Source organism: Pseudonocardia sp. ICBG1034 (genome assembly GCF_020131375.1).
Taxonomy (GTDB): Bacteria; Actinomycetota; Actinomycetes; order Mycobacteriales; family Pseudonocardiaceae; genus Pseudonocardia; species Pseudonocardia alni.
Genome location: NZ_JAHLEK010000023.1, coordinates 675675 through 729919, shown reverse-complemented (window position 1 = coordinate 729919; position 54245 = coordinate 675675). Strand labels below are relative to the sequence as shown.

The 54245-nt window shown below is 74.2% G+C and carries 63 protein-coding genes, 1 tRNA gene and 1 pseudogene (2 of these 65 cut by a window edge); 22 read left to right on the top strand and 43 right to left on the bottom strand.

Features of this window, described 5'->3' with window-relative positions; translation table 11 throughout:
• Together purF and purM are read left to right on the top strand one after the other, a co-directional pair.
• A protein-coding gene (purF, locus tag KPF22_RS27830) for an amidophosphoribosyltransferase (RefSeq protein WP_062399677.1) crosses the window boundary here: on the top strand, positions 1–633 show its end. 954 nt of this gene lie to the left of the window's left edge; 633 of the gene's 1587 nt are visible here — the last part of the coding sequence; its start codon lies off the left edge, out of view; its stop codon occupies positions 631–633.
• A 43-nt stretch (positions 634–676) separates the two neighbouring features.
• Positions 677–1774, top strand: coding sequence for a phosphoribosylformylglycinamidine cyclo-ligase (gene purM, locus KPF22_RS27825; protein WP_208820618.1), 1098 nt, complete (start codon positions 677–679; stop codon positions 1772–1774).
• Between the two features lie 22 nt (positions 1775–1796).
• Here purM and KPF22_RS27820 read toward each other — a convergent pair whose 3' ends face one another.
• The 4 genes from KPF22_RS27820 to KPF22_RS27805 form a co-directional block, all read right to left on the bottom strand.
• A complete protein-coding gene (locus tag KPF22_RS27820; RefSeq protein WP_208820620.1) occupies positions 1797–2540 on the bottom strand; it encodes an NUDIX domain-containing protein in 744 nt (247 codons plus the stop codon).
• Between the two features lie 164 nt (positions 2541–2704).
• Positions 2705–2908: a DUF3073 domain-containing protein gene (locus KPF22_RS27815; RefSeq protein ID WP_062399683.1), complete on the bottom strand. Its 204-nt coding sequence runs from the start codon at positions 2906–2908 to the stop codon at positions 2705–2707.
• A gap of 220 nt (positions 2909–3128) precedes the next feature.
• Positions 3129–4256 carry a folate-binding protein YgfZ gene (locus KPF22_RS27810; RefSeq protein WP_224403755.1) on the bottom strand — a complete coding sequence of 376 codons (1128 nt, stop codon included), beginning with the start codon at positions 4254–4256 and terminating at the stop codon, positions 3129–3131.
• The gene (locus KPF22_RS27805; RefSeq protein WP_374107533.1) at positions 4253–4741 is read right to left on the bottom strand and encodes a Fur family transcriptional regulator; all 489 of its coding nucleotides are present in this window, start codon (positions 4739–4741) and stop codon (positions 4253–4255) included. Before KPF22_RS27805 ends, KPF22_RS27810 begins: the two co-directional genes overlap by 4 nt.
• A 244-nt stretch (positions 4742–4985) precedes the next feature.
• Between KPF22_RS27805 and KPF22_RS27800 the strand changes: the two genes are divergently transcribed.
• On the top strand, positions 4986–6917 hold the full coding sequence (locus KPF22_RS27800) for a hypothetical protein (protein ID WP_208820624.1): 1932 nt from the start codon (positions 4986–4988) through the stop codon (positions 6915–6917).
• Between the two features lie 43 nt (positions 6918–6960).
• Complete coding sequence (locus tag KPF22_RS27795) at positions 6961–8502, top strand: hypothetical protein (protein WP_224403754.1); 1542 nt, start codon at positions 6961–6963, stop codon at positions 8500–8502.
• Positions 8503–8505: 3 nt separating this feature from the next.
• On the opposite strand, the gene KPF22_RS27790 is transcribed toward KPF22_RS27795, so the two are convergent.
• The 10 genes from KPF22_RS27790 to KPF22_RS27750 all read right to left on the bottom strand — a co-directional run bounded on the left by KPF22_RS27790 (position 8506) and on the right by KPF22_RS27750 (position 14057).
• Positions 8506–9369, bottom strand: a complete 864-nt coding sequence (locus KPF22_RS27790) for a biotin-dependent carboxyltransferase family protein (protein ID WP_224403753.1) — start codon at positions 9367–9369, stop codon at positions 8506–8508.
• Positions 9366–9980 (bottom strand): allophanate hydrolase subunit 1, encoded by a 615-nt coding sequence (locus KPF22_RS27785; protein WP_224403752.1) that lies wholly within the window; start codon positions 9978–9980, stop codon positions 9366–9368. The genes KPF22_RS27790 and KPF22_RS27785 overlap by 4 nt, the downstream gene beginning before the upstream one ends.
• Positions 9981–10586: an FABP family protein gene (locus KPF22_RS27780; protein ID WP_062404071.1), complete on the bottom strand. Its 606-nt coding sequence runs from the start codon at positions 10584–10586 to the stop codon at positions 9981–9983.
• A 35-nt stretch (positions 10587–10621) separates the two neighbouring features.
• A complete protein-coding gene (locus tag KPF22_RS27775) occupies positions 10622–10792 on the bottom strand; it encodes a hypothetical protein (protein WP_168169561.1) in 171 nt (56 codons plus the stop codon).
• Between the two features lie 149 nt (positions 10793–10941).
• On the bottom strand, positions 10942–11241 hold the full coding sequence (locus KPF22_RS27770; protein WP_208820632.1) for a DUF1416 domain-containing protein: 300 nt from the start codon (positions 11239–11241) through the stop codon (positions 10942–10944).
• Position 11242: 1 nt separating this feature from the next.
• Positions 11243–12079: a sulfurtransferase gene (locus tag KPF22_RS27765; RefSeq protein ID WP_224403751.1), complete on the bottom strand. Its 837-nt coding sequence runs from the start codon at positions 12077–12079 to the stop codon at positions 11243–11245.
• 34 nt (positions 12080–12113) lie between these two features.
• Positions 12114–12572, bottom strand: a complete 459-nt coding sequence (locus KPF22_RS27760; RefSeq protein ID WP_208820636.1) for a DUF4395 domain-containing protein — start codon at positions 12570–12572, stop codon at positions 12114–12116.
• A 64-nt stretch (positions 12573–12636) separates the two neighbouring features.
• Positions 12637–12711, bottom strand: a complete 75-nt coding sequence (locus KPF22_RS33740; RefSeq protein ID WP_350662235.1) for a putative leader peptide — start codon at positions 12709–12711, stop codon at positions 12637–12639.
• Positions 12712–12782: 71 nt separating this feature from the next.
• Entirely contained in the window at positions 12783–13214 is a 432-nt protein-coding gene (locus KPF22_RS27755; RefSeq protein ID WP_224403750.1) for a thioredoxin family protein, read from the bottom strand.
• 12 nt (positions 13215–13226) lie between these two features.
• Positions 13227–14057 (bottom strand): DUF2993 domain-containing protein, encoded by an 831-nt coding sequence (locus KPF22_RS27750; RefSeq protein WP_224403749.1) that lies wholly within the window; start codon positions 14055–14057, stop codon positions 13227–13229.
• A 201-nt stretch (positions 14058–14258) separates the two neighbouring features.
• Here KPF22_RS27750 and KPF22_RS27745 point away from each other — a divergent pair, with 201 nt between their 5' ends.
• From KPF22_RS27745 to pstB, 6 genes are all read left to right on the top strand, one after another.
• The gene (locus tag KPF22_RS27745; RefSeq protein ID WP_062399702.1) at positions 14259–15044 is read left to right on the top strand and encodes a response regulator transcription factor; all 786 of its coding nucleotides are present in this window, start codon (positions 14259–14261) and stop codon (positions 15042–15044) included.
• Positions 15045–15060: 16 nt separating this feature from the next.
• The gene (gene mshD / locus KPF22_RS27740) at positions 15061–15945 is read left to right on the top strand and encodes a mycothiol synthase (RefSeq protein WP_224403748.1); all 885 of its coding nucleotides are present in this window, start codon (positions 15061–15063) and stop codon (positions 15943–15945) included.
• Between the two features lie 198 nt (positions 15946–16143).
• Positions 16144–17247, top strand: coding sequence for a phosphate ABC transporter substrate-binding protein PstS (gene pstS / locus KPF22_RS27735; protein ID WP_224403747.1), 1104 nt, complete (start codon positions 16144–16146; stop codon positions 17245–17247).
• 127 nt (positions 17248–17374) lie between these two features.
• A complete protein-coding gene (gene pstC / locus KPF22_RS27730; RefSeq protein WP_073575849.1) occupies positions 17375–18319 on the top strand; it encodes a phosphate ABC transporter permease subunit PstC in 945 nt (314 codons plus the stop codon).
• A 1-nt stretch (position 18320) separates the two neighbouring features.
• Complete coding sequence (gene pstA / locus KPF22_RS27725) at positions 18321–19436, top strand: phosphate ABC transporter permease PstA (protein ID WP_208820647.1); 1116 nt, start codon at positions 18321–18323, stop codon at positions 19434–19436.
• A gap of 11 nt (positions 19437–19447) precedes the next feature.
• A complete protein-coding gene (pstB, locus tag KPF22_RS27720; RefSeq protein WP_073575851.1) occupies positions 19448–20227 on the top strand; it encodes a phosphate ABC transporter ATP-binding protein PstB in 780 nt (259 codons plus the stop codon).
• A 69-nt stretch (positions 20228–20296) separates the two neighbouring features.
• Here pstB and KPF22_RS27715 read toward each other — a convergent pair whose 3' ends face one another.
• The 7 genes from KPF22_RS27715 to KPF22_RS27685 all read right to left on the bottom strand — a co-directional run bounded on the left by KPF22_RS27715 (position 20297) and on the right by KPF22_RS27685 (position 27415).
• Positions 20297–20959 (bottom strand): PhoU domain-containing protein, encoded by a 663-nt coding sequence (locus KPF22_RS27715; protein WP_208820649.1) that lies wholly within the window; start codon positions 20957–20959, stop codon positions 20297–20299.
• A gap of 70 nt (positions 20960–21029) precedes the next feature.
• On the bottom strand, positions 21030–21230 hold the full coding sequence (locus KPF22_RS27710; RefSeq protein ID WP_100879374.1) for a dodecin domain-containing protein: 201 nt from the start codon (positions 21228–21230) through the stop codon (positions 21030–21032).
• A gap of 98 nt (positions 21231–21328) precedes the next feature.
• Complete coding sequence (gene phoU / locus KPF22_RS27705) at positions 21329–21985, bottom strand: phosphate signaling complex protein PhoU (RefSeq protein WP_062399711.1); 657 nt, start codon at positions 21983–21985, stop codon at positions 21329–21331.
• Between the two features lie 98 nt (positions 21986–22083).
• A complete protein-coding gene (locus KPF22_RS27700; protein WP_224403746.1) occupies positions 22084–23796 on the bottom strand; it encodes an LCP family protein in 1713 nt (570 codons plus the stop codon).
• A gap of 766 nt (positions 23797–24562) precedes the next feature.
• Positions 24563–25450: a GGDEF domain-containing protein gene (locus KPF22_RS27695; RefSeq protein WP_224403745.1), complete on the bottom strand. Its 888-nt coding sequence runs from the start codon at positions 25448–25450 to the stop codon at positions 24563–24565.
• A 153-nt stretch (positions 25451–25603) separates the two neighbouring features.
• Complete coding sequence (gene dusB / locus KPF22_RS27690; protein ID WP_062404073.1) at positions 25604–26725, bottom strand: tRNA dihydrouridine synthase DusB; 1122 nt, start codon at positions 26723–26725, stop codon at positions 25604–25606.
• Between the two features lie 108 nt (positions 26726–26833).
• Complete coding sequence (locus KPF22_RS27685; protein ID WP_208820655.1) at positions 26834–27415, bottom strand: superoxide dismutase family protein; 582 nt, start codon at positions 27413–27415, stop codon at positions 26834–26836.
• Positions 27416–27757: 342 nt separating this feature from the next.
• Between KPF22_RS27685 and KPF22_RS27680 the strand changes: the two genes are divergently transcribed.
• Positions 27758–27830: transfer RNA gene (locus tag KPF22_RS27680), tRNA-Lys, on the top strand.
• A 1368-nt stretch (positions 27831–29198) separates the two neighbouring features.
• Here the strand turns inward: KPF22_RS27680 and KPF22_RS33395 are convergent.
• From KPF22_RS33395 to KPF22_RS27665, 3 genes are read right to left on the bottom strand one after another with little or no spacing between them, the layout of a single operon-like run.
• Positions 29199–29987 (bottom strand): VOC family protein, encoded by a 789-nt coding sequence (locus KPF22_RS33395; protein ID WP_224403743.1) that lies wholly within the window; start codon positions 29985–29987, stop codon positions 29199–29201.
• 53 nt (positions 29988–30040) lie between these two features.
• Positions 30041–30451 (bottom strand): VOC family protein, encoded by a 411-nt coding sequence (locus KPF22_RS27670; RefSeq protein WP_224403988.1) that lies wholly within the window; start codon positions 30449–30451, stop codon positions 30041–30043.
• A gap of 5 nt (positions 30452–30456) precedes the next feature.
• Complete coding sequence (locus tag KPF22_RS27665; protein WP_224403742.1) at positions 30457–30906, bottom strand: helix-turn-helix transcriptional regulator; 450 nt, start codon at positions 30904–30906, stop codon at positions 30457–30459.
• A 280-nt stretch (positions 30907–31186) separates the two neighbouring features.
• Here KPF22_RS27665 and KPF22_RS27660 point away from each other — a divergent pair, with 280 nt between their 5' ends.
• Complete coding sequence (locus KPF22_RS27660) at positions 31187–31501, top strand: DUF1801 domain-containing protein (protein ID WP_308010477.1); 315 nt, start codon at positions 31187–31189, stop codon at positions 31499–31501.
• 150 nt (positions 31502–31651) lie between these two features.
• Here KPF22_RS27660 and KPF22_RS27655 read toward each other — a convergent pair whose 3' ends face one another.
• A complete protein-coding gene (locus tag KPF22_RS27655; RefSeq protein ID WP_224403741.1) occupies positions 31652–32914 on the bottom strand; it encodes a dicarboxylate/amino acid:cation symporter in 1263 nt (420 codons plus the stop codon).
• 11 nt (positions 32915–32925) lie between these two features.
• On the bottom strand, positions 32926–33663 hold the full coding sequence (locus KPF22_RS27650) for a GntR family transcriptional regulator (protein ID WP_224403740.1): 738 nt from the start codon (positions 33661–33663) through the stop codon (positions 32926–32928).
• Between the two features lie 162 nt (positions 33664–33825).
• Here KPF22_RS27650 and KPF22_RS27645 point away from each other — a divergent pair, with 162 nt between their 5' ends.
• Both KPF22_RS27645 and KPF22_RS27640 read left to right on the top strand, forming a co-directional pair.
• The gene (locus tag KPF22_RS27645) at positions 33826–34350 is read left to right on the top strand and encodes a PadR family transcriptional regulator (protein ID WP_224403739.1); all 525 of its coding nucleotides are present in this window, start codon (positions 33826–33828) and stop codon (positions 34348–34350) included.
• Positions 34343–35350, top strand: coding sequence for a BtrH N-terminal domain-containing protein (locus tag KPF22_RS27640; protein ID WP_224403738.1), 1008 nt, complete (start codon positions 34343–34345; stop codon positions 35348–35350). Before KPF22_RS27645 ends, KPF22_RS27640 begins: the two co-directional genes overlap by 8 nt.
• A 12-nt stretch (positions 35351–35362) precedes the next feature.
• Here the strand turns inward: KPF22_RS27640 and KPF22_RS33390 are convergent, their stop codons facing one another.
• Entirely contained in the window at positions 35363–36601 is a 1239-nt protein-coding gene (locus KPF22_RS33390; protein ID WP_308010476.1) for a GNAT family N-acetyltransferase, read from the bottom strand.
• Here KPF22_RS33390 and KPF22_RS32435 point away from each other — a divergent pair.
• The 3 genes and pseudogenes from KPF22_RS32435 to KPF22_RS27620 form a co-directional block, all read left to right on the top strand.
• Positions 36513–37142, top strand: a pseudogene (locus tag KPF22_RS32435) (acetyltransferase); the annotation flags it as partial. The gene KPF22_RS33390 and the pseudogene KPF22_RS32435 overlap by 89 nt on opposite strands.
• A 221-nt stretch (positions 37143–37363) precedes the next feature.
• Positions 37364–37666 (top strand): DUF664 domain-containing protein, encoded by a 303-nt coding sequence (locus KPF22_RS32430; RefSeq protein WP_308010475.1) that lies wholly within the window; start codon positions 37364–37366, stop codon positions 37664–37666.
• A 65-nt stretch (positions 37667–37731) separates the two neighbouring features.
• Entirely contained in the window at positions 37732–38109 is a 378-nt protein-coding gene (locus tag KPF22_RS27620) for a VOC family protein (RefSeq protein WP_208826555.1), read from the top strand.
• A gap of 82 nt (positions 38110–38191) precedes the next feature.
• Here KPF22_RS27620 and KPF22_RS27615 read toward each other — a convergent pair whose 3' ends face one another.
• Positions 38192–38632, bottom strand: coding sequence for an NUDIX hydrolase (locus KPF22_RS27615; RefSeq protein ID WP_224403737.1), 441 nt, complete (start codon positions 38630–38632; stop codon positions 38192–38194).
• Positions 38633–38664: 32 nt separating this feature from the next.
• Here KPF22_RS27615 and KPF22_RS27610 point away from each other — a divergent pair, with 32 nt between their 5' ends.
• The gene (locus KPF22_RS27610; RefSeq protein ID WP_224403736.1) at positions 38665–39018 is read left to right on the top strand and encodes a TraR/DksA C4-type zinc finger protein; all 354 of its coding nucleotides are present in this window, start codon (positions 38665–38667) and stop codon (positions 39016–39018) included.
• Here KPF22_RS27610 and KPF22_RS27605 read toward each other — a convergent pair.
• The 6 genes from KPF22_RS27605 to KPF22_RS27580 all read right to left on the bottom strand — a co-directional run bounded on the left by KPF22_RS27605 (position 38978) and on the right by KPF22_RS27580 (position 43082).
• On the bottom strand, positions 38978–39217 hold the full coding sequence (locus tag KPF22_RS27605; RefSeq protein WP_224403735.1) for a hypothetical protein: 240 nt from the start codon (positions 39215–39217) through the stop codon (positions 38978–38980). The two genes, KPF22_RS27610 and KPF22_RS27605, sit on opposite strands and share 41 nt — an antisense overlap.
• The gene (locus tag KPF22_RS27600) at positions 39214–40593 is read right to left on the bottom strand and encodes a HAMP domain-containing sensor histidine kinase (RefSeq protein WP_208826549.1); all 1380 of its coding nucleotides are present in this window, start codon (positions 40591–40593) and stop codon (positions 39214–39216) included. Before KPF22_RS27600 ends, KPF22_RS27605 begins: the two co-directional genes overlap by 4 nt.
• Positions 40594–40607: 14 nt before the next feature.
• Positions 40608–41354, bottom strand: coding sequence for a response regulator transcription factor (locus KPF22_RS27595; RefSeq protein WP_224403734.1), 747 nt, complete (start codon positions 41352–41354; stop codon positions 40608–40610).
• Positions 41351–41632, bottom strand: a complete 282-nt coding sequence (locus KPF22_RS27590) for a hypothetical protein (RefSeq protein ID WP_224403733.1) — start codon at positions 41630–41632, stop codon at positions 41351–41353. Before KPF22_RS27590 ends, KPF22_RS27595 begins: the two co-directional genes overlap by 4 nt.
• A gap of 39 nt (positions 41633–41671) precedes the next feature.
• Entirely contained in the window at positions 41672–42097 is a 426-nt protein-coding gene (locus KPF22_RS27585; protein ID WP_224403732.1) for a DUF4383 domain-containing protein, read from the bottom strand.
• Positions 42098–42200: 103 nt separating this feature from the next.
• Positions 42201–43082: a nicotianamine synthase family protein gene (locus KPF22_RS27580; protein ID WP_224403731.1), complete on the bottom strand. Its 882-nt coding sequence runs from the start codon at positions 43080–43082 to the stop codon at positions 42201–42203.
• Positions 43083–43199: 117 nt separating this feature from the next.
• On the opposite strand from KPF22_RS27580, the gene KPF22_RS27575 reads away from it, so the two are divergent.
• Genes KPF22_RS27575 through KPF22_RS27565 form a run of 3 tightly spaced genes read left to right on the top strand, consistent with a single transcriptional unit; the run spans position 43200 to position 44825 of the window.
• Entirely contained in the window at positions 43200–43529 is a 330-nt protein-coding gene (locus KPF22_RS27575; protein ID WP_062399751.1) for a multidrug efflux SMR transporter, read from the top strand.
• The gene (locus tag KPF22_RS27570) at positions 43522–44076 is read left to right on the top strand and encodes a TetR/AcrR family transcriptional regulator (RefSeq protein WP_224403730.1); all 555 of its coding nucleotides are present in this window, start codon (positions 43522–43524) and stop codon (positions 44074–44076) included. Before KPF22_RS27575 ends, KPF22_RS27570 begins: the two co-directional genes overlap by 8 nt.
• 29 nt (positions 44077–44105) lie before the next feature.
• Entirely contained in the window at positions 44106–44825 is a 720-nt protein-coding gene (locus KPF22_RS27565) for a metal-dependent transcriptional regulator (RefSeq protein WP_224403729.1), read from the top strand.
• 25 nt (positions 44826–44850) lie between these two features.
• On the opposite strand, the gene KPF22_RS27560 is transcribed toward KPF22_RS27565, so the two are convergent.
• The 3 genes from KPF22_RS27560 to KPF22_RS27550 form a co-directional block, all read right to left on the bottom strand.
• On the bottom strand, positions 44851–46599 hold the full coding sequence (locus tag KPF22_RS27560; RefSeq protein ID WP_224403728.1) for a BCCT family transporter: 1749 nt from the start codon (positions 46597–46599) through the stop codon (positions 44851–44853).
• A gap of 141 nt (positions 46600–46740) precedes the next feature.
• A complete protein-coding gene (locus KPF22_RS27555; protein ID WP_178374752.1) occupies positions 46741–47286 on the bottom strand; it encodes a Dps family protein in 546 nt (181 codons plus the stop codon).
• Positions 47287–47321: 35 nt separating this feature from the next.
• The gene (locus KPF22_RS27550) at positions 47322–47486 is read right to left on the bottom strand and encodes a hypothetical protein (RefSeq protein WP_224403727.1); all 165 of its coding nucleotides are present in this window, start codon (positions 47484–47486) and stop codon (positions 47322–47324) included.
• 99 nt (positions 47487–47585) lie between these two features.
• Between KPF22_RS27550 and KPF22_RS27545 the strand changes: the two genes are divergently transcribed.
• A complete protein-coding gene (locus KPF22_RS27545; protein ID WP_224403726.1) occupies positions 47586–48545 on the top strand; it encodes a ring-cleaving dioxygenase in 960 nt (319 codons plus the stop codon).
• An 18-nt stretch (positions 48546–48563) separates the two neighbouring features.
• Here the strand turns inward: KPF22_RS27545 and KPF22_RS27540 are convergent, their stop codons facing one another.
• The 6 genes from KPF22_RS27540 to KPF22_RS27515 all read right to left on the bottom strand — a co-directional run.
• A complete protein-coding gene (locus KPF22_RS27540; protein ID WP_208826535.1) occupies positions 48564–48926 on the bottom strand; it encodes an STAS domain-containing protein in 363 nt (120 codons plus the stop codon).
• Positions 48923–50035 carry a B12-binding domain-containing protein gene (locus KPF22_RS27535; RefSeq protein WP_208826532.1) on the bottom strand — a complete coding sequence of 371 codons (1113 nt, stop codon included), beginning with the start codon at positions 50033–50035 and terminating at the stop codon, positions 48923–48925. The genes KPF22_RS27540 and KPF22_RS27535 overlap by 4 nt, the downstream gene beginning before the upstream one ends.
• A complete protein-coding gene (locus tag KPF22_RS27530) occupies positions 50032–51681 on the bottom strand; it encodes a PP2C family protein-serine/threonine phosphatase (protein WP_224403725.1) in 1650 nt (549 codons plus the stop codon). Before KPF22_RS27530 ends, KPF22_RS27535 begins: the two co-directional genes overlap by 4 nt.
• 132 nt (positions 51682–51813) lie before the next feature.
• Entirely contained in the window at positions 51814–52620 is an 807-nt protein-coding gene (locus KPF22_RS27525) for a YqjF family protein (RefSeq protein ID WP_224403724.1), read from the bottom strand.
• Complete coding sequence (locus KPF22_RS27520; RefSeq protein WP_208826954.1) at positions 52617–53291, bottom strand: DUF4383 domain-containing protein; 675 nt, start codon at positions 53289–53291, stop codon at positions 52617–52619. The genes KPF22_RS27525 and KPF22_RS27520 overlap by 4 nt, the downstream gene beginning before the upstream one ends.
• Before the next feature lie 118 nt (positions 53292–53409).
• Positions 53410–54245: the 3' portion of an AI-2E family transporter gene (locus KPF22_RS27515; protein ID WP_208826956.1), read on the bottom strand. 319 nt of this gene lie beyond the right edge of the window; the window shows 836 of its 1155 coding nt (coding positions 320–1155); its start codon lies beyond the right edge, outside the window; it ends in the stop codon at positions 53410–53412.

The window sequence follows — 54245 nt, the reverse complement described above, 5'->3', positions numbered from 1 at the left end:
CCGGTCCCGGAGTCCGGCACCCCGGCCGCGATCGGCTACGCCCAGGGCTCCGGCATCCCCTACGGCCAGGGCCTGGTGAAGAACGCCTACGTCGGGCGCACCTTCATCCAGCCCAGCCAGACCATCCGCCAGCTCGGCATCCGGCTGAAGCTGAACCCGCTGCGCAACGTCATCCGGGGCAAGCGGCTGGTCGTCGTCGACGACTCGATCGTCCGCGGCAACACCCAGCGCGCGCTGGTGCGGATGCTGCGCGAGGCCGGCGCCCTCGAGGTGCACGTGCGGATCGCCTCGCCGCCCGTGCGCTGGCCCTGTTTCTACGGCATCGACTTCGCCAGCCGGGCCGAGCTGATCGCCAACGGCGCCGACACCGAGGGCGTCCGACGCTCGATCGGCTCGGACAGCCTCGGCTACGTCTCGGTCGAGCAGATGGTCGCCGCGTCCGAGCAGCCGCGCTCGCGGCTGTGTTGCGCCTGCTTCGACGGGGAGTACCCGATCCCGCTGCCGGAGGAGGCCCAGCTCGGCAAGCACCTGCTGGAGGACGTCCCGGAGCCGACGGCGTCCGGCGCCGCCTCTGGCGATCCCGGCCCGCTGTCCGTCGGATACGGTGCCGGGGAAGCGCTGACCCGCCCGTAGCGGCACCCGATCACGACCCCGTCCCGACCTGGAGAGACCACGCATGCCCTCGACCGAGCCCGGCCCCGCCAGCTACGCCTCCGCGGGGGTGGACATCGATGCGGGGGAGCAGGCGGTCGAGCGTTTCCGTCCGTTCGCCGAGAAGGCCACGCGGCCCGAGGTGCGCGGCGGCATCGGTGGTTTCGCCGGTCTGTTCGCGGCGAAGTTCGGCAAGTACTCCGAGCCGGTGCTGGCCGCCTCGACCGACGGCGTCGGCACCAAGGTCGCGATCGCGCAGGCGATGGACAAGCACGACACCATCGGCCAGGACCTCGTCGCGATGGTCGTCGACGACCTGGTCGTCTGCGGGGCCGAGCCGCTGTTCCTGCAGGACTACATCGCCATCGGCAAGATCGTCCCCGACCGGGTGGCGACGATCGTGCGCGGCATCGCCGAGGGCTGCCAGACCGCGGGCTGCGCGCTGCTCGGCGGCGAGACCGCCGAGCACCCCGGGCTGATGGAGGAGGGCGCCTACGACCTCTCCGCGACCGGTGTCGGTGTCGTCGACGCCGAGAAGATGCTGCGGCCCGAGCGCGTCCGCCCCGGCGACGTGCTGGTCGCGCTCGGCTCCTCCGGGCTGCACTCCAACGGCTACTCCCTGGCCCGCCACGTGCTCCTCGACATCGCCCGGCTGCCGCTGGCCGGTGAGCTGGAGGAGTTCGACCACTCCCTCGGTGAGGAGCTGCTCGTCCCGACCCGGATCTACGCCAAGGACTGCCTGGCGATCACCGCTGAGACCGGCGTGCGGACGTTCTCCCACATCACCGGCGGCGGGCTGGCCCGCAACCTGGAGCGGGTGCTGCCGGAGGGCCTCGCGGCCACCGTGGAGCGCGGCTCCTGGACCCCGGCCCCGATCTTCAAGCTGATCCAGTCCCGCGGCCGGGTCGAGCGCGCGGAGATGGAGAAGACGTTCAACATGGGCGTCGGGATGGTCGCGGTGCTGCCGCCCGAGGACGTCGACCGCGCCCTCGCCGTCCTCACCGCCCGGCACGTCCCCGCCTGGATCCTGGGTGAGGTCGGCCGGATCGGCGACGTCGACGGTGCCGGTTCCGGTGAGCTCGGCGCCCGGGTGCAGCTGCGCGGGGAGCACCCCCGCTTCTGAGGCGGTCCCGCGCCGTCCGCCCTCACTCGACGGAGTGGTGCAGCTCCGTGTCGTGCGACGCCGGCTGCCGGTTCCCGGCGCGGTGCGACTCACGCAGCATCGGCGGGTGCAGCGCCGTCGCCGGGCCGCGGCGGAACAACCGGGGCGGCCGCCCGCGGCCGCCGGTGACCAGCGTCGTCGTCGGCACGAGGAAGCCGTCGGTGGAGGTCACCTTGCGCTGGAAGTTGCGCGGGTCCAGGGAGGTCTCCCAGACGGCCTCGTAGACCCGGCGCAGGTCGGTCACCGTGAACTCGTCCGGGCAGAACGAGACGGCGAGCGTCGTGTACTCGAGCTTCGACTTCGCCCGCTCCACGCCGTCGGCGAGGATGCGCTGGTGGTCGAACGCCAGCGGCGGCACGTCGTCGACGGCGCACCACGCGGACGCGGCGGCCCCGCCACCCGGCGTCGGCTCCGGCATGTCCGGCAGCAGCGCGAGGTAGCCCACGGACAGGACCCGGCCACGGGGATCGCGGTCGGGTGCGGCGTAGCTCGCCAGCTGCTCGAGGTGCCCGCACACGGCACTGCCGGTGTCGGTCCCGGTCTCCTCGCCCAACCGCCGGCTGGCGGTGTGCACGAGGTCCTCCTCCGGGCGGACGAAACCACCGGGCAGCGCCCAGTTCCCGAGGAACGGGGGCTCACCCCGCTCGATGAGCAGCACGTGCAGACGGTCCGACCGCACGGTCAGCACGACGAGGTTGACGGCGACCGCGAACAGGTTGCCGCGCATCTGCTGAACACCTCGGACGTGACGGGATCGGTGACCAAGCCTCCCACAGGAGACTGGTCATGATCTTGCCCTATCCGACCGGCCGGGGGAAACCGCCCGGGTCGGCACGTGCCGCGGCGCCCGAACCGCCGTGTCACGACGGGGGCCGGGCGCCGGGGTGGCCGTCAACGGCGAGGGTCGTCGTCCTCGTCGTTGTACTTGGCGGCGAGGTCGTCGTACTCGCCGTAGTCGTCCTCGCGGCTGTCGGTAGTCACCGCCGTCGCGCTACCGATCTCCCGCTGCAAGGCGTCGAGATCCATAGAAGGGGAGCTGTACTTGAGCTCACGGGCCACCTTCGTCTGCTTGGCCTTGGCTCGTCCACGCCCCATGGCAGGTCCCCCTTACAACAGGGAAGGGGCGGCCGGTCATTGCGCACGACCCGGCGGCCCCTCTCGTCTCATCAATGTCGTGAAAACAACCGTACCCTGCTCACCCCGGAACATGCGACGCGGCACCGCCGTCGTCACAGGCGGACCCGGCCCCGGACCGGCGCGGGGCCCCGTGTGTCCACCCGGTGGTCGCCCCACGGCGGTCCGGCCGGGCCGCGCGTCATCCGCGACGCGCGGCGCCACCCGTCCGTTCCCGGGCCGCGCGCCCCGGCGGCGGGGTGTCCGGGTCCGGCTCGTAGGAGTCCGGGTCGATCGTCGCGGGGGAGACCCGGTCGTCGACACCCGCGGTCAGCTCGGCGTCCACCGGGACCGACCGCTTGAGCAGCGCGAGCGCCACCGGGCCCAGCTCGTGGTGCTGGACGACCGTGCCCACGCGGCCGACCGTGCGGCCGTCGCGCACCACCGGGTCGCCGGTGCGCGGCAGGTCCTCGTCGCCGGCGTCGAGCATCAGCAGCACCGTGCGCCGCGGCGGGCGCCCCAGGTTCGCGACCCGGGCGACGGTCTCCTGGCCCCGGTAGCAGCCCTTGGTGAGGTGCACGGCGGAGCCGATCCAGCCGACCTCGTGCGGGATGGTGCGGTCGTCGGTGTCGCGGTGCAGGCGCGGTGCGCGGGACTCCACCCGCAGCGCCTCGAACGCGATCGTCCCGGCGGCCCGCGCCCCGGCCGCGGTGAGGTCCGCCCAGCGGGCGTCCGTCGTCCCACGGGGGACGACGACGTCCGCCGCGTCCCGGCCCGGCCACGGCATCCGTCGCACGAAGCCGCCGTCCGGCAGGGCCGTGACGCCGTTCGGCGCATCGGGCACCGGCAGCCCCGCCGCGGCGAGCACGGCCGGGGTCTCCGGACCGACGACCGACAGCACCGCCAGCTCGGCGGTGACGTCACGCGGCTCCACCTTCGACCAGAAGACCATCTTCGTCAGGTAGTCGAGCAGTGCCGCGCCCTCGCCGGGCTCGGTGTCGAGCCAGACCGTGTCCGCCGACGACGCGACGGCCATGTGGTGCAGCACCCTGCCCTGCGCGTCGAGCACCAGGGCCTCGGTGCCGGTGCCGGGCGGCAGCTCGCTGACGTGCTGGGTGAGCAGCAGGTGCAGCCAGGACAGCCGCTCCTCGCCGGTCACCGCCAGCACCTCGCGGTGCCCGCGGTCGACGACGGCGGCGGAGCGGGCCATCGCCCGCTGCTCGGCCGGCGGGTCGCCGTGGTGCGCGGCGACGACGTCGTCCCGGTCGGGGGGCGTGTCCTCGGCGTTGTCGGTGGTGTCGGGGTCCTGCTCGGATCCGGGAACGGTCACCGGTCTCCCTCCGCGCCCTCCTGGGGCGCCGTGTCGTCCTGCTCGGGGGCTCCGTCGGCGGAGTCCTCGTCGTCGTCGTGCGCACAGTCGACGCACGTGCCGGACAGGGCCACGTGCGTCGCGTCCAGGTGGAAGCCCAGGTCGGCGAGCGTGCGACTCGCCACATCGGAGAGCAGCTCGGTCGGCGCCTCGTCCACCCGGCCGCAGTGGTGGCAGACGAGGTGGACGTGGCGGTGCTGGTGCTCGGAGTAGGTCGGCGCACCGTGCCCGAGATGGGCGTGCCGGACGACGCCGAGCTCCTCGAGCAGGTCCAGCGTCCGGTACACCGTCGTGATGTTCACCGCCGGCGCCGTCGCCTGGACCCGGCTGCACACCTGCTCGGGTGTCGCGTGCCCCAGCTCCCGGACCGCGTCCAGCACGAGCTGGCGTTGAGGGGTCATCCGGAGCCCACGCCGGTGCAACGTGCCCTTCAGTGTGCTGTCCACACCGCCGATGGTATTCGGTACGGCCCGGTAGGCTCGGGCCACGAGGACGGTGACCGCACATCGTGTCACGGAACCGTCCGTCGCGGGGCCCGCCACGCCGACGGACGACCGTTGCACGCTGCGTGGTTCGCCGCGACCCCGTCGTCGTGACTACCCTGACCGGCGAGGTCGCGCCGAACCGTCGGTCCGCCGACCTCGTACGTGCCCCCCGAGGGCACCCATGTCGACGACCTGAGGAGAGGCGATGACGGCAGACGGGGCGGACCGCCCGGGCGGTTCCCCGCGGTTCGACGTCGTTCTCCGCGGCTACGACCGTCGGCAGGTGGACGAGCACATCGTCCAGATGCAGCGGCTCATGGGCCGGATGCGCGCGGACATCGACGCACTGCGGAGCCGGCCGATGCCGCCGCCGATGCCGGTGCCGCCGCCCGGTGGGTTCGCCGCCGGTCCGGCCGGCGGGCCGCCGCGTCCGGCACCGCGTCCGGGGCCGCGTCCCGGCCCGGGACCCTCGGACTCCGACCGGCACGGTGCCGTCGACAACTTCTCCGACCGCATGCAGGCGATCCTGCAGAAGGCGGAGGAGGAGGCGGAGGAGATCCGCAGCAAGGCCCGTGCCGACGCCGAGCGTGTCGTCACCGAGGCCCGCAAGCAGGTCGACCGCGCCCGCGCGGACGCCGACCGGGCCCGTGAGCAGGGCGACAAGCTCCGCACCGAGGTCGGGGAGCTGACCCGGCGTCGCGACGAGCTGCGCGCCGAGGTCGGGAAGGCCCCGGCCGCCGCGGACAAGGCCCGCCACGAGATCCGGCCGGTCCCCGGTCCTGGTCAGAAGCCCGGCGGACCGTCCGGCGAGACCGGGTCGTCCGACGACCGCTCCGCGAAGCCCGCCGCGGGCGAGCGGCCCGGCACCGGGCAGCCCGGTGCCGCCCAGCCCGCCGGTCAGCCGGGCCCCGGGCTGAAGCCCGCCGCGCAGTCCGGTGCCGGTGCCAAGCCCGCCCCGCAGTCCGGTGCCGGCGCCACGCCGGCCGCCGCTGCCGCCGGTACGGGTGCCGACGCCTCCGCGCGCCCGGGGCAGGCCGACGCCCGGCCCGGGCGTCCCGACCAGGGGCGCTCCGACCAGGGCCGTCCCGACTCCGCGGACCAGCGGTCCGGTCGTCCCGGGCCGCGCCCCGGTGCACCGGAGCCGCAGCGCCCCGGTGCCCGGTCCGGTGCCGAGGAGCGCCCGGGGTCCGAGCAGCGTCCCGGTCAGAAGGATCAGGGGCCCGCACGTCCGCAGGGCGCCCCGAACGGCCGCCCGCAGGCCCCGGCGGCCGGTGTCAACGGTGCCGGGGTGAACGGTGCCCGACCGGCCGCCGCCCAGGCGTCGCCGTCGGGCGACGCGGCACCCGCGCCGCGGCCCGGTCCGCGTCCGCAGCCGGGGCCCGCCCCGGCGCGCCAGGACTCCGGGTCCCAGTCCCGGCCCGACTCCGGTCCGGCCAAGCCCGGCACCGGTGGGTCGGGTACCGACCGCCCGGCCGGGGCACCGCAGCCCGCCCGGACGGACGCCCAGGGCCCGCGCCCCGGCGGTACCGACGGGGACAAGCCCGCCGGCCCGCGCCCGGGTCCGCGGCCCGCACCGGGCCCGCGCCCGTCGCCGGCCCCCACCGGGCAGCAGGGCGGTGCCGAGCGCACCACCGCCGTCCGGCCCGGGGACGAGCCCGAGCCCGCCGAGCTGTTCCGGCCCGCGTCGGAGTCCCGCCCGGCCGAGGCGGAGCCGAAGACGTCGGCCGTGCCGCGCCAGGACCCGCGTCCGACGCCCGGCGGCGACGCCGAGCGCACGGTCGCGGTCGGCGCCGTCCGCCGTTCCGGTGACACCCCAACGGATGGTTCGCAGAAGCCGCCGGCGGGGGAGAAGAGCACCGCGGCCGAGGGCACGAAGGCCGACGCGGAGCCGCCGACGACCGCGAACCCGGCCGCCGGGCGCGGCCCGGCGCGACCCGGTCCGGAGGGGGCCCGCAACGGCTCCGGCCAGGCCGGCCACGGTCAGAACGGTCGTAACGGTGCGTCGTCGGCGTCCGAGCCGTCGTCGCAGGGTGGCGAGAAGGGCAACGGCGCGACCCGCAACGGTTCCGGTGCGGCCACCGGCGACAAGGGCCGGACGGGCGCGGCGCAGCCGTCGACGGGGACGCGCAGCAGCTGAGGTTCCCCGCGCGGGGCCCGGGACCCCAATAAGGTCCGGGCCCATGCAGCTCGGCTCGTTCACGGTCCCGGTCCTGCCCCTCGTGGCGGTGCTGGGCGCGGGCGTGCTCGTGGTCCTGGTCCTGTGGGGTGTGTGGCGTGTGCGCCGCACCCCCGCGCCCGGGCCGCTGCCGCTCGAGCCCCCGCGTGCGGCCGCGGACCCGCAGCCGTCCTCTGCGGACTGGACCGGTGAGGCGGCCGGTGGCCCGGCCGACCCGCCGCGCCCGGCCCGTGCACGGACCGTCGCGGACGTGGTCGCCGAGCGCGGCGCGGACACCGGTCCGCTGCCCCGGGTACCCGCATACGCCGGCGCCGTGGTCGCCTCCGGTGCAGGGCGCCACGCCGCCCCCGACGACGACGGGACCGAGGGCTCCCTGGAGGCGCTGTTCGCCCCGGCCGACGAGCAGCCCGACGCGGCCACCCTCGCCCGGGGGCGCGACCCGGAGGCGACGGCCGCCGTGTCGCTCGCCGCGGCGTCGCCGGTTCCGGGTGCCGCGTCGGGAACCGGGGCGCCGGGTGCCGAGGCGGAGCCACTGCCCCGGCCACGGCCGACCCCGCGCCCCCGGTCGACCGGGCTGCGACGGGTCCGGGACGCAGGGACCGGGACCGACACCGCCGGCCCGGGCCGTGCCTCCGACACGCTCCGTGCCGCGGATCCGTCCGGGGCCGACGCCGCCGTCTCGAGCGACGCCGCCGCGACCGACGCCGCTGCCGCGACCGACGCCGCCGGGGCCGATGACGCGGCCCCGACCGACACCACCGCGGCCCGGGACGCCGCGGGCACCCCCGACGACCCGGCCACGCCGCCGGTGCCGGAGTGGCCGGTCGCACGGCTGCGCATCGTCGACGACGTCACCGACGCCGTCGCGCCCGGCCCGGACGCCACGCCCGCCGCAGCCGGGCAGGACCCGGCCGCCGGGGACGACACCGTGCCCCCTGCCGCGGACCAGACTCCGGCCGCCCCGAAGGACACCGCGGCCGGCCCGCTGCCGCCCTGGTCGGCCGAGCGCGCGGAGCCGGCCGCCGAGGACCTCCCCGCGACGTCCGGGATCCCGGCGACGCCACCCCCCGCGCCGACCCCGCCCGCCGGGTCCGGGATCACGGCCCGGCCGACCCCCGAGCCGGTCTCCCGGGCCGTGCAGCAGGCCCTCGCGGCCCGCGCGGTGCAGCGTGCGCGCCTGCGCGCCACCGACGCCGTCGTCGACCCGCAGCCCGACGCCCCCGGTGGCGAGCAGCAGGAGCTGCCGCTCGCCGTCGTCCCGACCTCGGGGGCGCGCACCCCGGCGGCCGGCGACACGAAGGACCGGCTGCTCGGTGTGCTCCTGGAGGACCCGGCCCGCGCCGTCGACGCGACCGAACGGCTCGACGACACCCGCGACCGCATCGCCGAGCTCGACGAGGTCCTGCGTCGCCGCCGCGACGACCTGGCCGGCGCCGTCCGGCACCTGCACGAGTGCGGCCTCGACCCGGCGCAGATCGGCCGGCTGTCCGGGATGGCCGTCGACGAGGTCCGCACCATCCTCGACGGCGAGGACGCCGAGCGCTGAGCCTCAGCGCAGCACGGTGAACCGCACGCCCGTCCCCGGCGGGGCCTGGGCGAGCAGCGGCAGGTCGGCGCGCTCGACGACGGCGATCACCGGGTAGCCACCGGTCGTCGGACGGTCGGCGAGGAACACCACCGGCGGCCCGTCCGGCGGAACCTGCACCGCGCCGGTCACCATCCCCTCGCTCGGCAGCTCCCGGTCGCGCAGCTCCGGGAGCCGCTCCGGGGACGGCCCGTCGAGACGGACCCCGATCCGGTTCCCGTCGGCCGTCACCGTCCACAGCGGACCCGCGAGGGCGGCGTGCGGGTCGGCGAACCAGTCGTCGCGGGGGCCGGGGCGCACCCGCAGCCCGACCACGGCACCGGGCAGCGACACCGGGACCGGCCCGGACACCGGGATCCCGCCGGACCACGGGCCGACCGGCAGCTCGTCGCCGTCGGCGACCGGGTCGGGCCCCAGCCCGGACAGCAGGTCGGTGCTGCGGCTGCCCAGCGTGAGCGGGAGCGCCAGCCCGCCCGCGACGGCGAGGTAGCACCGCAGCCCGCCGACCGGCGTCCCGACCGTCAGCTCGGCGCCGTCGGGCAGGTGCAGTGCCCGGTGCGACGCGGCCGGGATGCCGTCGACGGACACCGGCGCGGGCGCCCCCGTGACGGCGACGGCCCGGCCCCCCAGGGCACGCACCCGCAGCCCGCCGCCGAGCAGCTCCAGCCCGGCGGCGCCGTCGTCGTTGCCGACCAGACGGTTCCCCAGCTCGTAGGCCGGCCCGTCCAGCGCTCCCGACGGCGGCACCCCCAGGTGTGCGTGCCCCGGACGTCCGCGGTCGGTCACCAGCGCCTGGGGCCCGGCCCGCACCACCAGCAGCGCGCTCACCGGGGCTCGAACCGGACGCGGTCGCCGGGGGTGAACAGCGCGGGCGGGTCGGCGTCGGGGTCGAACAGGACCGTGTCGGTGCGGCCGATCAGCCGCCAGCCGCCGGGGGAGCGCCGCGGGTAGACGCAGCTGTAGACGTCGGCGATCCCGACCGAGCCGGCGGGCACCGCGGTCCGCGAGCTCTCCAGGCGTGGCTGCCGCAGCGGCTCCGCGAGCCCCGAGAGGTAGCCGAAGCCCGGCGCGAATCCGCAGAAGTCCACCCGGTACTCGGCGCCGCTGTGCAGTGCGACCACCTCGTCGACGGACAGGCCCGCGGTCTCGGCGACGAGTGCGAGATCCTCGCCGTCGTAGGTCACGGGCAGCGTGTGGACGGTGCCCGTGCCCGCCCCGCCGGCGGCCGCGTCCGCGGCCCGTGCGACCTGTACGACCCGCTCGGTGGCGGCTCCGGGCGCCACCTCGACGAGCACGGTCCGGGCGGCCGGGACCAGCTCCCGCACCTCGGGCAGCGCGGCGTCCCGCACGGCGGCGACGACGGCCGCCACCCCGGCGGCGTCGTCGACCTCCAGCAGCACCGCCCGCCCGCCGCAGCGGCGGACCCGGACCGCGACCAACTAGCCGACCACGCGGTGCAGGACGGCCGAGATGTGCGGCTGCATCGGCTGCCCGACCATCGCGCGCTCGTCGACGTAGGCGAGGTCGCCCTGGTTGACCAGGCCGTAGAGCCGCTTCGCCGCGGTGACCTCCTTGGCCGAGGGCGTCCGGGCGATGGCGTCGGTCTCGATCTGCCAGGAGCGCATGTCGCCCCGCGGCCCGTAGTAGACCTCGACGATCCCGGTGTGGTGCGCGATCAGGACCTCGATCGAGCCGTCCTCCTGGGGGCGCCAGAACCCGGTCTCGCGGGCGGCCTGGCGGATGATCCCGCCGTCGTCGTCGAGCAGCCAGGACCGGGCCTCGTAGGACAGGAACGGTCGCCCGTCGTGCGCCCAGGTGATCTGCTGGCCGAAGTGGAACGGGCCCTCGATCGTCGGGTAGACGACCTCGCCGGTGCCGCGCCAGGTACCGACCAGCGGCAGCAGGCCGAGGCAGGCCTCGTGCAGGTCGGGGCCCTGGCGCAGGTTGGCGGTGTCGTCGTCGACGGGCAGGTCGGGCCACTGCGGCCGGTTGCGCTGCGGGGAGTCCGGGGCCGCGTTCTCCGGACCGGTGATCGTGGTCTGCAGCTCCTCGTCGGACGCTGCGGCGGGTTCGGGGTCGGTCACGGGGTCTGCTCCTCGGTGTGGTGGTCGTCGGGGTCCCGTTCGGGATCGGGACCCGGCCCGGGCGCGGCGGCGGGCTCGACGACGAACAGGCGACGGAGCAACCAGCCGGCCCAGGCGGCGGTTCCCGCGGACAGGGCGATCAACAGCCCGGTGGAGAACCAGTGCACGACCGGCGACTCTACCGCCGCCCCCGGGGCGTGCACCGGGGGCCGCGCCCACCCGTCCCCGTGCACGAACGGGCCCCTCGTACGAAAGGTTCGTACGAGGGGCCCGTTCGTGAGGACGTGCGGTGGTCCGGGGCGAGCCCCGGGACCGGTCAGGCGACGGCGATCTCCGCCTGGTGCAGGCCCGGCCCGTCGGCGACGAGCTCGGACTGCCCGTTGCCCGAGCGCGACAGCGCCCGGACGGTCCAGGTGCCCGGGGCGGCGAAGAACCGGAAGTCACCCGAGGCCGAGGACACGACCTCCGCGGTGAACTCCCCGGTGCCGTCGAGCAGCCGGACGAAGGCCCCGGCGACCGGGTCGCCGGCAGCGACGACGCGGCCGGCGAGCACGGTCTCCTTGGAGAGGTCCGTGTTCGGGGGCAGGGTCAGGTTCTGGTCGGGTGCGGCACACATGTCACTTCGCTCCCAGCTCGATCGGCACGCCGATCAGCGAGCCGTACTCGGTCCAGCTGCCGTCGTAGTTCTTGACGTCGGAGTGGCCCAGGAGCTCGTGCAGCACGACCCAGGTGTGGCTGGAGCGCTCGCCGATGCGGCAGTAGGCGATGGTCGCCTTGCCCTCGTCGTAGCCGGCCTCCTTGTACAGCGAGGCGAGCTCGTCGTTGGACTTGAACGTGCCGTCCTCGTTGGCCGCCTTCGACCACGGGATGTTGATCGCGCTCGGCACGTGGCCCGGCCGCTGGCTCTGCTCCTGCGGGAGGTGGGCCGGGGCCAGGATCTTGCCGGAGAACTCGTCGGGCGACCGGACGTCGACCAGGTTCTTGGCGTCGATCGCGTCGACGATCTCGTCGCGGAACGCGCGGATCGAGGTGTCGGCCTCCTTGGCGGTGTAGGAGGTCGCGGGGCGGTCCTTGACGTCGGTGGTCAGGGTCCGGCCGTCGAGCTCCCACTTCTTGCGGCCGCCGTCGAGCAGCACCACGTTGTCGTGGCCGTAGAGCTTGAACTCCCAGTACGCGTAGGCGGCGAACCAGTTGTTGTTCCCGCCGTAGAGCACGACCTTGTCGTCGTTCGAGACCCCCTTGGCGGAGAGCAGCTGCTCGAACTGCTCCTTGGTGGGGATGTCGCGACGGACAGCGTCCTGCAGCTCGTCGGTCCAGTTGACCTTGACCGCACCGGGGATGTGGCCCCCGTCGTAGGCGGTGGTGTCCTCGTCGACCTCGAGGAACACCACCCCGTCGGTCTCCAGGTTCTCTTCCGCCCAGTCGGCGGTGACGAGGACGTCCTCGCGGCTCATGTCGATCTCTCCCGAATCGTGTGTCGTGGAACGGTCAGGACTGCGCGGCGGTGCCGCGCAGGCGGGCGAGGAGCCCGTACATCTCGCAGCCGAGGCAGAAGCCGAAGGCCGCGTTGAGGAAGGCCGCCGCGAGGGCCGCCGCCGTGGCGACGACACCGAGCACGGTCAGGCCGGACAGGTAGCCGACCGCCGCGACGACGGTGAACACCAGCCCGACGGTCTGCGAGAAGCGGACCGGGGCGGCGTCCTCGCGCTCGGCGGGCGGACCCAGCCGGGGCGCGAGGAGGTGCCGGTACACGACGCCGTAGGGGGCGAACCGCATGCCGGCGAACGCGCCGACGGCGAAGACGACGGCCTGCGCGAGTACGAGCAGGCCGCTGCCGGACAGCAGCACCAGCGCCAGGACGACGGTGGTGACCGCGGCGGAGAAGCGGACCCCGCGCGGGTCGAGCCGGGGCTCGACGAGCGCGGATCCGCGGTCCGTGACGGACATGGGACTCCAGTAACCGGGGCGGGAACCTCGGCGTCGCGGGACGCCGGGGCTCAGGACACGCGGGTCAGGAGTCCAGACACAGGCAGCCGGCGAGGCGGCACAGATCGACCGTGCGGCGTCGGGTCAGCGGCCAGTTCACGGTGCCGAGCCTAGCCGACGATCCGCGCCGAGCCCAGCGGTCGGCGCCCACCGGACATCACACACACGTTCTCAGCCGGTGGGAAGGGCGGCGACGAGCTCGTCGGTGCGCGGGACCCCGGAGACCCGCAGGACCTCGGCGCCGCGGGCGTCGAAGACGACCGTCGTCGGGGTCCGCAGCACGCCCAGCGCCCGGGCGACGTCGACGCGCTCGGCCACGTCGACCTCCACGTGCGCCACACCCGGATCCGCCGCGGCCAGGTCGCCGAGGACGCGCGCGGTCTGCCGGCACGGCGCGCAGACCGGTGAGGACAGCTGCAGCAGCAGCGCCCGGCGCCCCTCCGGCTCGGTCCCGGCCAGCTCCCAGCCCGGCCCGGCCACGGCGGGCGCGCCGCCGTCGTCGAGGGAGGGCCGGAGCCGCCCCGAACGGCTGCGCAGGACCAGCCCGGCGAGCGTCGCCACCAGCAGGACGACGACCAGCACCACCGCACCCGTGACGTCCACCGCCGCCCCCTCTCAGCCCGCGGAGCGGGACGTGCCCGGTCCTCCGCCGACGCTCAGGTCGCGCACGGACCCGGCGACCTGCAGGACGTTGTACTCCGGAACGCCCGCCGAGGTCGCGGTGACGCCCAGCGGCAGCAGACCCGGGTCGATGTCCACGGCGAGCGCGCGCAGCATCGAGGTGCGGACCGCGTCCGGCACCGGCTCGTCCGAGCCGTTGATCCGGACGTCCCGCGGGACGATCCGCATCGTGCCGTGGTCGACGAGGAGCACGGCCAGCACGGCCACCTGCGCGTCGGCCCCGTCCACCGGCATCTCCGCGACGAACCGTGCCGCGTTGCGCGGGTCGAGCCCGCGCAGCGTCGGGTCGCCGCCGGCCTGGATCACCGAGTCGATCGCGTTGGCGTCGACGGCCTCGACCGACAGCCGCGTCACCCCGGCGGCCGGCCCGCCGGCGTCGACGACCATCCGGCGGATGTCGTTCGGGCTGACCTGCACGATCCCCTCGGCCGCCGCGGCGCGGAACCGGGCGGGTCCGGGCCCGGCGAGGTCGGACAGGTCCCCGCGCAGGCCGTACATCTGCACCTGGAGCTCGGGGGTGCGCAGCGGCCCGACCGGGACCCGCTGCAGCGTCATCTCGACATGGTCGTAGCGGCCGGTCGCGGCCTGGGCGAGGACCGAGAAGCCGTGCACCTGCACGCGCGGGTCCTCGGGGAGGTCGAGCCGGTCGCGCAGCGCACGGGAGACGCCCGACTCGACCGCCGCGCCGGTGGTGAGGTCGCCCACGACGAGCACGGCGGCCACCGCCAGGACGGTGGCGAGCACGCGACGGACGGGGCGTCCCACGACCGGGCCTCCACAGGATCGGGATACGTCCTGACCAGGGTAGAGAGCCCGGTCGCCGGCCCGGTGGGCGGCCCCGGGGCCCCGGAGCGGTCCCGGTCCCCGACCGGAACGATCCAGTTCGTGGCGTGAAACCCGTCGCTCTGCGGCTGACCGTGGGGTGACGTCCCGGTATCGTCCGCGTATCGCGAGAAGGGGGAGTCCATGGAACTGCTCCTGCTGACCACGGCTCCGGATGCGGCAGCCGTACTGCCCGCCCTGTCGCTGCTGCCGCACAACGTGCGGACCGCGGCGCCCGAGGTGGCGGCACTGCTCGATGCCGGTCCGCACGACGCCGTCCTGGTGGACGCCCGCTCCGACCTGGTCGCCGCGCGCAGCCTGTGCCGGCTGCTGGGCAGCGCCGGGACCGACGCGCCGGTGATCGCCGTGCTGAACGAGGGCGGCCTGGTCGCCGTGTCCGGCGAGTGGGTGGTCGACGAGATCCTGCTCCCCGACACCGGCCCGGCCGAGGTGGACGCGCGGCTGCGGCTGTTGCGGTCGCGTCCCGGCGCCGAATCCGCGTCCGGGGGTGGCGCGCTCGTCCTCGGCGAGCTCGTCATCGACGAGGCGACGTACTCGGCGCGGCTCAAGGGCCGGCTGCTGGAGCTCACCTACAAGGAGTTCGAGCTGCTCAAGTACCTCGCGCAGCACGCGGGACGGGTGTTCACCCGGGCGCAGCTGCTGCAGGAGGTCTGGGGCTACGACTTCTTCGGTGGCACCCGCACCGTCGACGTCCACGTCCGGCGGCTGCGCGCCAAGCTCGGCGGCGAGCACGAGCAGATGATCGGCACCGTGCGCAACGTCGGCTACAAGTTCGTCCGCCCGTCGCGCGGCGGGCTGTCCGCGCCGCCCGACCAGGACGACGCGGACCCCGAGCCCGTCCCGGACCGTCGCCTGCCCGGCGCCCGGCCCCCGACCGGCCCGGGACGTGGAGCGTGGGTGCCGCGGTGACCTAGGGTCGGCGCTCGTGGACCCGCAGGAGCACGCCCGTCTCGACGCCGCCACCGTCTCCGCGGTGCAGGACCTGCTGAGGGCGGCGACCGCCGCCGACGGCGCCGAACCGCTCTCCGAGCAGTTCCTGATGCACCTGCGCCCGGACGCCCCCGCCGACGGTGTGACGCACCTCGTCGTCCCCGGTGACGACGGAGCCGTGGCCGGCTACGCCCAGGTCGACGGCACCTACGCCGAGCTGGCGGTGCACCCCGGCGCGCGGCGGCGGGGGATCGGCGGCGCGCTCGTCGCCGCGGTCGAGAAGGTCACCGCCGACCCGCACGTGTGGGCGCACGGCGACCTCGACGCCGCGAAGGGGCTCGCCGCGGGCCGCGGCTACCGCCGGGACCGCGTCCTCTGGCAGATGCGCCGCACCCCTGCGGCGGGCCCGCTGCCCGCCCTGACCGTCCCCGACGGCGTCACGATCCGCGCCTTCGAGCCCGGCCGCGACGACGACGAGTTCCTCCGCGTCAACAACGCCGCCTTCGACTGGCACCCCGAGCAGGGCGGCTGGACCGGCGCCGAACTCGCCGCGCGGGAGGCCGAGGACTGGTTCGACCCGGCCGGGTTCCTGCTCGCCGTCGACGGCGTCGGCACCCTGCTCGGCTACCACTGGACCAAGGTCCACCCGGCGACCGGCGACGAGCGGGCCCTGGGCGAGGTCTACGTCCTCGGCGTCGACCCGGCCACCCACGGACGGGGACTCGGGAAGGTCCTGACGCTCGCCGGGCTGCACCACCTGCACGACCGCGGGCTGGACACCGTGCTGCTCTACGTCGAGGCCGACAACGCCCCCGCCGTGGCCGTCTACGAGCGCCTCGGGTTCGCCGTGCACGCCGCGGACGTCAACTACGCCCGGTGAGACCCGGTCACCGTTCGACGACCGGCGACGGGTTCGTTCGAACGTGTGACGCAGGTCCACCCGGTCGCCGACCCTGTTCATCCCACGTTCATCTTCCGTGGGGGTGGCGTCCAACGTCGACTCCTAGCGTCTGCGGCCGAGTGGTCACCCAGACCGCCGTCCCGCAACCGGCTCGTTGCCGACTCGGAGGAAACTGCAGTGAAGACCAAGCGGCGTGCGCCCCGGGCGCGCCTGGCTGCCGTCGGTATCGCCACGTCCTGCGCGCTGTTCGTCGCCGGCTGCGGTGCGGCGAACGAGGGCGGCGGCTCGGACGCCCAGGGTTCGGGCGTCACCGGCCAGATCGCCGGTGCGGGCGCGAGCTCCCAGCAGGCGGCCATGCAGGCCTGGATCGCCGGCTTCACCGGCGCGAACCCCGGCGCGACGGTCAACTACCAGCCGGTCGGCTCGGGCGGTGGCCGTACGCAGTTCGTCCAGGGGGCGGTCCAGTTCGCCGGGTCGGACGCGTACCTGAAGGACGACCAGCTGAACCAGGCACGGCAGCGCTGCGGCGGCTCGGTCATCGAGATCCCGAACTACGTCTCGCCGATCGCCATCGTCTACAAGCTCGACGGCGTGCAGGACCTGAACCTGTCGCCGGCGACCATCGCGGGCCTGTTCAAGGGCGAGATCAAGACCTGGAACGACCCCAAGGTCGCCGCGGACAACCCGGGCGTGCAGCTTCCGGCCACGGCGGTCACCCCGGTGCACCGCTCGGACGAGTCGGGCACCACCGAGAACTTCACCGACTTCCTCAACAAGGCCGCGGCGCAGGTGTGGACCGATGAGGGCGACGGCGAGTGGCCGATCCAGGGCGGCGAGGCCGCCCAGGGCACGTCCGGTGTCGTCGGCGCGGTGAACGCGGGTAACGGCACGATCGGCTACGCCGACGCGTCGCAGGCGGGCGAGCTGGGCAAGGCCAAGGTGAAGCTGGGCGACCAGAACGTCGAGCCGACCGCCGAGGCCGCCGCCAAGATCCTCGAGGAGTCCACGCGCGTCGAGGGCCAGGGCGACACCTCGTTCGCCTTCGACCTGAACAGGACCGCCACCGGAGGCGCCTACCCGGTGGTGCTGGTGTCGTACCTCCTCGCCTGCCCGACCTACCCCGACGCCGCCCAGGCCGACACCACCAAGGCGTTCCTGAACTACGTGGTCAGCACGGACGGTCAGCAGACCGCGGCGCAGAACGCGGGCTCGGCGCCCCTCTCGGAGACCCTGCGTGGCCAGATCACCCCGGTGATCGACCAGATCAAGGCCGCCGGCTGACCGTCGGCTTGAGTCGGATGTCATCTAGCCAGGGGCCCCGGGCCGTGTTCATCATGGACACCGAGCCCGGGGTTCCCCGGTGCCGTCCTCCCCTGCCCAGCGCACGATCGCACCCACAGGGATCACTGTGACCACCACGGAAACGAAGCCCGAACCCGTATCGGGCAAGCCTCCGGGCCAGCTCGGTGACCGCATCTTCGCCGGTTCGGCGAAGGGTGCGGGGATCTTGATCCTGGTCGTCCTGGCCGGGGTCGCCGCGTTCCTCGTCTCCGAGGCCGCACCCGCTCTCGTCGCTCCGGCGGAGGAGGTGCACGGTGGGCTCGCCGCCTACATCGCCCCGCTCATCTTCGGCACGGTCCTCGGTGCCGTGATCGCCTTGCTGATCGCGACGCCGCTCGCGGTCGGTGTCGCGTTGTTCATCAGCCACTACGCGCCCCGCCGGCTCGCACAGGGGCTGAGCTACGTCGTCGACCTCCTGGCGGCGGTCCCGTCGATCGTCTACGGGTTCTGGGGTGCCTTCACCCTCGCCCCTGCGTCGGTGGCGCTGAGCGTCTGGCTCAACGACTACCTCGGCTGGATCCCGTTGTTCGCCGGGCCGCCCTCGGTCACCGGCCGGACCATGCTGGTCGTCAGTGTCGTCCTCGCGGTGATGATCCTGCCGATCATCACCGCCGTCGCCCGTGAGGTCTTCCTCCAGGCGCCGAAGCTGCACGAGGAGGCCGCGCTCGCCCTGGGTGCCACCCGCTGGGAGATGATCCGGCTCGCGGTGCTGCCGTTCGGCCGCTCGGGCGTCATCTCCGGGGCGATGCTGGGTCTGGGGCGCGCGCTCGGGGAGACGATGGCGGTCGCCACGATCCTGTCGGTCTCCGGTGCGGTGACGCTGAACCTGATCAGCAGCGAGAACCCGTCGACGATCGCGGCGAACATCGCCCTGCAGTTCCCCGAGGCCTCCGGGCTCGACGTGAACGTCCTGATCGCCTCCGGCCTCGTGCTCTTCGTGATCACGCTGCTGGTGAACATGCTCGCCCGTTACATCGTCGAGCGCCGCCGCGACTTCTCCGGAGCGAACTGAGATGTCCACCGGAACCGAACGCAACCGCACCGACACCGAGGTACCCGTGACCAGTACCGGTCTGGAGACCCCCGCTGCGACGCCCACGGTGCTGCGCCGTACGGGAAGCCTGCCGAACTGGGCTCCGTGGGCGCTGCTCGTGGCCTCCGCGGTCCTGACGGGTGGGCTCGTCGCCCTCCTCGGCTCCGGCGTCGGACTCTGGGTGGTGTCGACCGCCGTCGTGTACGCGGTCGCGACCTACGTCGTGTCCCGGGTCGTCGAGGGCGGTCGCCGGGCCACCGACCGTCTGGTCACCGTCGTGGTCACCACGGCGTTCCTGCTGGCCATGCTGCCGCTGGTGTCGGTCCTCTACACCGTCGTCTCCGAGGGCTGGGCACGGTTCGACGCGACCTTCTTCACCCAGTCCATGCGCGGCATCGTCGGTGTCGGCGGCGGTGGTCTGCACGCCATCCAGGGCACGCTCATCATCACCGGGCTCGCCGCCCTGATGTCGATCCCGATCGGCATCCTGACCGCGATCTACCTGGTGGAGTACGGCAACAACTCGCGCCTGGCGCGGGCCATCACCTTCTTCGTCGACGTGATGACCGGTATCCCCTCGATCGTCGCGGGCCTGTTCGCCTACGCGCTCTTCGCGCTGCTGCTCGGGCCCGGGGTCCGCTTCGGGTTCGTCGGTGCGGTCGCCCTGACCGTGCTGATGATCCCGATCGTGGTCCGCTCCACCGAGGAGATGCTGAAGATCGTCCCGAACGAACTGCGTGAGGCCGCCTTCGCCCTCGGGGTCCCGAAGTGGCGGACCATCCTGAAGGTCGTCATCCCGACGACCGCCGGCGGTATCGCGACCGGCATCACGCTCGCGGTCGCCCGGGTCATCGGCGAGACCGCGCCGCTGCTGGTCACGGTCGGTGCCGCCCTCGGGATCAACCTCAACCCGTTCTCCGGGCCCATGGCGACGCTGCCCGTCTTCTCGTACTACTCCTACGCGGTGCCCGGTATCCCGCGTGAGGCGTTCATCGACCGGGCGTGGACCGCGGCCCTGGTGCTGATGCTCATCGTCATGGTGCTGAACATCCTCGCCCGCGTCATCTCCCGCATTTTCGCCCCGAAGACCCGATAAGGACTCCCGACATGGGCAAGAGTGTCGAAGCCAAGGACCTGAACATCTACTACGGGGCGTTCCTCGCGGTCGAGGGCGTCAACATGACCATCAAGCCGAAGACGGTGACGGCCCTGATCGGCCCGTCCGGCTGTGGCAAGTCGACCTTCCTGCGGTCGATCAACCGGATGCACGAGAACATCCCCGGCGCCCGCGTCGAGGGCCGGCTCGAGCTCGACGGCCAGGACCTCTACGGCGCGAACGTCGACCCGGTCGGCGTCCGCCGCCAGATCGGCATGGTCTTCCAGCGGCCCAACCCGTTCCCGACGATGTCGATCTACGACAACGTCATCGCCGGGATGAAGCTCAACAACAAGAAGGCCTCGAAGTCCGAGTTCGACGACACCGTCGAGCGGTCGCTGCGCGGCGCCAACCTCTGGAACGAGGTCAAGGACCGGCTCGACAAGCCCGGTTCGGGTCTCTCCGGTGGTCAGCAGCAGCGGCTCTGCATCGCCCGCGCGATCGCGGTGCGCCCGGACGTCCTGCTGATGGACGAGCCCTGCTCGGCCCTGGACCCGATCTCCACGCTCGCGATCGAGGACCTGATCAACGAGCTGAAGAACGACTACACGATCGTCATCGTGACCCACAACATGCAGCAGGCGGCGCGGGTCAGCGACTTCACCGGCTTCTTCAACATCGAGGGCACCGGCAAGCCCGGCAAGCTGGTCGAGCTCGACGAGACCAAGACGATCTTCTCCCAGCCGAAGCAGAAGGCGACCGAGGACTACGTGTCCGGTCGCTTCGGCTGAGTCCCCGCAGCACGACGACGGCCCCGGATCCCCGCACGCGGGCCGGGGCCGTCGTCGTCGCGGGTGGGGTCAGAGCGCGGGCAGCTCGTCCACGGTGCCGCCGGTGACGGCGTAGACGACGTGGTCGGCCAGGTGCACGCAGTGGTCGGCGTAGCGCTCGTGGAAGCGGGCCAGCAGCGCGGCGTCGACGGCGGCGGGCACCCCCGCGGTCCAGTCCGGGCCGAACATCAGCTCGAAGACCTGGCGGTGCAGGGCGTCGACGACGTCGTCGTCGTCACGCAGCTCGGCGGCGAGGACGACGTTGTGGGTGCGGAGCGCCTCGACGGCCTTGTCACCCATGGCCGCGACCCGGTTCCCGTAGTCGCGGAACAGCGGGCGGGCCTGCTCGGCGAGCACCGCACGGTCCGCGTTGCGGACGACGGTGGCGGCGACGTGCCGGGCCAGATCACCCATCCGCTCCAGCTGCTGGGCGCACCGCAGAGCGGTGATCACCGAGCGCAGCGGCGCGACCATCGGCTGGTGGATGTTCATGGTCTCGACGGCGAGCAGCTCGATCGCGTCGCGATGGCCGTCGATGACGGGGTCGCGGGAGACGACCTGTTCGGCGAGCCGGGGGCGGTGGCACAGGAGCGCCTCGGACGCGTTGCGGAACGCGGAGGCGACGAGCGGACCCATCTCGTCGAGCATGGCCCGGAGCTGCGTCAGGTTGTCGTCGAGCGTCTCCCTGCGCATGGCGACGACCTTAGATCGGAGTCGATGACGGCTACGGCACGGGACCGGTGAATGCTCGGTGAACGCCGGGTCAGGCGGCGCGGGCCCGCAGGCCGACGCGCAGGCCGACCCGGAAGCGCTCGGTGGAGCCGAGGACGGTCGATCGGACCCCGGTCACCTCGAACCACTCGAGGGCGTGTCCGGCCCGGCTCATGCCGTCCCGGATCGCAGCCTCGACGCTCTCGTCCGAGGTCCCGACGACCTCTGTGACGACGCAGCCCGCGTGTTCCATGACGCAGACGTGCCCCCGGCGTCGCACCGTCAAACTCGATCGGTAGACCGTTCGCCGAGCGGGGTGTATCGACTACGTCGAACGGGGCAACAGCGCTCTCAGACAGCGAGCGGACCGGGCATCTGGCCGGTCACGACGTACACGATCCGGCGAGCGACGGCGACGGCGTGGTCGGCGTACCGCTCGTAGAAGCGCGCGAGCAGTGCGACGTCGACCGCGGCGGACACCCCGTGGGTCCAGTTGCGGTCCATCAGCACGGTGAACATGTGCTGGTGGATGTCGTCGACGGCGTCGTCGTCCGCCTCGAGCTCGTTCGCCGCGTCCAGGTCACGGGTCCGGATGACCCGCCCGGCCTTCTCCGCGAGCTCCACACCGACGCGGCCCATCTCGGCGAAGTACGACTTCACCTCGTCGGGCAGCACGGTCTGCGGGTGCCGGCGACGGGCGGCCTGGGCGACGTGCAGGGCGAGGTCGCCCATGCGCTCGATGTCACCCGCACCGTGGATCGCGGCGACGACGACCCGCAGGTCGGTCGCGACCGGCGCCTGCAGGGCGAGCAGGCCGAAGGCCCGGTGCTCCGCGGCGGCACGGACGTCGTCGATCTTGATGTCCTCGGAGATGACCTGCTCGGCGAGCTGGAGGTCGGCCTCGAGCAGCGCTGTCGTGGCGCGCGCCATGGCACGTGCGACGTCGTCGCACATGTCTGCCAGGCCGGAGGCCAGCTCGTCCAGCTGCTCCTGATAGGTGTCGCGCATGTCCCGAGCCTAGGCCCCCGGACGGGAAGGTTCAGCTGCAGCGGGTGAACCCGCCGTGAACGCTGGGCGACATCCCCCGTTCGGGGGGTATGGGCGATTCAGTCGCAGTCGGTGCCGTCGGAGGGTTCGGCCTGCACCGGGGCCGCGTCACCGGCTCCGACGACCAGCTCCAGCACCCGGCTCCCGGTCGGGTCCGGGACGGGCCGCGCGCCGGGCAGCGCCTCCACGAGCGTGCCCGCGGCGTCGGTGTTGTCGGGGGAGTAGCGGACCTGCGCGCCGGGAGCGGCCGGACCGGGCGTGACGGTGCCGATCTCGTAGCCGCGTTCGCGCAGGTCCGCGGCGATCCGGTCGGCCGCACCGGGACGTCCTGTCGCGTCGACCAGGTTCACGACGGTGCCCGGCGCCGGGGCGGCCGCGGACCGGGAGGCCGGTGCGGTCGCGCTCTCGGGCAGCGGCTCGTGCTCGCGCAGCGCGGAGAACAGGGTGCGGGCCTCGGAGCGGCGCAGCTCCAGCTGGCCCCGCGTGTTCGGGGTCTCGGTGACCGGGACGGACAGGAACACCGGGGTGTCGGCGTCGCCGGCGGCGCCGGACCGGGCGAGGCCGCGGGCGAGGGTGAGGATCTCGCCGGCGTCGGCTCCGTCCGCCGACAGCGCCGACGACACCCCGGCCGCGGAGCGGCCCGGCGCACCCGGGGTCAGCAGCGAGGCGGTCGAGAGCGCGTCGCCGAGCGCTGCGGCGAGCACGCGCTGCTGGCGCCGGACCCGGTTCGCCGGGGAGCTGTCCGCGGTGCCCGCGGCGGAGGCGAACCGGACCGCGGTGGGCCCGTCGAGCTCCACGGTGCCCGACCCCTCCACGACCGGGCCGAGCACCGGGTCCACGACCGGACGCTCGGTGCAGACCTCGATCCCGCCGACGGCGTCGACCAGCTGCGGGGTCCCGGCCAGGTCGAGCGCGACGAAGCCGCTCATCGGCATGCCGGTCAGCTGCTGGACGACGCCGACGCTGCAGGCCGGGCCGCCGACGTCGTAGGCGGTGGCGAAGGCGGTGCGGGACTCCGCGGGCACGGTGTCGCCGTAGGTGCCGGTGGCGGCGTCGAAGCGCCGGCACGGCGGCCGGGACACCTCCAGCGTCGCGGGGATCGACAGGGTGACGGCCGGGCCGCCGCCCGCGGGCCGGTGGACCAGCACCGCCGTGTCGGTGCGCGCGGACTCCGCGGTGCCCGCGCGGTCGGCCTGCAGGCCCAGCACCAGGACGTTGCGGTCGCCGGCCTGGACGTCGGCGTCGAGGATCGCGTCGCTGTCCCGGGCGAGGGCGGCGACGTCGCGGACGCCGTCGTGCACCTCGCTGCGTCCGGCGAACCCGTAGGCGGTGGTGACCAGGACGAGCACCGCGGCCGCCGCTGCGCCGATCCGCAGCGCGCGGGCGCGTGGGTCGAGCCGGGCCGGTGGCGGGGCCCCGGCCGGTCCCGGCTCCGCGCCCCCGGGAGCGTCCGCCTCCGGCGTGGGCTCCTGCGCCGTGGTGGTGTCCTCGACGGGCGGGCCGTCCCGGTAGCGGCGACGACGGCGGCGCGGCACCAGCGCGTCGAAGACCTCGGTGACGCGCGAGTCCGCGGCGCCGCGGCGGGCGGGCCGCGGCGGCGAGGCACCTGCCCCCGCCCGTCCGGCCTCCGCCGCGTCATCGGTCCGGCCGCTCCCGGTGGCTCCGGTGTCGTCGGTCTTGCCCGGATCCCGGGTGCTCCCTGTGTCCCGGCCGGATCCGGTGCTTCCGGCGTCCCCTGTGGTCCGGGTGCCGGCTGTGCTCCGGGGAGGCACGGTGTCCGGGCGTGCTGCCGCGGCCGAGGGTGTGCCGGTGTCCGCGGCCGGACGGTCGGCGGTGGCCGCTGCGGTCCCCGGGGCGCGGCCGGTCCGGGGCGCCGGTGCGGCCCCGCTGGCCGGGGCGGGTACGGCGGCCGGGCCGACGGCGCGCGCGCTCGCCGGGTCCTCCACGGGGGAGTGGGCGGGCCGTGCACCGGGGCCACCGGGTGATCCCGGACGGGTGGTGGCCCCTGCGGGCGGCACCGGGGTGGTCCGCGACGGGGCACCGTCGCGCGGGCGTGGACGCTGCGGCGCCGGCGGCTCACCGGGACGGCGGGGCACGGGTCCGCCGCGCACGCGACGCACACCGGTCGGGGGGACCGGTCCCGGCGGCGGGACGTCGGCGACCCGCGGCTGCGACGGCTGCGGCCCCGCGGGCCGGGTTCCGGTGGCGGGGCGCGGCTGCGGCCCGGAGGGGTGGGTCCCGGAGGCGGGACGGGGCTGCGGCCCGGACGGATGTGCGCCGGCGCGCCCGTGCGGGCCCGACGGGTGCGCTCCGGGCGGCGGGACCTGCGCCCCGGGAGGGCCCTGCGGTGCGGGGGGCGCGGGCGGGCCCGCGTCGTCCGGGCGCCGACGCGTACGCCGGGACCGGCGCACCTCGTCGTCGCCGTCCTGCACCGGGCCTCCTCGTCGCGACCGCCGGAGCGGAAGCGCGTGACGGGCGCGACGTCGGGGGAGCGCGCCCTTCCGGGATCGTGCGGTCGCGGGGACCGCACCGTGGATCTTATTCGGCCCGGTTCGGCGCGGGTGGCGCGGGGCGCGACGCACCCTGCTCCGGTTGGGGGATCGACCGGCGTCCGGATGCCGCGCCGGCGAGGCTCACCCGGCCGTCGGCGTCGCGGTGGGCGACGGCGTTCCGGCCCGCCTGCTTGGCCGTGTAGAGGAGCACGTCGGCCTCGGTGACGAGGGCCTCGACGTCGTCGTCGCCGGGACGGGACCGGGCCACGCCGATGCTGATCGTCATCCGCAGGTCGGGGTGCAGGTCGCTCCAGTCGTGCGCGGCGACGCTCTCCCGGGCGGTCTCGCAGGCCGCGACGCCCTCCTCGGCCGTCAGCCCGGGCAGCACCAGCGCGAACTCCTCGCCGCCGTAGCGGGCGCAGAACGCCCCGGGCGGCAGGGCCCGGCCCAGCTCCAGCACCATCCGCTGCAGGACCCGGTCCCCGAAGGGGTGCCCGTGGGTGTCGTTGACCAGCTTGAAGTGGTCGATGTCGGCGAGCGCCAGGCAGACCGGCAGGTCCGTGCCCGCGGCGAGCAGGTCGATCAGCCGCTCGTCGAGATACCGGCGGTTGTACGACGCCGTCAGGCTGTCGCGGCGGCTCTGCTCGCGGGCCTCGGCGTGCTCGCGGCGGAGCCGGTCGAGCTCGTCGGCGGGGCTGGGCGCGTGGAGGCCGTGCAGGAGCCGGACGGCCTCGCGCAGGTGCAGGTAGGCCTGCTCGTAGCGACGGTGCTCCGCGAGCCGCTCGGCGGCCGCGGTGTGCAGGGCCGCGCGGGCCGCGGGGGAGGCGGGGGCGACGTCGTCGCCCGGCGTGTCGGGTCTGGGAGCGGGCGGCGACGGGTCGAGACGGCGTGCGGACCGCACGAGCCTGCGCACCGTCCATGCGGTGTCGGTCATGGTCCACCTCCCCGTCGTCGAGCCGTTCGGCCACTGGGACTGTTCATCGGTGACACCCCCGGGACGCTTGAGGCGTACGGGGCGTCGGCACCCGTTCGGCGCCCTTGTTCCCCCGGGTCGGGGTAACGCGTGTTCGCCCCGGGGTCGCCGTGATCAACCTCCGGAGTGCTCCACGTCCGCCCCGAAGGGGATCGACGGGTCGTCCGGGTCGTCGAGCCAGTGCTCGGGCAGCACGACGCGACCGGGGGACCCCTGGCGCCCGCGTGGACCGTCGGCGTCGGCCGGGAACGGCTCGTCCGGGTCCAGCCCGGACAGCAGCTCGTCGAGGTGGTCGATCGACTCCACCATCCCGAGGCTGCGCCGCAGCTCCGGGCCGACCGGGAAGCCCTTGAGGTACCAGGCGATGTGCTTGCGCACGTCGCGGATGCCCTTGTGGTCGCCCATGTGTTCGCAGAGCAGCACGGCGTGCCGGCGCAGCGTCGCGGCGACCTGACCGAGGTTCGGGGCGGCCGGCAGCTCGCGCCCGGCGAACGCCGCCTCCAGGTCCCCGAACAGCCAGGGTCGGCCCAGGCAGCCCCGGCCGACCACGACGCCGTCGCACCCGGTCCGGGCGACCATGTCCAGGGCGTCCTGCGCGGAGAAGATGTCGCCGTTGCCCAGCACCGGGACGTGGGACGGGACGGCGTCGCGCAGCCGGGCGATCTCGTCCCAGTCCGCGGTGCCGGAGTAGCGCTGGGCGGCGGTGCGGGCGTGCAGCGCGACGGCGACGGCGCCCTCGTCGACGGCGATCCGCGCGGCCTCGAGGTGGGTGTGGTGCTCGTCGTCGATGCCGATGCGCATCTTCACGGTGACCGGGCGGTCCCCGGCGCCCGTGACCGCGGCCCGCACGATGCGACGGAACAGCTCCCGCTTGAACGGCAGCGCCGCCCCGCCACCACGACGGGTGACCTTCGGGACCGGGCAGCCGAAGTTCATGTCGATGTGGTCGGCCAGGTCGCGCTCGACGATCATCTCCGCGGCCCGCTGCATCGACACCGGGTCGACGCCGTAGAGCTGCATCGAGCGGGGGTGCTCGTCCGCGTCGAAGGCGATCATGCGGAACGTCAGCGGGTTCTTCTCGACCAGCCCGCGAGCGGTGATCATCTCGCAGACGTAGTAGCCGGCGCCCTGCTCACGGCACAGGCGGCGGAACCCGGGGTTGGTGATGCCGGCCATCGGCGCGAGCACCACGGGGGTGTCGACCTCGAACGGGCCGATGCGCAACGGCGGCAGCACGCGGTCACGGCGGGCGGGGGTGTCCGTCCGCGCGTCGCGGACGCTGTCCAACACGGTCACGCCCACCAGTGTCCCAGGCCGGCGTCGCGGCGCCGACCTGGGCGTCGGTCAGAAGTCGACGGTGACGCAGCCGGGGCGTCCGCCCGCGGTGCCGGCGTGCCCGGCGTGGGTGGCGGTCGGCTTCTCGTGAAGGACGACGGACTCCGCGCGCCGGTCGTCCGGGAAGACCCACGGGACGGTCGCGGTCGACTCGCCCGCGCCGTTCGCGTCGGTGGTGACGTCGAGCCAGATCTCGTTCATCGGGTTGGCGTAGGACGGGTCGACGCTCGGCGTCACCGGGTCCTCGGAGAACTGGTAGTGCGGGCCCGCGTCGGCGCCGGAGGCCGCGGTGCAGGGCTTCGTGTGCGCATGCGCCCCGTAGGTGCGGTTCGGCTGCAGACCGGTCACCTTCAGGACGGTGACGGTCGAGCCGTCCTGCTCCGCGCTGGTGACCTCGACGGTCGAGCCGGCCGGGACCAGCGCGGCGTCGTAGGTGTGGGCGGGTCCCTCGCCGCCCTGGGCAAACGTTGCGGAGACCCGGGTCGCGGCGCTCTGCGGCTGCTCGTCCCCGCCGCTGCCGCCGCAGGCGGTGAGGACGAGCGCAGCGGCGCCGAGCAGGGCGATCGAGGCTACGGAGCGTACGTGGATCATGTCGACGATGATCGTTCGTCGGGCCGGGGTGGGCACTGCGAGAACGGACATCGAGGCAGGTTCCACCGGTTCGTGTGGCGGCCACGCCCGGTTCCCGTACCTCCCCGCAGGCGGCCCCGCGGCCCGCACGTGCCCGCGACGCCGCCCGCCCCGCCCGGGAACCGCTCTGTGACAGCGGATCCGGTCGTTCGAGGGAGCGACGCGGTGAGCGACACCCGACACGGTGATGGTGTCGCGACGACGAGATGCCCGGTTGCGGAGGGTAAGGTGGCGTCCGGTTCGCCACGACCGGCCGGGGGTAACCGGTGGCGGGCCGGGCCCGGGGTGTCCGGGGGCGGTCAGGGGCCTCTAGCTCAATCGGCAGAGCAGCGGACTTTTAATCCGCGGGTTCGGGGTTCGATCCCCCGGGGGCCCACACAATCCGCAGGTGAGAGCGATGTGTCCGGCTCGCCTTCAAGATCAGAGTACGCTTTTGGGACAGTTTTCGTGTCCTCGGCGAACATGTCCTCCAGGACGTCGGCGGTCTGACGGTCGGTGAGCCGCCGCCCGCGATGGCGGTCCTGGGCCATGCTGATCTTCGCGTGACCGAGCTGGTCGCTGATCTTTCGGAAGGGACGTGCGAGTCGTCAAGGCGCCGCCTGCGGCGGCGCAGGCCGGCTACGCCGCTTCGCCCACTACACCTCCCGCCCGTCCGCGGCGTCGGGGCAGGCTGTCCGGCCCTGCTCCGTGATGGACCCCTGAACGATCCCGGCGGCCCGGTCGTTGACGTGGCACATCTCGACGCGGTTGTTCATCCCCGAGGCGTCGCCTTGTTCAGTCCGTCGTCCGGGGCCTTGCTTCGGCGGCAACGTCGTGTCGACCCCGGGAACGACGAGGCGGCGTACACACGCACCGGAGCCGGTCGGCCGTGTGGTTGGGGACGCCCAAGAGTGGATGGCCAACCCTCAGGAGCAGCGGAGAGAGCGGTCCTGCTCGGCGACTGCGATCAGGGCGTCACCGGGGGCAGGATCACCGCAGAGACGGACTTCGGAAGAGGGGCTTGACGCGAGCGGCAGCGATACCTACCTTCTCACTCGAACTTGGACGGCCTGAACGCCAGAGGGACGGCGAAGGATCGAGACGAGCGGGAGGGTGATCATTAGAGAAGCCTCCGGACATCTGGATCAGTAGAATCTGTCTCTGTGAAAGCGGGGCCCAGCCATCAGGCTGGGCCCCGCTTCACGTCATGGGGCTTGGCCGGGGCCTGGCCCTTCTGTGCTGCGCCCGAAGGCCCGGACCACGCGGGTGGCGACCGGGTGGCTGGCGTGAGTGCCACCCACAGGTCGACGGTGTCATCAAGCGGGGCCAGTCGCGTTCGAGTCCGCCCGGCGGTCTGGGTGGAGTGTCGGACGCCTCCGGCGGCCGGGCTCCGCCCGAACCCGACACCGCTCGGAGATCAAGGGAAGCCGGCAGGGCTGGTGACCTCCTCGCGGCGCGCCGAGATGGCAGCCGGACCGGGGAGCGACGAGCCCGCGCCCCGAGGAGATCACCAGCAGGCCGGGCATGTGGGGAGAAGCCCCCGCGGGCGGCCCCGGTCTGGGCGACCGTGCGCCCGGAGTAGTAGTCCGGGGTCATCGAGATCGTGGCGTGCCCGAGCTGGTCGGCGGCCCGGCGCGCGGTGGGGGCGGCCTCGGCCAGGAGGGTCGCCACGGTCGTGCGATAGACGTGGGAGGCCACCACTCGTACCCGGCGTCGCGTTCGAGCTCTGTTCTGCCACGCGCTCGCGTGTTGCACCGGGCCGTGGTCACGCCGGCGCGGTGATCTTCCAGTGGAAGCCATCGGGGTCGGTGAACAGGGCGACGTGGTCGCCTTCGTCGGTTCGGGTCGCCGGCCTCGCGATGGTGCCCCCGGCGGCGTCTGCGGCTTTGAGAAGGCTGTCCAGGTCGTCTCTGGAGGCGGCGGTGTGGGTGAGCACGGCGGCGGAGAAACCGTCGCCGTGCTCGTCGACGCCGGCATCCTTGGCGAGGGCTTTGCGCGGGAGAAGGCCCAGGCGGCACACCCCGGGGGCGATGGTGAAGTCGATGAACGTGTCGCCGTAGTCCCTCTCGACACGCATGCCCAGCGCCTCGTAGAACGTCTTGGCTGCCGTCGGCTTGGTCACGCCGAGGTAGATCGCCGTCTCGGAGGGCGCGATCGGATCAGGAACAGGGCGGGTGTTCTTCTTCGTGGCCGCTGCCAGCTTCCACAGCGCGCCGTCCGGTGCCCGGTACACCGCGGTGAACTCGCCGAAGAGCTTCTTCTTGGCGGGTTTGACGACGGTGGCGCCGTTCGCGGTGGCGAGGTCGAGCAGGGCTTCGACCTCGTCGGGCTGGTTGACGATGGCCGACAGGACGTAGCCGCGGAACCCTGACGTCGCCGGGTCTGTGCCGGCTTCACCGGCAAGCTCGCCGATCGGCCGGAAGGTGAGCCGGCCGGTGCCGTGCAGGTCCAGGCCGTCGCCGGTGGTCGTAGGTGAGAACGCGGTGCTGTAGAAGGAGTTCGCCGTCTGCGGGTGCGCGGTGCCGAGCGCGATGATGTCGAGTGAGAGTGCCACGTGGATGACTCCTTGGAACCCAGCCGTACGGTGCTTGCGGCGGGCCTGCCGGGTCAGGGCAGCTGGTTGATCCGGACGAGGTTGCCGGCGGGGTCGCGGAAGGCGCAGTCCCGGACGCCGTAGTCCTGATCGGTGGGCTCTTGCACGACGTCCGCCCCGGTTGCTTCGAGCCGTTCGAAGAGGCCGTCGAGATCGTCCGAGGCCAGGGTGATCGCGGCGTAGGTGCCCTTGGCGATGAGTTCGAGGATGGTGCTGCGCTCGTCGTCGGTGATACCGGGGTCGACGGCCGGGGGGTGCAGCACGATCGAGGTGTCCGGCTTCCCGGCCGGGCCGACGGTGATCCAGCGCATGTCCTGGTAGCCGACGTCCTCACGCACTTCGAAACCGAGTGCATCGCGATAGAACCCCAGCGCGGCTTCGGCATCGGTGTGCGGGAGGAAGGCGTAGTGAATGGTGATGTCCATGCCACTCACGCTAGATCCGGCTGCGGAGGTTCAGCTTCTCGAATCCTGATCGGTCTGGTGACCTGCTTGGCGAGGCACGGCGGGATACCTTCGGCGGCTCGGGAGTGGTCGCGGCGGTAGACGCTCGGCGGCACGCCCACCAGCTCGGTGAACCTGGTGCTGAACGTCCCCAGCGACGAGGAGCCCACCGCGAAGCACACCTCGGTGACGGTGAGGTCCCCGCGACGCAACAGCGTCATCGCGCGCTCGACCCGCCGGGTCATCAGGTATGCGTAGGGCGATTCCCCGTAGATCCGGCGGAACTCCCTGCTCAGGTGGCCGGCGGACATGTTCGCGCCGCGGGCGAGGGCCTCGAGCTTCAGCGGTTGGGCGTACTCACGGTCGATCCGGTCCCGGACCCGGCGGATCACCACGATGTCCCGCAACCGCTGCGCCTGCGCGCGACCAGGAGCCACCTCGGCATCGTCGCATCCACGGGCCGGCCGCCCGTACCTCGATATCGATCACGATTCGAGAAGCCCCGCCGCCGCCGACCTCCGTAGCGTTCGTCCACACAGCACACAGCCCCCGACCACAGGAGAGAGCCGAGATGGGATCCACGTCCGACGAGACCACCGCCGACGACAGTTGGGGGTTCACCGAGCAGGAGCGTGTCGCCATGCGGGAACGCGCGGCCGAGCTGAGGACGCAGGCGGGCCGGGGCCGGGCAACAAGGCGGCCGCCGACGAGGCCGACGTGCTGTCGAAGATCGAGGGCATGGCCGATCCGGACCGAGCGATCGCCGCACGCATCCACGCCATCGTCACCAGCAGCGCCCCGGGCTTGTCACCGAAGCTCTGGTACGGCCAGCCAGCCTATGCACGGAAGGGGAAGGTCGTGTGCTTCTTCCGTAGCGGCCACGACGACAAAGAACGCTACTCGACCTTCGGCTTCACCCCCGAGGCCGGCCTCGACGACGGCGGCCTGTGGCCCACCTCGTTCGCCGTGACCGCGCTGAACGACGACGCCACGAATACTGTCGCCGCACTCGTCGAGAAGGCCGCAGGCTGACGCCGCCCCCCCCCGGATGGCGTCCGCCCGGCGGGTCGAACGCCCTCCCGGCCCGGGTGAGGTCGCTGCCGGGGGCGTATCGGACTGCGGAGCAGGTCCGGCCTCTGACCGACATGACTGCCGAGGCCCGCGAACGCGTCGTCCCGCCGGTCAGGCTCCCGAGCCGCTCCCGACCGCCGTCTCCACGGGATCCTCGGCGCGCGCACCGTCGTAGACGTCCCGGTCGATCTCCCCGTCGGGGTGCGCGACGAGCATCGCCACCAGGGTGTCGGCGTTGACGTTGAGGAACGTCCGCAGGATCCCGGTGAACCAGTCGACGGCGATGAGCAGCCCGGTGGCCGCGGGCGGCAGCCCGAGGGTGGTGGCGAGGAACAGGGCCACGACGGGGAACCCGCCCGGCACGGTGATCGTGCCCATGTTGAGCAGGATCGCGAGGACCATCCCGAACACGATCTGCCCGGCGGACAGGTCGACGCCCCCGGCCTGGGCGAGGAACAGCACGACGATCGTGTAGTTGAGGACGGCGCCGTAGGACCCCATGGTCAGCCCCACCGACAGTGTGAAGTTGGCGACCCGCGGGCTCACGCCGACCTTCTCGATCGTGGTGCGCAGGACGGTGGGGTAGGTGACGGCCGAGCTCGTCGTCGTGACCGCGACGGCGGTCTGCTCCGCGAGCTTGCGGGGCAGGCGCGCGGGGTTGAGCCGGGTGCGCGCGGCGACGATCGCCACGAACAGCACGGTGAGCACGACGACGCCCAGCAGGTTGGTGCCGAGGTAGGCCAGTGCCGACCCGACCACGGCGAAGCCGATGCGGCCGGACAGGTCGGCGAGCAGTGCGAAGACCCCGATCGGCGCGACGTACATGACCAGCCGGATGAGGGTGAGCAGGACCTGCTGCAGCTGCCCGACGACGTCGAGGACGAGTGCGTTGCCCGTCGCGTGGACGTGCCGGTTGAGGGCGACGCCGAACAGCAGCGAGAACAGGATGATCGGGACCATCGCCGCCTCGGCCATCGACTCGACGACGTTGGTGGTGAAGAAGCCCAGGACCGTGTCCTGCCAGCTCTCCGGGGCCGCCGCGGGCGGCAGCGCGGCGTCCGGCGCGGCCGTCGCGACCATGCCGGCGCCCGGGCGGAACAGGAGCCCGAGCGCGACCGCGACCACCGCGGCCACGACCGACAGGCCGATCATCCAGGCGAAGGTCCGCAGCGCGAGCCGGCCGGTGCCGGACCCGGTCATCGACCCGCAGGCCGCGATCACCGAGGTCATGACCAGCGGCACGATCGCCATCTGGACGAGCCGGATGAAGGCGTCGCCGACGACCTTCAGGTTGCCGGCCCACTCGCCGGCGACCAGACCGAACACGATCCCGGCGACCGCGGCGAGCGCGATCAGGACGGCGGGATGCTTCATCGCGGCGAGTCTCATGAGGTCCTCACGTCGAGGGTGGCCGGGCCGCGGCGGCGGCCCCGGGTGTCGGTGGCGAGCAGGGCGCGGCCGGCGCGTTCGGTGACGATCTCCAGCGAGGCGCCCATGTGCTGGTGCAGCAGGTGGCGCGCGGTGTCGAGCCGTCCGGCGAGGACCGCCTCGGCGACGGCGACGTGCTCGGCGACGGCCGCCTCGACGCGGCCGGGGAGCACGTAGTCGTTCATCCGCACCCGCCGGATCCGGCGGTGCACGTCGGCCAGCACCGCGACGAGCTCGGGGTTGCCCGACGCCGCGAGCAGCGTGCTGTGGAACCGTTCGTCCTCCAGCACGAAGCCCGGGCCCGCCGCGGGCGGCTCCTCGAGCATCCGGTGCCAGCGGGCCAGCTCCGCCCGGAGTGCTCCGGCGTCGTGCACGGTGCCCGGGTTCTCCCGGCACCGGTCGATCCCGCGCAGCTCGACCGCGATGCGGACCTCCCAGAGGTCACGCACCCCCGCCAGGTCGGGGACGACGACCGAGTAGCCGTAGTCCTCCTCGCGCTGCAGGAGACCGTCGGCGACGAGCCGGCCGAGGGCCTCGCGGACCGGGGTGCGGGAGATGCCGAACCGCGCGGCGAGCTTCGGTTCGGTCAGGCGGGTGCCCGCGCCGATGTCGCCGTTGACGACGTCGTCCCGCAGCACGGCGTAGACGCGTTCGCGCAGCGGCGGCGTCCCCGCCTCGTCGACGGCACTCGACATCGACAAGCCTCCTCACCTGCTGTGTCCAGGGCTGGATACAGCAGGTGGAGACGCTAGGAGCGGCACGTTGCGGCGGCGTCTCGCGCCGGTGTCGTCGTGTTTCGCACGGGGAGGTCGCACGCGAGGCGGTCCGGAGCGCTATTCCAGTGCTAGAATACAGTCGTGGAGCTGACCCTCGGCGAGCTGGTCGTCCTCGGGACCCTGGCCGAGCGCCCGCGCCACGGCTACGACATCGAGCAGGTCGTCGAGCAGCGCGGTGTCCGCCGCTGGACCGACATCGGCTTCTCCTCGATCTACTACCTGCTCGACAAGCTGACCGCCCGCGGCCTGGCCGCGGCCGACGACGACCGCCCCTCCCCGAAGGCCCGCCGCGTCGTGCGCATCACCGACCGGGGGCGCCGTACCGCGGCCGCCGACGTCCGCGAGCTGCTCGCCGACGCCGGGGTCCCCGCCCGCTCCTTCGTCGCCGGCCTCGCCCACGCGGGCCTGCTCCCCGCACACGAGGTCGACGCGGCGCTCCGGACCCGGCTGGTCGGCCTCGACGCCCGCATCGACGCGGTCGCCGCCGCTCGGTCCGCGCAGGAGCCACTCCCGTCGGAGGCGCGCGACGTCTTCTCGTTCTCCCTGTCCCAGCTCCGTGCGGAGAGGTCGTGGCTCGCCGAGCGGGTCCAGGTGTCCGATGAGTGATGCATCCACCGGCGTCCCGGCCACGGGGGGCGTCCACTGCGAGACGACGACGCTCGGCGCGCTCCTCGGGCACGCCGGCGTTCATCTCACCGAACCGGTGCTGTTCGGGCTCGGCTCCGGGCTGTCGTTCGTGTACTGGGACTCGAAGCGGCAGTCGGTGCCGTTCCTGGGCGGGCGGGTCAAGCCCTTCGAGCTGACCCGGACCCTCGCCCGCCGTCTCGGCCTCGACCTGCGGGTGCAGGAGACCTCGTCCGCCCGCCGGGGGTGGGACCAGGTGCGCACTCTCGTCGACGACGGCGTGCCCGTCGGGCTGCAGCTCGACAGCCACGACCTGGACTACTTCGGCTCCCGGGTCCACTTCGCGGGCCACGTCGTCGCCCTCCTCGGCTACGACGAGGAGTCCGCGTACCTCCTCGACACCGCGCAGCAGGGCGGCCGGGTCAGCACGAGCCTGGAGAGCCTGGCCCGGGCGCGCGCCGCACGCGGGCCGATGTCCGCACCGCACCGGTCGTTCACCCTCGGGCGGCTCCGGGAACCGGTCGACCCCGTCCCCGCGATCGTGCCGGCGATCGTGGAGTGCGCCGAGGCGTTCCTGCACCCGCCGATCGCCAACATCGGGCACCGCGGCATCCGGACGACGGCGACGCGCGCCCCGTCCTGGCTCGGCCGCGTCGAGGACCCGCCCCGGGACCTGCCGCAGATGGCGATGCTCATGGAACGGGCCGGCACCGGCGGGGCGCTGTTCCGCAACCTGTACCGCGACTTCCTCACCGCCTGCCTGCCGCTGCTCGACGACGCCGGCCCGGGTGCGCGGGTCGCTTCGGTCGAACAGGGCCGGGACCTGTTCGCCGAGTCGGCGACGCTGTGGACCGGCGTCGCCGGACTCGTCGAGCGGGCGGGGCTCGAGGAGGACCCGGCCGCCCTGACCGAGGCCGCCGGGCTGCTGCTGCGGATCGCGGACGTGGAGACCGCGGCGATGACCACGCTCCGGTCGCTCTGAGCCGGCCGGAGGTCAGCCGGGGGACCGACCCCGCCCGCTACCCCGGCGCTTCGCCATGTGGACCAGCGCGTAGGTCCCCGCGTCGGTCCGGTGGGTCTCCCGGAACCCGAGCCGGTCGTAGAGCCGCAGGTTCGTGACGCTGTGCTCGCCGGTGAACAGCTCGATCACCGACACGCCGTCGTCGAGCTGCTCCTCGGCGTGGCGGAGCAGGCCCGACCCCAGACCCTCGCCCTGCCGGTCCGGAGCGACCACCAGCCGGCTCACGACGGCGGTGCTCCCCGACCGGGTGATCCGTACGGCGGCGACCAGCCGGCCGTCGTCGCGGACACCCCAGGCGGTCACCGACCCGTCGGCCAGCTGCTCGCGGATCTCCGCCAGGTGCTCGGTGAGCGGCGGCAGGTCGATGTCCTCGTGTGCCCGGGCCTCCGGCACGTAGGCCGCCCGCTGCAGGGTCAGGACCTCGCCGGCGTCGGCGGGCCGGAGGCGGACCGTCCGTGCCCGCGTGCGGTGGCTGCGGAGCTCCTGCGGCCGGGGTGCGTCGAGCAGCGCGCGCAGCTCGTGGAGCGCCTCGGCCGGGTCGGGCCGGTCGTCGCCGAGGACGTCGCGGGCGGCGCCGAGACCGGCGTCGTCCACGAGCCCCTTCTCGCCCAGGACCCACGCACCCCGCCCGGCCATGACGGCGTGCGCGGCCTGGGCGGTGGCGCGGGTCATCATGCCGAGCGCGAGGGTCCGGTCGCCCCGGCGGACGTGCTGCTCGGCGATCGTCAGCGAGAACGCGGCATTCCAGCGCCAGCGTTCCTGCGCCGCCCCGCGCAGGGCCGCGGGGTAGGCGACGGCCGGCAGCCGCCCGGCGAGCACCCGGTTCACGGCGATCTCGCCGAGCGGGGTGTACGTGGGCAGCCCGGCGAGATGACCCTCGACCTGGTCGATCTCGAACCGGCCGTGGTCGGCGTCGGCACGCCAGGCGTCGACGACGTCGAGGTCGCGCAGCAGCACGTCCACCGGTTCGCCCTCGACGGTCAGCCACGCCCCGCCGTTGACGATGCGTCCCCACTCGCCCGGCTGCGCGACGTGCCCGGCGAAGCCGAGGCGCCCGAGCGCCCGGGCATCGAACCCGCCGCGGTAGTAGACGCCGAGGTCCCAGTCGCTGTCCGGCCGGTGGGTGCCCCGGGCCCGGCTGCCGCCCAGCGACACGGCGAGCACCCCGGGCAACGCGACGAGCCGCGGCAGGAGGACGTCCAGGACGGTCACGGGGCGATCGTCGACGGCGCCGGCTCCGGTGTCGACCGTGATCCGGGCCGCCGCCCGTCGCGGACACCGGCCCGCGACGGGCGAACCCGGTCGACACCGCTGCGATCCTGTCCCGGTGAGCAGCTCCCCGACCGTCCGCACGGCCACCCCCGCCGACCATCCGGAGCTCGTCCGCATCTGGCGTCGCGCGGTCGAGGCGACGCACACCTTCCTCACCCCGGCCGACGTCGACGAGATCGAGCACGAGGTCCGGACGGCGGCCCTGCCCGCCCTCGCGGTCACCGTCGCCCAGCGGGACGACGGCACGCCGGTCGGCTGGATCGGGGTGCACGGCGGCCGGGTGGAGGCCCTGTTCGTCGATCCCTCGGCGCACCGTCTCGGCGTCGGTTCCATGCTGCTGGCGACGGCCACCGACGGACTCGCACAGGTGGAGCTGGACGTGAACGAGCAGAACCCGTCCGCGCTGGCCTTCTACGAGCGCCACGGGTTCGTCCGGACCGGACGGTCCGACCGCGACGGTCGGGGGCGCCCGTTCCCGCTGCTGCACCTGCGCAGGGACCCGTCCCGCCTCCCCGAGCCCACCGACCCGGCCCCCTCCACGACCGCCCTCCTGCTCACCTACGTCGACTTCTTCCGGGCCCGCGTCCTCGCCAAGTACGCCGAGCTCTCCTCGCCCGACCGCACGACCAGCCGCCTCCCGACCGACTGGTCGCCCGCCGAGCTCGTGCACCACCTGTGCTGCATGGAGCGCCGCTGGCTGGAGTGGGGCTTCGTCGACGCCGACCTCCCGGACCCTGGGCCGACCACGTCGACGGCCGGTGGCAGCTCCCACCCGGTGTCACCGCCGACGGGCTCGCGGACGCGCTCGCGGCGCAGGGCAGGCGCACCCGCGAGATCGCGGAGTCGGTGGGGGCCGGCGCGGTCGGGCTGCCGAGCGCCCGCTGGCGCGGTGCCGCCCCCGGGACGATCGAGCGGACGCTGCTGCACGTCGTGCAGGAGTACGCCCGTCACCTGGGGCACCTCGACATCGTCGTCGAGCTCGCGACCGGTGCTGTGGGGGAGTAGACCGATGAGCCCGGGGCCCCGGCGCGGTCACCACTTCCGACAGGCTCCGCACGGAAGGACACGACATGCCCCGCACCGGTCCCGTCCTCGGCGTCCTCGCCGGGCTCCCCACCTCGGACATCGACCGCGGCATCGCCTGGTTGAGCGTCGTGCTCGGCGAGGAGCCGAGTGCCCGTCCCATGCCGGTGCTCGCCGACTGGTACCTCGACCCGGCCGGCACGGTCCAGCTGGTGCTGGATCCCGACCGTGCCGGGGGCGGACTGCTGACGCTGCAGGTCGACGACATCACCGCGGTCGCGGGACGGTTGCAATCCGCCGGCATCGCGCTCGAGGTCGACGCGACCTCGTCGGCGAGGGTCGCGTTCGGCACCGCCACCGATCCGGACGGCAACGCGGTGACCCTCGTCGAGGCGAAGCCCGGCTTCGCGCCGCAGGGAGGATGACCGCCGTCCCCCGCCGATCGATCAGTACACGGGTGTCGTCGACGCCCGCCCGGACAGTGATCCCGCACTGATCGACGGGGGCTCAGTGCGCGACGCGGTGCAGGTCCCAGCCGTCGAGGGCGACGCCCGGAGAACGCCAGGCGTGCCGGACGGCGGCGGTGTGGGCGAACACCGGTCCGGGCAGGTCGTCCGGGTCGGCCCAGGTCCAGGTGTCGATCGCGTGCGGTTCGGTCACCCGCAGCTCCGCCCCGGCGGGCGCGGGCACGTGCACCGCGAAGGTCACCCCCGCGCCGTCGAGCCGGACGCACACCGCGAACAGGGTCCCGGCCGCCGCGACGACGCCGGTCTCCTCCGCCAGCTCCCGCAGCGCGGCCGCGACGACCGGCTCCCCGCCCTCCAGGTGCCCACCCGGGAACGACCAGCTCGGGGTCTCCCCGGCGGTGACGCGGTGCCCGACGGCGACGGCGCCGTCGTCGCGCTGGAGGACGACACCGACACCGGACTTCGGACGCGACAGGGCCACCACGACAGTCTGCCGGGGCGCATCCTGGTCCCGTGGACCCCACCGCCCTGGCCGCCGCCCGCACCCACGCCCGTGAGTGGGTGGCGTCGCTGCGCCGGGAGCTGGACGCCCTCGCCGATCAGCAGGCCCTGACCAGCCATGACGACGAGCACGACCCCGAGGGCGTCACCATCGCCGTGCAGCGCGCGCAGCTGCAGGGCCTGCTCGCCGCGGCGGAGCGCGAGTGCGGGGACCTCGACCGGGCGGCCGACCGGATGGCGGACGGCGACTACGGGCGGTGCAGCGTCTGCGGCGGTCCGATCGCCCCGGAGCGGTTGGAGGCGCTGCCCGCCGCGGACACCTGCATCAGCTGTGCGTCGGACCCGCGCCGGCGCCGCCGCCGGTAGCCGGCTGCCCGGCGGCTGTGCGCTGCGGCGGGGGCACGGTGCCGGGATCGGGGGTGTGTGGCGGGAGCACGGTCACCGTCGGGGTCGGCGACGGCGTCCCGGTGGCCGGGTCCAGCGGCTCCGGCTCGTCCTCCAGGGTCACCCCGCACCCGGCGACGACCAGCAGCCCCAGCAGCGCGATGCACAGCCGTGTCCTCATGCCTGCACCCCCGGCAGCTCGACGACGACCCGGGTGCCGCCGCCGGGTCGTTCCTCCACCCACACCCGGCCGTCGTGCCGGCGCACGTGCGCGGCGACCAGGGACAGGCCGAGACCGGTGCCTCCGCCGTCGCCGCGGCTGCCGGCCAGGGTGCCACGGGCGAACCGCTCGAACACCGCCAGCCGCTGTTCGGGCGGGATGCCGGGGCCCGCGTCGTCGACCTCGATCCGGGCGTACCGGCCCCGGGGCGCGACGCCGATCCGCCGCGCGCCGCCGCCGTGCGCGTCGGCGTTGTCCAGGAGGTTGCCCAGGATCTGGTCGAGGCGGCGGCGGTCGACCCGCACGGTCACCGGCTCCGGGGCGTCGACCTCGGGGACGTGCTCCCCGCCGCGGACCGCGACGAGCCCGCGGACCAGCGCGCCGAGCTCGCCGTCCTCGCGCTGCAGGGTGTCGCTGCGGGAGATCTCCAGCAGGTCCAGGACCATCCGGCGGAAGCGCTGGATCTCGCCGTCGAGCAGCTCGACCGCCTCCCGCGCGGTCGGTGCGAGCTCGTCGCGCCGCCGGGTCAGCACCGCGGCCGCGTTCACCAGCGTCGTCAGCGGCGACCGCAGCTCGTGCGAGACGTCCGCGGCGAACCGGGCGTCGCGCGACACCCGCTGCTCCAGGTCGTCGGCGGTCCGGTTGAAGGTCGCGACGAGCGGGGCGAGCTCGGCGTCGGTGCTCGACGGCAGCCGCGCGGTCAGGTCGCCCCCGGCGATCCGTGCCGCGGCCCGGGTCACGGCGGTGAGCGGCAGCAGCGCGCGCCGCCCGGCCCACTGGCCCAGCGCGAGCCCGAGCAGGGCACTCACCGCGACCCCGGTGAACAGCACGACGCTGAGGAACCTCAGATTGGCGTCGAGCCGCTGCATCGGGAAGACCTCGACGAACACGTCGCCGCCCGGCATCGGCGCCGCGACGACGACGCTCGGCATCCCCGCCACCATCACCCGCTGCCGCGCCCCGGTCCCGTTCTCCGCCAGCGCCAGCACACCCGCCGGCAGCAGGTCGGGGTCGACCTCGCGGCCGCTGGTCGTCCAGGCGCCGTCGCGGCGCAGCGCGACCGTGGTGTCCGGGGTGCCCGCGAGGCCGGTCAACAGGTCGTCGAGCCCGCCGACGTCGGCGGTGTCGGCCATCGCCCGCTCGACGAGCTGGAGGTTCACCGCGAGCTGCCGGGTCGCGCTCTCCACCCGCTGCTCCACCAGGTAGTACGACGCGAGGTTCCAGGTGACCGTCGCGAACAGCCCGGTCACCACCAGCGACACCCCGGCGAACGCGACGCCGATCCGGTGCCGCAGCGGAAGCCGGCCCAGCGGCAGTCGGTCCAGCACGGACCGCATCCTGCCGCGCCCGCTCACCCGCCGCGGCCCGAGGCGGGGGCGGCGCCCGGCAGCGCGGCGTCCGGTCCGGCGTCGCCGACCTTGTATCCGGCGCCGCGCACGGTCAGCACGAGGACCGGCCGGTCCGGGTCGAGCTCGACCTTGCGCCGCAGCCGTCGCACATGGACGTCCAGCAGTCGGGTGTCGCCGTGGTACTCGTAGCCCCACACCCGCGACAGCAGCTCGTCGCGGGTCACGATCCGCCCGCCCGCCGCGGCGAGCTCGGCGAACAGCCGGAACTCGGTGCGGGTCAGGTGCACCGGGGCGCCGTCGCGGAGCACGGTGCCCTCGTCCGGTCGCAGCTCGACATCGCCGACGGTGATCCGGCGCGGTGCCGCCGGGGTCGGACGTCGCCGGCGCAGCAGCGCCCGGATGCGGGCGGCCAGCTCCCCGGCCACCAGGGGCTTGGTGACGTAGTCGTCGGCGCCCGCCTCCAGCCCGGCGATGACGTCGGCGGAGTCGGAGCGCGCGGTCACCATGATGATCGGCAGGTCACCGGTCTCGCGCAGCCGCCGGCAGACGGTGAGGCCGTCGATGCCCGGCAGCATGAGGTCCAGCAGCACGAGGTCGACGCCCGGGCGGGCGGCACTGACCAGGGCCTGCTCGCCGGTGTGGACCGCGTCGACATCGACGCCCTCGTCGCCCAGGGCGAGGCCGAGCGAGCGCCCGATCCGGACGTCGTCGTCGACCAGCAGCACCCGGGTCCGGCCCTGTTCGCTCATGATGACGGCGATTCCACCGGATCCGGACCGCTCCCGTCGACCCCGGCGCCGGGCCCGGCGTGATCGTCAGGCGATCGCAAGCCCGACGCGTGCGTGACGGCGGCGCCGCAGCGCCAGCAGGTCTGCGGCGGCCCGCCGTCGTCGGTGGGCGAGGGCATCGCCCCGCAGTCCGGGCAGAGCCGGTCCAGCCAGCACACCGGGTCGCCGACCTCGGCCTCGTGGCCGTGGTCGGGGTGTCGTCCGGTGACCGGGGCCCCGGCGGACGGTGTGTCGGACACACCGCCATCGGACCACGGGGGTCACGCCCCGTCCAGGTCTCAGGCCGCGGCTGTCCCGCGGCGGGCCGGGCGCACCACGGGACGGCCGCGCAGCAATGTCGCGCAGCCGACCATCGTGACGGCGACGACCACCAGGGCCGCGCCCACGGTGTCCAGGGCGACGGCGGCGCTCAGGAGCGCGACGGCGCCACCGGCCACGAGCACCACCCGCGACGCGGCACCGGAGCGCGCCGAGGCCAGTCCGGCCACGCCGGTGACGAGGTGCAGCACGTTATGCAGCACCGACACCGGCAGCAGCCCGGCCAGCACCGCGGTACCCGCACCGGGCAGCACGGCGAGTTCACCGGAGGTCACGCCCGGCACGAATCCCAGGGCTCCGACCAGCAGGAACGCCGCGGCGAACGCCGCCGCGACCGGCTGTACCGGGGTGTAGGGCCGGGAGAACCCGCCCGTCGTCCGCATCATGTCCCGACCTCCTCGGTCCGTCGTCATCCGGCGCGTCGCTGCGCCCCTCGTCGGGGTCCGGTTGCCCGGCCGGAGGTGCTCCGAACCGCGGGAGCGACGCACCTCACGTGGCGGCGCGGGCCACCAGGACGGAGTTGACGACGTCGGTGCGCGGGTGCACCTCGAGGAGTACGTCGAGTGCAGGCAGGTCGGCCGGGACGATCTCCGGGTAGAGCAGGGTCCGCAGCCCGGCGGCGGACCGCACGAGCAGGGTCGTGCCGGGCCCGGTCGCGCTGGTCAGCCGGGCGGTGATGGCGGCCTTGGCGGCGGCGTCCGGACCGACCAGTGCCCCGACGAGCACGAGGTCGGCCCGGCCCAGCTCGCCGGCGAGCGCGGGGGACAGCTGCGGGTCGTCGAGATCGGCGACCAGGCTGCGGACCCGCCCGTCCGCCCCGAGGGCTGCGGTGACCGCGTCCCCCGCGGCGACGGCCGCCCGGTCCCGGTCGACGTGCAGCACCTGCGCGCCGTGCCCGGTGGCCAGGACCAGGCCGGTCAGCGGCAGGGGCCCCGACCCGAGCACGACGACGCGCCGCGGCGCGGCCAGCCCGACGGCGGTCAGCGCGGCGAGCTCCAGCCGGACGAGGTCGTGGTAGTTGCCCAGATAGGGGAACCGGTCCAGCTCGGCCCGCGGGTCGGGGGCGGCGGCGATCCGGCGCGCCCAGTGGTTCTCCATGTGGCCCTCGCCCGTCGCGGCGAGGGTCCGCAGGGCGTCCGAGTGCGGGGCGACCTGCGCCAGGACGCCCTCGGTGCAGCCGGCGGGCGGGAAGCAGCAGAGCCCGACGAGCTCGCCGAACGCGGCGTCGGTGTCCGGGGCGGGGCGCAGGTCGGTGCGCTCCAGGCGTCGTCGCAGGTCCACGAGGCGGGTCGCGACGGCGGCGACGGAGTCGCGGGGACGGCGGGGTGCGGGGAAACCGGGCGCGGTCGTCCGACTGCTCTGCGTGGTCACGATGATCCACCGTAAGCCAATGACAACCATTTCGTGCTCGGTCGTCCGGGTGGCGGGAAAGCTGAGCGAACGCTCTACAATGTGGAAGGGAACGGACAGAGGGGGAGGAGTCCGGCGATGTGGGGTTGGCTCGCGCTCGCGATCGGCGCCGAGGTCACCGGAACGGTGGCGCTGCGGTTCTCGCAGGGTTTCAGCAGGCTGGTGCCGTCGATGATCACGGTGGTGGGCTACGGACTGGCGTTCTGGTCGCTGTCCCAGGCACTCGGCCGGGGGATGGCGCTCGGGATCGCCTACGGAACCTGGGCCGCGGCCGGGGTGGCGCTCGTCGCGCTGATCGGGGTGTTCTTCCTCGGTGAGTCGTTGACGTGGGTCCAGCTCGGCGGGATCGCGCTCGTCATCGCCGGGGTGCTCGCCCTGGAGCTGGGCGGCGCGACCGCGCATGCCTGACGCGATCGGCCGGGACACCCCCGGGGCCGACGGTCGTCGCCGCCGCGGGGACCGGCGCCGCCGCGAGCTGGTCGGGGCCACGTTGCGGCTGGTCGGCGCGGGCGGGGTCGCGGCGGTCAGCCAGCGCGCGGTCGCCGCGGAGGCCGGCGTGCCGCCCAGCGCGGTCTTCTACTACCACCGCAGTGTCGACGCGCTGCTGGTCGCGACGCTCACCGCGGTCAACGACCGCTGGATCGCCCGGCTCGACGCGGTCACCGTCCCGGGCGACCTCGTCGCGCTGGTCGAGGACTGCGTCCGTCAGGAACGGGTCACCGCGATCGCCGAGTACGAGCTGTTCCTGCTGGCCGCGCGGCGCCCGGATCTGCGCGGTGAGCTGGACCGCTGGGACGTCGCGCTCGCCGCGGCCGCCGCCCGGCTCCTGCCCGACGACGCCGACCGGCGTGCGCTGCTGGCCGCCGCGGTCAACGGGCTCACCCTGAGCGGTGCCCTCGGCTCGCCGGTCGACCCCGCCCTCCTGACCCGGCTCTGCGCGGCCGGGACCGCCTGAGCCACCGTCGCCGGGATACCGTGGTGGGCATGAGCGCGGAGCGCCTCTCGGAGTCCGTGGAGAACTACCTGAAGACCATCTTCCTGCTCTCGGAGCGGTGGGAGGGGTCGGTCGGGGTCTCCGCGCTGGCCGAGCGGCTGCGGGTCTCGTCGCCGTCGGCGTCGGGGATGGTGCGCAAGCTCGTCGACGCCGGGCTGGTCGACCACGCCCGCTACGCCGGGATCACGCTCACCGCCGCCGGGCGGGCGTCCGCGCTCGCCGTGGTGCGCAGGCACCGGCTGCTGGAGATGTTCCTGGTCACCGAGCTGGACCTGGCGTGGGACGAGGTGCACGAGGAGGCCGAGGCGCTCGAGCACGCCGTCTCCGACCGGCTGCTCGACCGGATCGACACCCGGCTCGGGCACCCGCGGTTCGACCCGCACGGCGACCCCATCCCGGCCCGTGACGGCACGATGCCCGTGGTCCACGCCCGCCGGCTGCCGGACCTGCGCTACGGCGAGGGCGGCACCCTGGTGCGCGTCGACGACACCGACCCCGAGGTGCTCCGTTTCCTCGACGCGCACGACGTCCGGCTCGGCGACCGGGTGGACCTGCTGGCCCGCAAGCCCTTCGAGGGGCCGTTCGTGGTGCGGCTGCGCCGCTCCCGCGAGCAGGCCCGACCCGCCCCGGGCGAGGCCGAGCACGAGTGGGGCCCGACGCTCGCGATGGCCCTGTGGGTGGGCGCCGCCGAGGGGGCCGGCTCGGACTGAGCCGGCCCCGCCCGGGCGTCGCGGGTCAGTCCTGGTCGCGGCGGGGACGCTCCCCGCCGGAGTCCGGCGGCGCGGCCCGGGTCGTGGCGAACTCGGCCACCGCCGTCTCCGAGAGCAGCGGGTCGTGGGTCTCGGGCCCGGTGTCGGAGCCGGTGATCCCCTCCCCGTTCTCCGACGACGACGTGCTCCGCCTGCTGCTCTCGCGCAGCCCCTGGGCCGGTGACGGCTCGACCGGCAGCGCGACGACGAACCGCTCGTCGCGCAGGGCCCGGGTCAGCCCGACGGCCATCAGGACCAGCACGATCCCCAGCGGGAGACCGGCCACGATCGACGCCGTCTGCAGCGCCGAGAGCGCATCGGTGCCGGCGACCGCGCCCGCGGTGAGCAGTACCGCCGCGATCACGCCTTCCAGCACCGCCCAGAACAGCCGCTGCTGCCAGCGCGGGTTCGGGTCGCCGCCGTTGGTGAGGATGTCGACGACCAGCGAGCCGGAGTCCGACGAGGTCGCGAAGAACAGAACGACCACGAAGATCGTCAGCAGCGACGCCAGCAGGACCACGAACTCGGGCACCGGCAGCTGGGCGAGCAGCACGTAGATGGCGGTCTCGGGTGCCGCCTCGGCGAGCGGGTCGGCCGGGTCGGCCTGCACGAGCTCCAGCGCGCTGTCACCGAAGACGGTCAGCCACACCAACGCGCCGACCGGTGCGAACAGGCAGCCGGCGACGAAGTTGCGGATGGTGCGGCCGTAGGAGATCCGGGCCAGGAACATGCCGACGAACGGCGACCACGAGATCCACCAGCCCCAGTAGAACAGCGTCCACGAGCTCTGCCACTCCGCCGCGGTGCCGTTGCCGCCGTCGGTGAAGGTCTCGAACGACAGGCCGGGCACCTCCTGGACGTAGGTGCCGATGTTGGAGGCGAGGCTGTTGAGCAGGTCACGGGTGGGGCCGAAGAAGAACACGAACAGCATCAGCGCGAGCGCCAGCCACAGGTTGATCAGCGCCAGGCGCCGGATGCCCTTGTCGAGCCCGAGCATCAGCGAGGTGATCGCGATCGCGGTGATGGCCGCGATCAGCACGACCTGCAGCGTGGTCGTGTTCTCCCAGCCGAAGACGGCGTCGAGACCGGCCGCGACCTGCTGCGCGCCGATGCCCAGCGAGGTGGCCAGGCCGAACAGCGTGCCGAACACCGCGATGACGTCGACGAGGTAGCCGGGCCAGCCGTTGATCCGGTCCTTCAGGATCGGGTACAGGGCGGCCGCCGGGCGCAGCGGCAGGCCCTTGCGGAAGGCGAAGTAGCCCAGCGACAGGCCGAGCACGATGTAGATCGCCCACGGGTGCAGGCCCCAGTGGAAGAACGTGTAGAGCATCGCGTTCCGCGCGGCCTCGGGCGACGAGCCGTCCCCGGTGGGCGGCGCGGTGAAGTGCGAGATCGGCTCGGACACCGCGTAGAACACCAGGCCGATACCCATGCCCGCGGTGAACAGCATCGCGAACCAGGAGACCGTGCCGTACTCCGGCGTCGAGTCCGACGGACCGAGCTTCACCCGTCCGTACCGCGAGGCCATCAGCACGATCACGAAGACCAGGAAGCCGGTCGCGGAGAAGATGTAGAGCCAGCCGAGTGTGTCCGTGATCCAGGCGTTCACCGAGTCCGCGACCGACCCGAGCGATGCCGGGGAGAGGACCCCCCACGACACGAACGCCACCGCCAGGAGGGCCGAGGTGACGAAGACGGGAGGACTGGTGTGCTCCCGTAGGTATCGGACGATCACTGGTTCCCCCTCGACGTGGATGTGCGACGCCGACACCTATCACGATTCGACCATTCCGGTCATATCGGACGAGTGCACGACGAAGGCCCGGACCCGCACGACGGCGGGACCGGGCCTCGGGGGCCGAACGGGCCGGGTGGGTCAGCGCGCGGCGTCGGCCGCGCCCGCCTCACCCGTGTTGCCCTGCGTGTTCAGCGAACCGTCGGCGTTCTCCAGGTGCGCCCGGACGAACCACTGGTACTGCTCCAGCTCGCCGGCCTGGGCGATGAGCATGTCCTCGGTCACCGGGTCGAGCGCGCCGACCTTCTCGATCTGGGTGCGGTGGTCGGAGATGACCCCGGTGTAGACCACGTCGAGCGCGCCGAGGTGGGCGATCGCCTGGTCGCGGCCGATGGAGTAGTCGTCCCAGGTGCGGTCCTTGACCAGCGCGCCGGGGGTGCCGTTGGGCGAGCCGCCCAGGGTCGCGATGCGCTCGGCGACGTCGTCGACGAACCCGCGGACCGCGTCCACCTGCGGGTCGAGCATCTCGTGCACCGCGATGAAGTTCGGGCCGATGACGTTCCAGTGCACGTGCTTGAGCGTGAGCTGGAGGTCGTTCAGGGCGTGCAGACGGTGCTGCAGGATGTCGACGACCTGCTCGGCGTCTCCGCGCTCGAGGCCGGGGACGGTGTAACGGATCGTGGCCATGGTTCTGTGCAGTCCTTCCGTGACGGGTGGGTGGTTCAGGACGCCGCAGTGCGGGGGTCGTCTTCCGCGACGGGCTGGGCGTCGAGGTGGACGCCGTCGCCGTCGGGGGTCTCGTCGACCGGGGTGTCGCTCTGCTCGGTCGGGACCGGGTGACTCGTGCGCTCGTCCTGACCGCGCTGGTCCTTCTCGGGCGTCGTCATGACGACCGGGTACCCCGGTCGGGCGGGTTTCATGTCCGGCGTCGGCGACCCCGGGAACGGGTATCCGGTGGGGGAGCGACCACCCCGAGGAGCGATGCGATGACCCCCGGAACGACCGTCACCCCGCACGGGCTGCACCACGTCACGGCGATCGCCGGGGACCCGCAGCGCAACGTGGACTTCTACACCACCGTGCTCGGCCTGCGGCTGGTGAAGCGGACCGTGAACTTCGACGCGCCCGAGGTCCACCACCTCTACTACGGCGACGAGGCGGGCCGTCCCGCCACCATCCTGACGTTCTTCCCGTGGCCCGGCGTCGAGCCCGGCCGGCAGGGCGCCGGCCTGACGACCGCCACCGCGTTCGGCGTGCCGCCGGAGTCGCTGGGCTGGTGGCAGACCCACCTCGCCGCGCTCGGCGTCGATGCCGACACCCCCCGCACCCGGGACGCGTCGTCGGGGGCCGAGGAGGTCCTGACCCTGCGCGATCCCGACGGGCTGGTGATCGACCTCGTCGCCGCGCCCGGCGACACCCGCTCGGGCTGGGACGGCGCCGGCGACGTGCCCGCCGAGCACGCGGTACGCGGTCTGCACGCGGTGACGCTGTCCGAGGCGGACCTCGAACCGACCCAGCGGATGCTCACCGACCTCGGCATGGCCCACACCGGCGACGACGGCGCCCGCAGCCGCTTCCGCACCACGGGGGACACCGCGACGGTCGTGGACGTGCTCGGCGGTGTCGACGGGCACGGGGTGCAGGCCGGCGGGACGGTGCACCACATCGCGTTCCGGGTGGCGGACCGGGCGACCCAGCAGCAGTGGCGCACCGAGCTGGTGGCCCGCGGCCTGGAGGTCACCGAGATCCTCGACCGGCAGTACTTCACCTCGATCTACTTCCGCGAGCCCGGCGGTGTGCTGTTCGAGATCGCCACCGACGAGCCCGGCTTCACCGTCGACGAGCCGCTGCTCGAACTCGGCCGCGCGCTGAAGCTGCCGCCGTGGCTGGAGCCGGACCGGGCGACGATCGAGGCGAACCTGCCCGCGCTGCGCGACCGGGGGTGACCGCGGGGGCCGCCCGGCTCAGGTGTCGAGCCGCTGCTCGCGTGCCGGCCCGTCGGCTCCGGTGAGGTGCTCCAGGGTGTTGGTGACGCGCAGCAGCCGCTCCAGCGCACCGACACGGTTGTCGAGGTGCAGCTCGACGCCTGCGGCCCGGGTCCGCCTGCGGATCATCAGCAGCGACGACAGACCGTAGGAGTCGCAGTACCCGATCCGGGCGCAGTCGATCCGCAGCTCACGCAGGCCGGGCCGGTCCGTCAGCAGCACGGCGACGGCGTCGGTGAGCGCGTCGGAGGTGGCGTAGTCGAGGTCACCGGCCGGCGCCACCGTCGCGAGGTCCGGCGCGGGGCTGGTCCAGGTGAGGGACAGCTCTCGCGGGTCACTCATGCGGGCCTTCCGGTTCGGTGCAGTGTCGTGGAGTCGGCGCCCTCGGCGACGGCGCCGGCCGGGACGGGGGTGTCCGCGCCTCCGGTGAGCGCCGGGGACGTGGTCGCGCGCCGCAGCAGCTCCGACGCCCGGGTGAAGTCGCGCAGCTCGTCGCCGAGCAGGTCCAGGACGGGCCGCAGGACGGCCACCGGCACCGACCGGGCCTCGAGCACCTCGGCGGTCCAGCCGAGGAAGTGCTCGAACAGCTCCGCGTCACCGGTGTAGAGCGCCACGGACAGGAAGTCGACGATGTGCCGGACGTCCTCGGCGGTGTGCCGGCGCTGGTCGTCGTCGTATCCGGCCATCGCCGGGACACGCTCGGGCAGGCGGTCCAGCACCGTGGCGACCAGCCGCGGGGCACTGCGGGTGACCAGGGTGTACTCCTGGTCGGACAGGTGCGGCAGGTCGTCCATCGGCTGGGCGTGCGGGTGCGCCGGGGCGGGCAGCCCGTCGGCGAGGGTCTCGGCGGCGGTCCGCGCGTCCGGGGCCCAGGCGTCGGCGCCGAGCAGGCGGGCGTAGCGGCCGTCCGTGCCGAACGCCCGGCCGCCGACGATCACCGGGACACCCGCGGCCTGGCAGGCCGTGATCGTCGCGTGCGCGGTCGGCAGCCGGGTCGCGATCGACGACGACAGCGCCACCGCGTCCGGGCCGGTCCGGTGCAGGTGGGTGACCAGGTGCGCCGCGGGGACCTGCGCACCCAGGTAGTCGACGGTGAACCCGCGCAGCCGCAGCACCTCGGCCAGCAGCCGGGCGGGCAGCGCGTGCCACTCGCCGTCGACGCAGGCCACGGTCACCCGGCCGCGCTCGCCGCCGTGCCGCCCGCTGGTCAGCGACAGCGTGCTGATCACGCGCTCGTTGATCGCGGTCGCGGCGTGCTCCTGGGCGACGGAGAGGCGGTTGGCCGCCCACTCGAGCCCGACCCGCTGCTGCACCGCGCCGATCACCTCGAGCAGCACGGCCTCGGGTTCCAGGCCGTCCCGCAGCGCGTCGACGACGACGTCGACCGCGCTGTACTCGTCGCCCCGCAGCACCGCGTCCCAGAGCAGGTCGGTGTAGCGCCCGGCCGTCATGCGGTGTACCTGCCCCGGCCCGACCCACCCACCGCGGTCAGGTGCCGGCCGCGCGGAGCGGTGACCGCCAGGACGGCCATGTCGTCGTGGGAGTTGCGCCCCACCCACTCGGTGGCGAGCATCTGCACCCGTTCGACGACGGCCTCGGCCGGCATCCCGGCGCACTCGGCGGCCGCGCGGCGCAGGCGCTCCTCGCCGAACTGGTCGCGCCCGAGCGGGCCGCCCTGGGCCTCGGTGATGCCGTCGGTGAACATCAGGCAGGTCTCGCCGGGCCCGAGCCGGGTCTCCCAGGTCGACGCGTGGATCTCGGGCAGCGCCCCGACCAGCGTGCCGAGCGTCGCGGCCTCCTCGACGCGGCCGTCGGCGCGGATGATCAGCGGCGGCGGATGGCCCGCGCAGGTGATCCGCAGGCGCACGTCGGCCCCGCTGCGCGACACCGACGCCAGCACCAGCGTCACGAAGCGGGCATGGTCGTCGGAGAGCAGCGCGTTGTTGAGCAGGTGCAGCAGCCGCAGGTGGTCGTCGGCCATCGGCAGCAGCGCGTGCACCGCGCTGCGGATCTTGCCGGTGAGCACGGCGGCCTCCAGGCCCTTGCCGCACACGTCCCCGAGCACGGCGAGGGTCTCGTCGGAGCCCTCCGCGCCGGGGTGGACGTCGTAGAAGTCGCCGCCGACCCGCTCGGAGTCCTGCGCGGGCCGGTAGCCGCCGGCGAACTCGACCCCCGAGACGTGCTGCAGCGACGGCGGCAGCAGGTCGCGCATCAGGGTCTCGGTGATCGAGGCCTGCTGGGCGAACATGCGGGCCGCGGACATCGCGAGACCGGACCGGGCGGCGAACTCGCGGGCGGTCGCCTCCTCGCCCTCGCTGAACGGCCCGGTGTCGGCGCGGCGCAGGAGCACGATGGCGCCGGCCGGGATGCCGTGCCCCGGCAGCGGGGTGACGACGATCGAGCCGACCTCGCCGAACCCGTCGGGCGTCACCCAGGCGGGGGCCACGGCAGGGTCGATCCAGCGCGACGGGACCGGCGGGAAGCCCTGCAGGGCCTCGGCCAGGCCGGGGACCTCGTCCGGGTCGATGCGCAGTGTCCGGTGCCGGACGGGGCCGTCGGTGACGGCGTCGACGACCTGGAACTGCCCGCGGGTGCCCGGGGTCATCACGAGCGCCCCGTCGGCCAGTCTGCCCACGGCGAGCTGGGCGGTGACCTCCATGCAGCGCCCCAGGTTCAGCGAGCCCAGGAGCGCGGCCGAGGCCTCGGACAGGAAAGCGGCGCGGGCCTGCTCCAGGTGCAGCTCGTCGCGGATGGACCGGACGTCGGTGACGTCGATCAGCCACCAGGTGACCGAGCCGTCCTCGTGCCGGACGGGCTGGGCCTCCAGCGCGCGGCCGTCGACGATGTCGGAGAACGCGGTGGGGACGCCGCGGTCGGCGCCACCCGCGGTGGCCAGCCACGGGGCGACCCGCGACAGCGGGTCCCCGGTACGGGCCCGGGGGAGCAGCGCGCGTGCTGCTCCGTTGGCCTGCAGCACGGTGCCGTCGGCGCCGACGGTGAGCGCGGCGCATGGCGCATCGGCCCAGCGCCGGTCGACCACGGGCGACGCGTCCGGTAGCACGGTCGCGTCGCCGGTCGTCGGCTCCAGTTCGGTCACATCAGCTCCTGGCCCCTGGCGGGCCGGTCGTCGGCGCCCGGGGAGACCCGGGGCGCGGAACGCCCTACCGTACCGCGTACGCGACAGGCCCTCATCCCGGGCGCGCGGCGCGGACGCGGCGATACGTGTCCCTCACCGGTGCTCGCGGACCCGGCGCCAGCCGCCGAACCGGACGGGCAGACCGGGCGAGGCGAGGACGCTGTCCGGGGGGCCCGACGGCGGCGCGGCACCGGCCGCGGCGACCAGGTTCTCGTCGAGTTCGAGCAGCTCGGCGTGGTGGAGCGGCCAGCGCGGGTGGTCGTTGCGCCAGCGGACGGTGCCCAGCGGACGCCGGGTGTGCAGCGCCCAGCGTGCGGTGAGGAAGTGCTCGAGCTCCCCGGGCACGGCCAGCGGGGCGCCGGTGCGGACCCGGGTCCGTGCGGAGACGCCGCGCGGGCCGGGGAAGCGGCGTGTGCAGGAGTAGGCGATCTCCTCGCCCTCGGCGACCCGCCCGGACACCGTCGACGGCGACCAGTCGTAGGGCAGGGCCGCGACACCCCGCGCGGCGAGCACGGGCAGCATCCGGTCGGCGTCGAGCGAACGGAACACCACGCCCCGGCGGCCCTCGTCGTCCACCGAGTACAGCCGGACGTTGGTCTCGGCGAAGCTGCCGAGCCAGGGCAGGCCGGGCAGCGGGCCGAAGCCCAGCCGCCGCATCCGGAAGTGGACGAGCCCGACCCAGGTGACGCCGTCGTGGGTGTCCGGACGGGTACGGGGCGGCAGCAGCGGCGCCACCGCGGCGGGGTCGGCCCGCCAGTGCAGGAACACCACGTCGGCCCAGTACTGGTGCAGCAGCGGGTGCCGGACCGGGGCGGGCGGGTCCGGGGTGACCGGCTCGGGCGCGACGCCGGGCGGCACCGGTGCGGTGTCCCGGCCCGGTGCCGTGCGGCGGCCGGTCACGCCGGTGTGCCGCCGCGCTCGGTGCGGGCCTTCCACGCGTCGCGGCGCTCACCGGTGTCGCGGATGGCGTCGACCTCGGCGAGCATGCGGCGCTGCTCCTCGGTCCCACCACCGTTCGCGACGAGCCGCTCGGTGTCGGCGAGGGAGCGGGCCGCGGCGATGTCGGCGGCGCCGGCGGGCAGCCGCTGGTCACGGTCGTCGCCACCCTCGGCGTCGACGACGTGCTTCTGCTCCGCCGCGTAGGGGTTGTCCGACGGCAGCCGGCCGCTGAACCGCCCGTACGCGCCGAGGACCAGCATCACCAGGCCCACGAGCAGGCTGAACACGACGTTCGGCATCCGGAACGCCAGCAGGTTGTACGGCGTGCCGATGAGCAGCACGTTGACCACACCGGACAGCAGGAACAGCGCGCCGACGGTCACGCTGACCGTCGAGGCGAAGCGGCCGCCCCGGACGGCGGCGCCGACCAGCACCGCGCCGACGACCACCGACACGGTCGACAGCAGCAGGTTCGTGGACAGCCCCAGCACCGGCGACCCGGTGGTGGAGAAGAAGTCGAGGTTGTTCGTGAAGCCCAGCACCCCGAACACCAGGAGCATGATCCCGACGAGCAGGCTGCTGATCCGGTGCAACCCGTTCAGCCGGCGTGCGTCGGACCCGATCGATGACATGACGTCGTCCTCCGTTCGTCGAGCGAGGCACTCCGGGGATAGCCGATCGCCTTCCCGGACAAACCGCGCTGACCTGCGAAGGTGTGCCGTGTCTCGAAACCCGGATCCGGGTTGCGGATCAGACCGGGCCGGGGAGCGCGACGGGCCCGGGGCCCTCGCCGCGCAGCGGCCGCGCCGAACGCGGGTCCAGCGGGTCGACGGTGCCCGCGTCGCGCAGCGTCCCGTCGCCGGGCCGGCGCAGTGAGCGGACACCGGCGTCGGCGAGGGTCACCAGCGGCACCGCGAGCAGTGCCCCGGGCACCCCGCCGACGATCAGCCCGGCGCTGATCGGCAGCACCACCGCGAGCGGGTGCAGCCGTACCGATCGGCCCAGCAGCAGCGGCTGCAGGATGTAGCCCTCGACGTTCTGCACGATCAGGAGCAGGCCGATCACGAGCAGCGCGTCCACCCAGCCCCCGGAGGCGAGCGCGACGAGCACCGCCACGATCCCGGTGACGACGGCGCCGACGGTCGGGACGAACGCGCCGAAGAAGATCAGCGTGGCCAGCGGGACGACCAGCGGGACCCCGATCACCCACAGGCCGACCGCCGCGGTCACCGCGTCGACGGCGGCCACGACGACCGTCGCCCGGGTGTAGCCGACCAGCGACGCGAACGCCCGCCGGCCCGCGACGTCGGCCCTCCGCCGTACGTGCTGCGGGACCGCGCCGAGGACGAACCGCCAGATCCGCGCCCCGTCGTGGATCAGGAAGATCAGCACGAACAGCATCAACAGGGTCTCGGCGGCCAGCTCGCCCGCGGTCCCCAGGGCGCCGATCGCGTTGTTCGCCAGCGCGGCCTGGTTGCGCGCCAAGGTGTCGAGCAGCGACTGGAAGACGGCCGAGAGCTGGGTGTCGTCGAGCCGGAACGGCGGCCCGGCCAGCCGGTCCCGCAGCGCGACGACCGTCTCACCGA

What these genes read in the sequence shown, in the direction of transcription:
- purM (WP_208820618.1), top strand. Translation starts at nt 677, where the DNA reads ATGCCCTCGACCGAGCCCGGCCCCGCCAGCTACGCCTCCGCGGGGGTG.
- KPF22_RS27820 (WP_208820620.1), bottom strand. Translation starts at nt 2,540, where the DNA reads ATGCGCGGCAACCTGTTCGCGGTCGCCGTCAACCTCGTCGTGCTGACC.
- KPF22_RS27815 (WP_062399683.1), bottom strand. Translation starts at nt 2,908, where the DNA reads ATGGGGCGTGGACGAGCCAAGGCCAAGCAGACGAAGGTGGCCCGTGAG.
- KPF22_RS27800 (WP_208820624.1), top strand. Translation starts at nt 4,986, where the DNA reads ATGACGGCAGACGGGGCGGACCGCCCGGGCGGTTCCCCGCGGTTCGAC.
- KPF22_RS27795 (WP_224403754.1), top strand. Translation starts at nt 6,961, where the DNA reads ATGCAGCTCGGCTCGTTCACGGTCCCGGTCCTGCCCCTCGTGGCGGTG.
- KPF22_RS27770 (WP_208820632.1), bottom strand. Translation starts at nt 11,241, where the DNA reads ATGTGTGCCGCACCCGACCAGAACCTGACCCTGCCCCCGAACACGGAC.
- KPF22_RS27765 (WP_224403751.1), bottom strand. Translation starts at nt 12,079, where the DNA reads ATGAGCCGCGAGGACGTCCTCGTCACCGCCGACTGGGCGGAAGAGAAC.
- KPF22_RS27760 (WP_208820636.1), bottom strand. Translation starts at nt 12,572, where the DNA reads ATGTCCGTCACGGACCGCGGATCCGCGCTCGTCGAGCCCCGGCTCGAC.
- KPF22_RS27745 (WP_062399702.1), top strand. Translation starts at nt 14,259, where the DNA reads ATGGAACTGCTCCTGCTGACCACGGCTCCGGATGCGGCAGCCGTACTG.
- pstA (WP_208820647.1), top strand. Translation starts at nt 18,321, where the DNA reads ATGTCCACCGGAACCGAACGCAACCGCACCGACACCGAGGTACCCGTG.
- pstB (WP_073575851.1), top strand. Translation starts at nt 19,448, where the DNA reads ATGGGCAAGAGTGTCGAAGCCAAGGACCTGAACATCTACTACGGGGCG.
- KPF22_RS27715 (WP_208820649.1), bottom strand. Translation starts at nt 20,959, where the DNA reads ATGCGCAGGGAGACGCTCGACGACAACCTGACGCAGCTCCGGGCCATG.
- KPF22_RS27710 (WP_100879374.1), bottom strand. Translation starts at nt 21,230, where the DNA reads ATGGAACACGCGGGCTGCGTCGTCACAGAGGTCGTCGGGACCTCGGAC.
- phoU (WP_062399711.1), bottom strand. Translation starts at nt 21,985, where the DNA reads ATGCGCGACACCTATCAGGAGCAGCTGGACGAGCTGGCCTCCGGCCTG.
- KPF22_RS27695 (WP_224403745.1), bottom strand. Translation starts at nt 25,450, where the DNA reads ATGACCGACACCGCATGGACGGTGCGCAGGCTCGTGCGGTCCGCACGC.
- KPF22_RS27685 (WP_208820655.1), bottom strand. Translation starts at nt 27,415, where the DNA reads ATGATCCACGTACGCTCCGTAGCCTCGATCGCCCTGCTCGGCGCCGCT.
- KPF22_RS27670 (WP_224403988.1), bottom strand. Translation starts at nt 30,451, where the DNA reads ATGGACATCACCATTCACTACGCCTTCCTCCCGCACACCGATGCCGAA.
- KPF22_RS27655 (WP_224403741.1), bottom strand. Translation starts at nt 32,914, where the DNA reads ATGAAGCATCCCGCCGTCCTGATCGCGCTCGCCGCGGTCGCCGGGATC.
- KPF22_RS27650 (WP_224403740.1), bottom strand. Translation starts at nt 33,663, where the DNA reads ATGTCGAGTGCCGTCGACGAGGCGGGGACGCCGCCGCTGCGCGAACGC.
- KPF22_RS27640 (WP_224403738.1), top strand. Translation starts at nt 34,343, where the DNA reads ATGAGTGATGCATCCACCGGCGTCCCGGCCACGGGGGGCGTCCACTGC.
- KPF22_RS27620 (WP_208826555.1), top strand. Translation starts at nt 37,732, where the DNA reads ATGCCCCGCACCGGTCCCGTCCTCGGCGTCCTCGCCGGGCTCCCCACC.
- KPF22_RS27605 (WP_224403735.1), bottom strand. Translation starts at nt 39,217, where the DNA reads ATGAGGACACGGCTGTGCATCGCGCTGCTGGGGCTGCTGGTCGTCGCC.
- KPF22_RS27600 (WP_208826549.1), bottom strand. Translation starts at nt 40,593, where the DNA reads ATGCGGTCCGTGCTGGACCGACTGCCGCTGGGCCGGCTTCCGCTGCGG.
- KPF22_RS27595 (WP_224403734.1), bottom strand. Translation starts at nt 41,354, where the DNA reads ATGAGCGAACAGGGCCGGACCCGGGTGCTGCTGGTCGACGACGACGTC.
- KPF22_RS27585 (WP_224403732.1), bottom strand. Translation starts at nt 42,097, where the DNA reads ATGATGCGGACGACGGGCGGGTTCTCCCGGCCCTACACCCCGGTACAG.
- KPF22_RS27575 (WP_062399751.1), top strand. Translation starts at nt 43,200, where the DNA reads ATGTGGGGTTGGCTCGCGCTCGCGATCGGCGCCGAGGTCACCGGAACG.
- KPF22_RS27570 (WP_224403730.1), top strand. Translation starts at nt 43,522, where the DNA reads ATGCCTGACGCGATCGGCCGGGACACCCCCGGGGCCGACGGTCGTCGC.
- KPF22_RS27565 (WP_224403729.1), top strand. Translation starts at nt 44,106, where the DNA reads ATGAGCGCGGAGCGCCTCTCGGAGTCCGTGGAGAACTACCTGAAGACC.
- KPF22_RS27555 (WP_178374752.1), bottom strand. Translation starts at nt 47,286, where the DNA reads ATGGCCACGATCCGTTACACCGTCCCCGGCCTCGAGCGCGGAGACGCC.
- KPF22_RS27550 (WP_224403727.1), bottom strand. Translation starts at nt 47,486, where the DNA reads ATGACGACGCCCGAGAAGGACCAGCGCGGTCAGGACGAGCGCACGAGT.
- KPF22_RS27545 (WP_224403726.1), top strand. Translation starts at nt 47,586, where the DNA reads ATGACCCCCGGAACGACCGTCACCCCGCACGGGCTGCACCACGTCACG.
- KPF22_RS27540 (WP_208826535.1), bottom strand. Translation starts at nt 48,926, where the DNA reads ATGAGTGACCCGCGAGAGCTGTCCCTCACCTGGACCAGCCCCGCGCCG.
- KPF22_RS27535 (WP_208826532.1), bottom strand. Translation starts at nt 50,035, where the DNA reads ATGACGGCCGGGCGCTACACCGACCTGCTCTGGGACGCGGTGCTGCGG.
- KPF22_RS27520 (WP_208826954.1), bottom strand. Translation starts at nt 53,291, where the DNA reads ATGTCATCGATCGGGTCCGACGCACGCCGGCTGAACGGGTTGCACCGG.